This is a genomic window from Paenibacillus uliginis N3/975, assembly GCF_900177425.1.
Taxonomy (GTDB): Bacteria; Bacillota; Bacilli; order Paenibacillales; family Paenibacillaceae; genus Paenibacillus_AQ; species Paenibacillus_AQ uliginis.
Map to the genome: position 1 here is coordinate 2,610,695 of NZ_LT840184.1, position 57,671 is coordinate 2,668,365.

Annotated in this window: 46 protein-coding genes and 3 pseudogenes (2 of these 49 running past the window's edge); 40 read left to right on the forward strand and 9 right to left on the reverse strand. The window is 43.3% G+C overall.

Annotated elements, in window-relative coordinates; genetic code table 11:
- Window positions 1-1,874, reverse strand: partial view of a BglG family transcription antiterminator gene (locus B9N86_RS12405; protein WP_208920294.1) — the 5' portion only. Its footprint begins 61 nt before the window's first position; 1,874 of the gene's 1,935 nt are visible here — the first part of the coding sequence; the start codon lies at window positions 1,872-1,874; its stop codon lies off the left edge, out of view.
- Between the two features lie 315 nt (window positions 1,875-2,189).
- Between B9N86_RS12405 and metE the strand changes: the two genes are divergently transcribed.
- The 16 genes from metE to B9N86_RS12480 all read left to right on the forward strand — a co-directional run bounded on the left by metE (window position 2,190) and on the right by B9N86_RS12480 (window position 19,527).
- Complete coding sequence (gene metE, locus B9N86_RS12410) at window positions 2,190-4,481, forward strand: 5-methyltetrahydropteroyltriglutamate--homocysteine S-methyltransferase (RefSeq protein ID WP_208919490.1); 2,292 nt, start codon at window positions 2,190-2,192, stop codon at window positions 4,479-4,481.
- A 637-nt stretch (window positions 4,482-5,118) separates the two neighbouring features.
- On the forward strand, window positions 5,119-5,703 hold the full coding sequence (locus tag B9N86_RS12415) for a sigma-70 family RNA polymerase sigma factor (RefSeq protein WP_210190667.1): 585 nt from the start codon (window positions 5,119-5,121) through the stop codon (window positions 5,701-5,703).
- A complete protein-coding gene (locus B9N86_RS12420) occupies window positions 5,696-6,463 on the forward strand; it encodes a hypothetical protein (protein ID WP_208919491.1) in 768 nt (255 codons plus the stop codon). Before B9N86_RS12415 ends, B9N86_RS12420 begins: the two co-directional genes overlap by 8 nt.
- Window positions 6,464-6,680: 217 nt before the next feature.
- Window positions 6,681-6,872, forward strand: a complete 192-nt coding sequence (locus tag B9N86_RS30255; protein WP_244563057.1) for a hypothetical protein — start codon at window positions 6,681-6,683, stop codon at window positions 6,870-6,872.
- A gap of 98 nt (window positions 6,873-6,970) precedes the next feature.
- Window positions 6,971-7,537, forward strand: a complete 567-nt coding sequence (locus tag B9N86_RS12425) for a hypothetical protein (protein ID WP_244563058.1) — start codon at window positions 6,971-6,973, stop codon at window positions 7,535-7,537.
- Window positions 7,538-7,565: 28 nt separating this feature from the next.
- On the forward strand, window positions 7,566-8,021 hold the full coding sequence (locus B9N86_RS12430; RefSeq protein WP_208919492.1) for a DUF6386 family protein: 456 nt from the start codon (window positions 7,566-7,568) through the stop codon (window positions 8,019-8,021).
- A gap of 105 nt (window positions 8,022-8,126) precedes the next feature.
- Window positions 8,127-8,687 (forward strand): hypothetical protein, encoded by a 561-nt coding sequence (locus B9N86_RS12435; protein ID WP_208919493.1) that lies wholly within the window; start codon window positions 8,127-8,129, stop codon window positions 8,685-8,687.
- 476 nt (window positions 8,688-9,163) lie between these two features.
- The gene (thrS, locus tag B9N86_RS12440; RefSeq protein WP_208919494.1) at window positions 9,164-11,071 is read left to right on the forward strand and encodes a threonine--tRNA ligase; all 1,908 of its coding nucleotides are present in this window, start codon (window positions 9,164-9,166) and stop codon (window positions 11,069-11,071) included.
- A gap of 156 nt (window positions 11,072-11,227) precedes the next feature.
- On the forward strand, window positions 11,228-11,905 hold the full coding sequence (locus B9N86_RS12445; protein ID WP_208919495.1) for a protein kinase family protein: 678 nt from the start codon (window positions 11,228-11,230) through the stop codon (window positions 11,903-11,905).
- A 359-nt stretch (window positions 11,906-12,264) separates the two neighbouring features.
- Window positions 12,265-12,687 carry a GNAT family N-acetyltransferase gene (locus B9N86_RS12450; protein ID WP_208919496.1) on the forward strand — a complete coding sequence of 141 codons (423 nt, stop codon included), beginning with the start codon at window positions 12,265-12,267 and terminating at the stop codon, window positions 12,685-12,687.
- A 267-nt stretch (window positions 12,688-12,954) separates the two neighbouring features.
- On the forward strand, window positions 12,955-13,980 hold the full coding sequence (locus B9N86_RS12455; RefSeq protein WP_208919497.1) for an ROK family transcriptional regulator: 1,026 nt from the start codon (window positions 12,955-12,957) through the stop codon (window positions 13,978-13,980).
- Between the two features lie 16 nt (window positions 13,981-13,996).
- On the forward strand, window positions 13,997-15,229 hold the full coding sequence (locus B9N86_RS12460; protein WP_208919498.1) for an MFS transporter: 1,233 nt from the start codon (window positions 13,997-13,999) through the stop codon (window positions 15,227-15,229).
- Window positions 15,230-15,355: 126 nt separating this feature from the next.
- A complete protein-coding gene (locus B9N86_RS12465; protein ID WP_208919499.1) occupies window positions 15,356-15,763 on the forward strand; it encodes a GNAT family N-acetyltransferase in 408 nt (135 codons plus the stop codon).
- Between the two features lie 90 nt (window positions 15,764-15,853).
- Complete coding sequence (locus B9N86_RS12470) at window positions 15,854-16,408, forward strand: MarR family winged helix-turn-helix transcriptional regulator (RefSeq protein ID WP_244563059.1); 555 nt, start codon at window positions 15,854-15,856, stop codon at window positions 16,406-16,408.
- 104 nt (window positions 16,409-16,512) lie between these two features.
- The gene (locus B9N86_RS12475; RefSeq protein ID WP_208919500.1) at window positions 16,513-18,324 is read left to right on the forward strand and encodes an ABC transporter ATP-binding protein; all 1,812 of its coding nucleotides are present in this window, start codon (window positions 16,513-16,515) and stop codon (window positions 18,322-18,324) included.
- A gap of 9 nt (window positions 18,325-18,333) precedes the next feature.
- Complete coding sequence (locus tag B9N86_RS12480) at window positions 18,334-19,527, forward strand: MFS transporter (RefSeq protein WP_208919501.1); 1,194 nt, start codon at window positions 18,334-18,336, stop codon at window positions 19,525-19,527.
- 181 nt (window positions 19,528-19,708) lie between these two features.
- Here the strand turns inward: B9N86_RS12480 and B9N86_RS12485 are convergent, their stop codons facing one another.
- Window positions 19,709-20,452, reverse strand: a complete 744-nt coding sequence (locus B9N86_RS12485) for a YheC/YheD family protein (RefSeq protein ID WP_208919502.1) — start codon at window positions 20,450-20,452, stop codon at window positions 19,709-19,711.
- A 219-nt stretch (window positions 20,453-20,671) separates the two neighbouring features.
- Here B9N86_RS12485 and B9N86_RS12490 point away from each other — a divergent pair, with 219 nt between their 5' ends.
- The 3 genes from B9N86_RS12490 (at window position 20,672) to B9N86_RS12500 (ending at window position 23,569) form a co-directional block, all read left to right on the forward strand.
- Window positions 20,672-21,802: a C45 family autoproteolytic acyltransferase/hydrolase gene (locus B9N86_RS12490; RefSeq protein ID WP_208919503.1), complete on the forward strand. Its 1,131-nt coding sequence runs from the start codon at window positions 20,672-20,674 to the stop codon at window positions 21,800-21,802.
- 244 nt (window positions 21,803-22,046) lie between these two features.
- Complete coding sequence (locus B9N86_RS12495) at window positions 22,047-22,631, forward strand: RNA polymerase sigma factor (RefSeq protein ID WP_208919504.1); 585 nt, start codon at window positions 22,047-22,049, stop codon at window positions 22,629-22,631.
- Window positions 22,598-23,569, forward strand: a complete 972-nt coding sequence (locus B9N86_RS12500; RefSeq protein ID WP_208919505.1) for a hypothetical protein — start codon at window positions 22,598-22,600, stop codon at window positions 23,567-23,569. The genes B9N86_RS12495 and B9N86_RS12500 overlap by 34 nt, the downstream gene beginning before the upstream one ends.
- Window positions 23,570-23,923: 354 nt before the next feature.
- Here B9N86_RS12500 and B9N86_RS12505 read toward each other — a convergent pair whose 3' ends face one another.
- Window positions 23,924-24,721 carry a YheC/YheD family protein gene (locus B9N86_RS12505; RefSeq protein ID WP_208919506.1) on the reverse strand — a complete coding sequence of 266 codons (798 nt, stop codon included), beginning with the start codon at window positions 24,719-24,721 and terminating at the stop codon, window positions 23,924-23,926.
- A complete protein-coding gene (locus tag B9N86_RS12510; protein ID WP_208919507.1) occupies window positions 24,721-25,836 on the reverse strand; it encodes a glycosyltransferase family 4 protein in 1,116 nt (371 codons plus the stop codon). The genes B9N86_RS12505 and B9N86_RS12510 overlap by 1 nt, the downstream gene beginning before the upstream one ends.
- A gap of 747 nt (window positions 25,837-26,583) precedes the next feature.
- Between B9N86_RS12510 and B9N86_RS12515 the strand changes: the two genes are divergently transcribed.
- The 4 genes and pseudogenes from B9N86_RS12515 to B9N86_RS12530 form a co-directional block, all read left to right on the forward strand.
- Entirely contained in the window at window positions 26,584-27,594 is a 1,011-nt protein-coding gene (locus B9N86_RS12515; RefSeq protein WP_208919508.1) for a glycosyltransferase, read from the forward strand.
- Between the two features lie 6 nt (window positions 27,595-27,600).
- Window positions 27,601-28,281 carry a M14 family metallopeptidase gene (locus B9N86_RS12520; RefSeq protein ID WP_208919509.1) on the forward strand — a complete coding sequence of 227 codons (681 nt, stop codon included), beginning with the start codon at window positions 27,601-27,603 and terminating at the stop codon, window positions 28,279-28,281.
- A gap of 210 nt (window positions 28,282-28,491) precedes the next feature.
- Window positions 28,492-28,692: a PepSY domain-containing protein gene (locus B9N86_RS12525; protein WP_244563137.1), complete on the forward strand. Its 201-nt coding sequence runs from the start codon at window positions 28,492-28,494 to the stop codon at window positions 28,690-28,692.
- A 109-nt stretch (window positions 28,693-28,801) separates the two neighbouring features.
- Window positions 28,802-29,158: pseudogene (locus tag B9N86_RS12530) on the forward strand (response regulator transcription factor); the annotation flags it as partial.
- Window positions 29,159-29,492: 334 nt separating this feature from the next.
- On the opposite strand, the pseudogene B9N86_RS12535 reads toward B9N86_RS12530, so the two are convergent.
- From B9N86_RS12535 to B9N86_RS12545, 3 genes and pseudogenes are all read right to left on the reverse strand, one after another.
- Window positions 29,493-29,981, reverse strand: a pseudogene (locus B9N86_RS12535) (C40 family peptidase); the annotation flags it as partial.
- 222 nt (window positions 29,982-30,203) lie between these two features.
- Window positions 30,204-30,967, reverse strand: a protein-coding gene (locus tag B9N86_RS12540) for an IS5 family transposase (protein WP_208914755.1) whose coding sequence is annotated in 2 segments (ribosomal slippage) — window positions 30,204-30,631 and window positions 30,631-30,967 — 765 coding nt in all. Because the reading frame shifts where the segments join, the coding sequence is not laid out codon by codon here.
- A 739-nt stretch (window positions 30,968-31,706) separates the two neighbouring features.
- Window positions 31,707-33,068, reverse strand: a complete 1,362-nt coding sequence (locus B9N86_RS12545) for a TolB family protein (RefSeq protein ID WP_208919511.1) — start codon at window positions 33,066-33,068, stop codon at window positions 31,707-31,709.
- 414 nt (window positions 33,069-33,482) lie between these two features.
- Here B9N86_RS12545 and ytxJ point away from each other — a divergent pair, with 414 nt between their 5' ends.
- The 4 genes from ytxJ (at window position 33,483) to B9N86_RS12565 (ending at window position 37,407) form a co-directional block, all read left to right on the forward strand.
- The gene (gene ytxJ, locus B9N86_RS12550) at window positions 33,483-33,821 is read left to right on the forward strand and encodes a bacillithiol system redox-active protein YtxJ (protein ID WP_208919512.1); all 339 of its coding nucleotides are present in this window, start codon (window positions 33,483-33,485) and stop codon (window positions 33,819-33,821) included.
- Window positions 33,822-34,287: 466 nt separating this feature from the next.
- Complete coding sequence (locus tag B9N86_RS12555; RefSeq protein ID WP_208919513.1) at window positions 34,288-35,319, forward strand: ABC transporter substrate-binding protein; 1,032 nt, start codon at window positions 34,288-34,290, stop codon at window positions 35,317-35,319.
- Between the two features lie 34 nt (window positions 35,320-35,353).
- The gene (locus B9N86_RS12560; protein ID WP_208919514.1) at window positions 35,354-36,388 is read left to right on the forward strand and encodes a FecCD family ABC transporter permease; all 1,035 of its coding nucleotides are present in this window, start codon (window positions 35,354-35,356) and stop codon (window positions 36,386-36,388) included.
- On the forward strand, window positions 36,385-37,407 hold the full coding sequence (locus B9N86_RS12565) for a FecCD family ABC transporter permease (protein WP_208919515.1): 1,023 nt from the start codon (window positions 36,385-36,387) through the stop codon (window positions 37,405-37,407). Before B9N86_RS12560 ends, B9N86_RS12565 begins: the two co-directional genes overlap by 4 nt.
- A 99-nt stretch (window positions 37,408-37,506) precedes the next feature.
- Here the strand turns inward: B9N86_RS12565 and B9N86_RS12570 are convergent, their stop codons facing one another.
- Window positions 37,507-38,151, reverse strand: coding sequence for a L,D-transpeptidase family protein (locus B9N86_RS12570; protein WP_244563061.1), 645 nt, complete (start codon window positions 38,149-38,151; stop codon window positions 37,507-37,509).
- Between the two features lie 331 nt (window positions 38,152-38,482).
- Here B9N86_RS12570 and B9N86_RS12575 point away from each other — a divergent pair, with 331 nt between their 5' ends.
- The 5 genes from B9N86_RS12575 to B9N86_RS12595 all read left to right on the forward strand — a co-directional run bounded on the left by B9N86_RS12575 (window position 38,483) and on the right by B9N86_RS12595 (window position 46,191).
- Window positions 38,483-38,992 (forward strand): MepB family protein, encoded by a 510-nt coding sequence (locus tag B9N86_RS12575; protein ID WP_208919517.1) that lies wholly within the window; start codon window positions 38,483-38,485, stop codon window positions 38,990-38,992.
- A 314-nt stretch (window positions 38,993-39,306) separates the two neighbouring features.
- On the forward strand, window positions 39,307-42,948 hold the full coding sequence (locus B9N86_RS12580) for a DUF4855 domain-containing protein (RefSeq protein ID WP_208919518.1): 3,642 nt from the start codon (window positions 39,307-39,309) through the stop codon (window positions 42,946-42,948).
- Between the two features lie 84 nt (window positions 42,949-43,032).
- Window positions 43,033-43,269, forward strand: a complete 237-nt coding sequence (locus B9N86_RS12585) for a hypothetical protein (RefSeq protein ID WP_244563062.1) — start codon at window positions 43,033-43,035, stop codon at window positions 43,267-43,269.
- Between the two features lie 66 nt (window positions 43,270-43,335).
- Complete coding sequence (locus B9N86_RS12590; RefSeq protein ID WP_208919519.1) at window positions 43,336-43,539, forward strand: hypothetical protein; 204 nt, start codon at window positions 43,336-43,338, stop codon at window positions 43,537-43,539.
- Window positions 43,540-43,806: 267 nt separating this feature from the next.
- Window positions 43,807-46,191: a polyprenyl synthetase family protein gene (locus tag B9N86_RS12595; protein WP_208919520.1), complete on the forward strand. Its 2,385-nt coding sequence runs from the start codon at window positions 43,807-43,809 to the stop codon at window positions 46,189-46,191.
- Window positions 46,192-46,370: 179 nt separating this feature from the next.
- Here the strand turns inward: B9N86_RS12595 and B9N86_RS12600 are convergent, their stop codons facing one another.
- Window positions 46,371-47,252, reverse strand: a complete 882-nt coding sequence (locus tag B9N86_RS12600; RefSeq protein WP_208919521.1) for an AraC family transcriptional regulator — start codon at window positions 47,250-47,252, stop codon at window positions 46,371-46,373.
- Between the two features lie 216 nt (window positions 47,253-47,468).
- Here B9N86_RS12600 and B9N86_RS12605 point away from each other — a divergent pair, with 216 nt between their 5' ends.
- The 8 genes and pseudogenes from B9N86_RS12605 to B9N86_RS12640 form a co-directional block, all read left to right on the forward strand.
- Window positions 47,469-48,560: a glycoside hydrolase family 88/105 protein gene (locus B9N86_RS12605; RefSeq protein WP_208919522.1), complete on the forward strand. Its 1,092-nt coding sequence runs from the start codon at window positions 47,469-47,471 to the stop codon at window positions 48,558-48,560.
- Complete coding sequence (locus B9N86_RS12610) at window positions 48,520-49,320, forward strand: polysaccharide deacetylase family protein (protein ID WP_208919523.1); 801 nt, start codon at window positions 48,520-48,522, stop codon at window positions 49,318-49,320. Before B9N86_RS12605 ends, B9N86_RS12610 begins: the two co-directional genes overlap by 41 nt.
- Before the next feature lie 213 nt (window positions 49,321-49,533).
- Window positions 49,534-51,846, forward strand: a complete 2,313-nt coding sequence (locus B9N86_RS12615; RefSeq protein ID WP_208919524.1) for a PDC sensor domain-containing protein — start codon at window positions 49,534-49,536, stop codon at window positions 51,844-51,846.
- Between the two features lie 197 nt (window positions 51,847-52,043).
- Entirely contained in the window at window positions 52,044-53,018 is a 975-nt protein-coding gene (locus B9N86_RS12620; protein WP_244563063.1) for an ABC transporter permease, read from the forward strand.
- A gap of 4 nt (window positions 53,019-53,022) precedes the next feature.
- Window positions 53,023-53,913, forward strand: a complete 891-nt coding sequence (locus tag B9N86_RS12625) for a carbohydrate ABC transporter permease (protein ID WP_208919525.1) — start codon at window positions 53,023-53,025, stop codon at window positions 53,911-53,913.
- A 63-nt stretch (window positions 53,914-53,976) separates the two neighbouring features.
- A complete protein-coding gene (locus B9N86_RS12630; RefSeq protein ID WP_208919526.1) occupies window positions 53,977-55,575 on the forward strand; it encodes an extracellular solute-binding protein in 1,599 nt (532 codons plus the stop codon).
- An 88-nt stretch (window positions 55,576-55,663) separates the two neighbouring features.
- A complete protein-coding gene (locus B9N86_RS12635) occupies window positions 55,664-57,403 on the forward strand; it encodes a hypothetical protein (RefSeq protein ID WP_208919527.1) in 1,740 nt (579 codons plus the stop codon).
- Between the two features lie 191 nt (window positions 57,404-57,594).
- Window positions 57,595-57,671 (forward strand): annotated as a pseudogene (locus B9N86_RS12640) (CBM96 family carbohydrate-binding protein) (its annotated part continues 3,640 nt past the right edge of the window); the annotation flags it as partial.

A 57,671-nucleotide genomic window follows, 5' to 3' on the forward strand; every position in this document is an offset into this window, starting at 1 on the left:
GGCTGTTCACTGAGCAGGGAAAGGCGGTGAAACAATTTTTTCGTGTTCTCCTGCTCCTCGTTTCGCAATGCCAACATAAATACAATCCATACTTTCTCCTGCTCCCATTCCAGTGGCTCCTTCAGTGTAGCGACAGCAATTTGCGACTGTTTAACTAATTTAGGGTCCCCATGCGGAATTGCAATTCCACCGCCAATGGTTGTGGATGACAATCTTTCTCGTAGAAGTGCTTGATGGGCATACTCTTGATCAACAAACCCCTGTGCATATAAGTTGTTGGCCAACTGTTCGATAATTTCAAAACGATGAGAGACCTCTACTTGTGGAAAAATCAATACTGGTCGCGTATACATTTGTAAAATCGAGGTTGCTGCTTCATTTGACTGCTCATCCAGTCGATCGAGGAATTTATCTATTTTTTTAATATCAGCAGATTCCAATAAAGGAGATACTACGATATGTGGAATGGTTAAATTCTCTAAAGGAACCGTAGATACAATAAAATCAACTGAATTTTTATCTAAATATGTACCTAGATCCGCTTTTCTAATCGAGTCCAATACTTGTAGACCACTGAAATTACATTCCAGCTTCGTCCGCAAAATTTGCGAAATACCTGTCCCCATGTGGCATACGGTAACGATACGCTTTTTTATCGTATTCTGTTTGTTCAGTCGTTCAATTGCTGCCTGAAAGTGCAATGTAAGATAGGCGACCTCATCTTCAGGAATCGTAAAATGATAGCTTTGCTTCAGTTGGTTCGTCGAGTAAATGACCATATCGAACATATAGGGGTACATTTTTTTAATGTCTTGAAGAAGTGGGTTGGTTACGCTGAGTCCATAGCTTAGACGATTGATTGTGGAACTTAAATGAATGCGCAGCCCTTCCGTAAGCGTACTATCCTTAGTGAAATCAACGAATGAAAGACTGGATATTTTTCGCAGGAGAGAATCAACCAACTCAGTAACCTCGGCTGTAATTATTAACGGTTGATGATGGACTGTATCCATCCGGGTATTGGAACGGATTTTAGCACCTAGCAGATGCGCCGTTAAATAAGAGATCTCATCCTCGGAGAAGTGGATAGAGAATAGACGTTCAAGCTCTTGGATGAAGGTCCGTGTCCCTTGATATTCTTTTTTTTCCTGAATAAAGGCTTTTTCTTGTTCCGAAAAAGAGATCGGTTGCTTCAGTTTTGTTCTTCTGATCATTAGCAATGTATGGATGAGCAGATTATCGAAGGCTTCATCTGTAAATCGAAACGTTTCTTGCTCCTCCAACTGCCTAAGCTCCCGGGTTACGATGTTTAGCTCCTGGACTTCAAATTTCTTTTTGATAAATTGAGTACTCGTTGTGCCAATCAATTGGTATACTTTGGAGAGCGCGGCTCGCTTCTCTTTCTCATTCCCTTCGATCGTGATGCCAACCTTTTGCTTGGAGATAATGCTAAGCCCCCATTTAACAAGCCAGTGATCCAAAGTGTCTAAATCTTTCCTGATCACTGATCGATTGACAAAATATTGTTCAGCCAGCTCCTGTAGTGTTGTTGGTTTTGTATTCATTAGGAGTTTGTAGGCGATAGCAGCAATACGGTTATCGTCCTGTTCGTATTCGTTCTCTTGGGCTGATCGGAACAATTGATCGAATAATTCCATCTGTTCATGTTCCTCAATATTCAATTTCACACCAAACCCCGGCTTTCGAACAAGAGTTGCATTGTAATGCTCGGATAAATAGAGGTCAATCGCTTCGAAATTGTTTCGGATCGTTTTTTCTGAGCAGTTTAATTTCATAGCCATGTCTCGCACCACATAATATCGGTCTGTGTCAGCTAACAGCATCCGCAGAACTTCCCTCTGACGTGTATTCATCAATTTCGTCAACACCTTGCTGTTTTTAATTGTTTTTAAGTTCAAATCGCCCTCATTATAACCTAGTGGTCAAGGTTATCCAACCATAGCAACTGCTCATCTCTAGTATGAAGTAAATACAGCTTGGCCATCCCGCCTAAAAATTGGTAATCCGAGGGTGTTATACTAATCAGATTTCTTATCAACCCCATTTTGTGCGACAAACCAAGTCTGCTATAGCCTTAGACTATAACTAGATATAGTTTAATACTGTTACTCTATATCCACGAATCCGTGATATCTTACTTGTAACAATTTGTATGGGAGTGTTACGAGATGGCAAAGAGTAGTGTTTTGGGATATCCACGTATTGGTGCGGAACGCGAATGGAAGAAAGCTCTCGAAGCGTACTGGTCAGGCAAGATCGAAGAATCGGAGTTTCACAGTAAGCTGCAGGAAATCCGTCTGGATCATCTGCGTAAGCAGAAGGACAAGAGCTTGGATATCATACCCGTAAATGATTTCAGTTATTATGATCACGTACTGGATACAGCTACGATGTTCGGCATTATCCCAAAACGTTTCTCTTATGAGGGCGGTGTTGTACCTTTGTCTGTTTATTACGGCATTGCCCGTGGGACAAAGGATGCTGCAGCAAGTGAAATGACCAAGTGGTTTAACACCAACTATCACTATATCGTTCCTGAATTGGATGGGGTAACACCGGTAATTACCGAGAATAAACCCCTAGTGGCATATCGAGAAGCGAAGGAGAAGCTCGGTATCGAAGGAAAACCAGTTATCGTTGGACCATTAACCTTCTTGAAGCTGTCTAAAGGATATGAAGTCTCGGAGACGGATGCCTGGCTGGAGCGTTTACTACCGCTCTATGTACAGATTCTGCAGGAGCTTGCACAAGAAGGGGTTCAATGGGTACAGATAGACGAACCGATTCTTGTTACGAAAATAAGCACGGCAGATCTCCAGCGGTTAAAGACGATTTATGAGACCTTTTCTTCATCAGTGCCTGATCTGAACATCATGCTGCAAACCTATTTTGAATCGGTAGAGAATTACAGTGATATTATCCAGCTGCCGGTCAAAGGAATAGGGCTCGATTTCGTACATGGATTCTCCGACAATTTGTCGTCGATTAAAACTTTCGGTTTCCCTTCTGATAAGGTTTTAGGTGCAGGAGTCATCGATGGTCGTGGCATCTGGAAGGCGTCACTTCGTGATAGACTCGTATTACTGGAAGAACTTACGGATCTCGTGACTACCGACAAGCTAATTGTACAATCTTCATGCAGTCTGCTTCACGTACCAGTCACGGTGAAAAATGAGGAAAAGCTCCAAACTGAACTGAAAAATGCTCTCGCATTTGCTGATGAGAAGCTGGACGAGCTCATCCTTCTGACGAAAGCAGTCTCATCTGGCGGGGCTGCTGCAATTAGAGAAGAATTGGAGCAATGCGAGAGTGCTCTTCAGGCACTCAAGCTATCGGATGAGCGTAATCGTAAAGATATTCAGCAAACCGTTGCTGCCATTAGTGCAAAAAATCCAGAACGCAGTCAGCCATTTGCTGAACGTCATATTGCTCAACAGAAGAAATGGCAATTGCCGATTTTTCCGACGACGACCATCGGTAGCTTTCCGCAGTCCGTTGAGGTACGCAAGGCCCGTCAACTGTGGCGTAAAGGCGAGTGGAACAATGAACAGTATGCTGACTTCATCCGGGAGCAGATTGATATCTGGATTAAGCTGCAGGAAGAGATCGGGCTGGATGTTCTCGTGCATGGTGAATTTGAACGGACGGATATGGTCGAATTCTTTGGTGAGAAGCTTGCAGGCTTCGCTTTCACTCAATATGGCTGGGTGCAGTCATATGGTTCCCGCTGTGTGAAACCGCCCATCATATTCGGGGATGTAGCATTTGAGGAAGCGATGACGGTCGAGGAAACCAAGTATGCCCAGACGAAGACCAACAGACCTGTTAAAGGGATGTTAACCGGTCCGATTACCATCATGAACTGGTCATTTGTCCGTGAGGATATTACACGCGAACAAATCGCTTACCAACTGGCCTATGCGCTGAGACAAGAGGTTGAAGCGCTTGAGCAGGCAGGTATCGGTATGATTCAAGTAGATGAGCCAGCGGTTCGCGAAGGACTTCCACTTAAGGAAGAAGATCAGGCGGAGTACCTGGCATGGGCTGTCAAAGCCTTCCGCATGACCACATGCACTGCACAGGATACAACACAAATTCACACGCATATGTGTTATTGCGAGTTCCATGACATGATTGATTCAATCGAGGCTATGGATGCGGATGTGATTTCGATCGAGACTTCGCGTAGCCATGGTGAACTTATTCATAGCTTCGAGGTCAACACTTACAAACTAGGCATCGGATTGGGCGTATATGATATTCATAGTCCGCGCGTTCCACGAGTAGAAGAAATGACCAGCATGATCGAGCGCGCCTTGCGTGTACTGGATCCAAAGCTATTCTGGATTAATCCGGACTGTGGACTCAAAACACGCGGTCTCGAAGAAACAGTTGATTCCTTGCGTAACATGGTTGAAGCGACGCAGATTGCTCGTGAGAAGCATTCCCTTAAGGTGTAGTGGTAGGCTTATAACTGTTAAGCTGACGGGAAATGATATAGTTGAATATCAAACATTAAATAGCAGGCTGTCACAACAGCCTGCTATTTAATTATGCTTAAGATGAATATAACAACTAATAAAAGTACATAGATTACGTACTGATCATATTGCTATAATTGTGACACATAAGATTAGAACAAATTTCCTTTTATAGTTAGGAGCTGGAGCGTCAAATGAAACGGGTTACGTTGCGCCAATCCCAATATTCAGATATGGAAATGATTGCTGATTAACGAGCAGTTGTACTGCGTAGTGATCTGACTAGAAAACGTGTCACCTTAAACGTCTTACAAGGAAGCTCTGCCAAACAACTTTATATAAAATTTGGTTTTAACGTTGATCGGGAGGATGCGATTGATGTTTATAAGTCTTTAGTTGTAGAAGGAGATTAATGAGGGACGGCAGCGAGTACATAATGGCATTGGACAAATAAAAGTATGGAATAGGGGTCGCATTAAGTGCGGCTTTTTTGATGCATCCCTTGTTTTGTTTTATTTTGTTAATACTTTTAGACGTTTTTCGTATTAACTATTGTAAGACTCATAACAACAAATTGCGCAATTTGTTCATCAACGTAATGAGAGGAGGATAGCAGTTGGAAATTGCCCATGTGCCTACAAGAATCTGCGAAAGCACCAAAGTTGACATACATGATGGATTCATGTCGACAGAAAAATTCACACAAATATATGATATGTACTATAAACGTGTCTATAAGTATGTTTGCTATCGAATCCATAATCACTATTCAGCTGAAGAGATATGCAGTCACATATTTGAAGTTGTTATCTCAAAATACTGTACCTTCTCACCAGAAAAATCGAACTTTGAGGTGTGGTTGTTTGCTATTGCAAGAAACTCCGTAGCTGATTATTTCCGATCACAGAAGAAAAAGAGAGTTGTCCTTTCACTGGATGCCATTTTGGATATGGTCTTACCTAAGTCATCACCAGAAGAGATCGTGATCCAAGACGACAATAATCATGCCTTATTCAAGGCGCTTACAAAACTAAGTGACAAAGAGCGGAATATCGTTGCAATGAAATATGCAGCGGGTCTAAAAAACTCCGAAATTGCAGAACTACTTGGTGTAAGTGGTTCAAATATTGGTGTAGTTGTTTACAGAATTTTAAAAAAACTACAAAAAGAATTGGTTAAAGGAGGATTTAAGTTTGAGTAAAAAGCAGGATCTCAGTGAATTTCATGATGTTACGAACTTGCTCACAAATGTAGAACTAGATGACAACACACATAAGGATCAAATTTACAATCGCCTAAAATTCAAAATAGAAACAGGGACCATTCAACGATTTAACACAAAAAAGGACGGTGTATACATGAAAAATAATAAGTGGAAATCTATTGCTGTAACTGCCGCTGTTATGGTTTTACTGTTCGGTACATTTTCAACTACATCATTTGCGCAAGATATGATTCAATCCATATTGGCGCGCTTCCAGGTTGGAAACATGGAAATTACCCAGTATGATAAAGAGCTACCTGATACGGGAGTAAACCATACAGATGTCAAGGTGCAAGGGAATGAATCTCAGGGAAATCAGATAGAAGCTCCTCAACAGATGACGTTGAAAGAAGCACGTGTAGCTATGGATATCGACTTTCCAGCTCCAACATGGTTGTCGGAAAACTATCAATTTTTGAACAGTGTCCTACATGGCGAGAAAATGATTGAGATTCAATATGAAAAAAAGGGAGAGTTTATTTCGTTGTTGATTTCAAGAGGAGCTAATAATGCAATTAGCACTTCTGAAGAGGTCAAGACAGAAACGATTGATGGGAAGAAGGTGTATTTTGCGAACGGAATCGTGATTTGGGAGTATGAAGGGTTCACCTACGAATTGTATCAGATGGCGGAAGAGAATTTTGATACTGATGCAATCCGTAAAATAATTAATTCATTATCAACGGAGAACAAATAATTCACGGTTAAGGTTACGATAGATAGACAGACTACAGATATGAACAAGGCTGCCAAGTAGATTGGCAGCCTTTTACAACAAAAGGAACCGCGTAAAAAGACCACCAAACATATAGGACACGAGTATTTAAATCGGTAGGGCAGAAACCCTGACCATATGCTACCATGTAATTGAATTCATGTATCCAAGTCAATAGAGAAGATGATAGGAGAGTAGGATGGACAAAAAACTGATGAAAGTTCTTAAGAAACTGTACCACCACAGCAACGGCACATATGATACTGAGCGCGAGTTGATTTTGTATAGAGAAGAAGCATTGACCAAGAGGGAGCTTGAACTTCTCCAGGAGCATAGCTGGCCTGTCAATGAAGTGGTGTACATTACGTACGATGCGCATTTCAGAAACTGATGGCTATGCAAAAGGATGATTAGCTGTCTTGGTCTAAGCTTGCTGACTGGTTTGTTGCAGGCGTAGGGGGCAGTAATCCCCGCGGAATATCTGGTTTAATGAGCTACCATATGATGATCCATGCACATGAGCATGCTTATCAACAGGCAGAGAAGTTTGTTGCTTGTCGAGTATGTGGCTTTCAAAGAGATAAATGGGAGCATATCTCGAATATGCGCTATGTGATGCATCTGGGTTATGCTTATGGCACCGTTCCTGAAGGAGCATACGTAGATCTTGTCGAATTGGCAACACTGGAGCCAGTTACGCCAACCGATGGGGATATTGCAACGTTTCGCCAACTTTTAAAAAGTCTGGATCTGGCTTCTGAAGATGAGACACCAGGAATTTTCGAAAAGCGTCTAACCGCATCAAAGCTTGTGCCAGGGAACAGCGGAACGCGTCGGGGGATTTTGATATCGCTGGCCATGGCTGGTGTAATTCCCAATACGCAGCTGTCGCTTAGTCTTGCGAACTGGACTGGTTTTGATGTGATGCAGGAGGCTGCAATCCAATTAAACAATACAAAAGGACGCTCTGATATGGAAATGCCCTGGGCTGGCTGGATGGGCGGACTTCGCGTGGATTGGGATAAGGCAGAGCAGTGGTTCGGTCAATATCTTTAGAATAAAGAAATAGGAAGTGATAAAGAAGATGCAGGGTACATTTCGCTTTATAACCGATACGGCCACAATGTGTGTTTACGATCTCGGAGAGCTGAAACACCGCTTGGATGACACGTCAGACTGGTGGTCTATTTCGGAAGACGAGCTTGCAGAAGTGAATGCGGGCAACTGCTTATTTTTTAATCTGGGTCAAGACGGGGTTTATGAAGTCAATTGGATAGAAGCTGATGTGGGCATGGAGGATGGGGGGGCTATGACTGAAGTGCTGTACTTTCGCGTTTCCTCCGGCAGCGTATTTGTGGGGGCCGCAGATGATGTAACGGGAGATGGTCTGGAGCCAGACCATACATGCGAGGGAGTTTTTATAGAGCTAGAGCCAGGCAGTTACGCCTGTATGGCGCAGAGAGAAGGAAACCAGATCAGGTTGGCATTAAGCAGAAGCGAAACAGGTACCAATAGACGGGAAGACCTGATTCGAATATAATATATATTTTATTGTCGGACTGGGGTACCTGCAGCCGGAACTAGTGGTGAAGAAAACTTATAAAAAATTTACGATTGCCATGGAAAGATGAAAGGGAGTTCTCATATGACGAATCATAATCAACTTAGACCGGGACCTGCTTACCTTGAAGGAATAGCTCTGCCGGAGAAGCCGGAAGCATGGGCAGAGGAGGAATGGACGGGCAAGCTACTGACCAGGGAGGGCCATAAGAAATTTTATTTATTTTACTACGGCGAATTGATGGACGATCTGATTGCGACGACCGAATTCGCGCCTCAACTGATTGTTGCAGAGAATGCCGTCACCGGCAAGCGATACGTTCTGTTCGACGGCTGTAAGCACGGATACGATGCCATGCTGTGCGACACTTATACAGACGAGCAGCGGAATAACCGGACGCCGTTGCTGCCGTATGTCGATGACGATGGTGAAGATACGTTCGAGATTCGTATAACCGTGTATTACAATGTCGATTGGGATGAGGAGTTCTCTGACGATGTGGACGAGCATGGGAAGATTGAATTGATAAACGGGGAACGCTGCGATTTTGCGGAGGCAAAACGAAACGGATTTGATGCGCTGAGCATTACCATTGTGAACACACGAGGACAGGAAACGGAAATTGCCCAGGAAGAGCTGGCTTGACCGAGATGCAACCGTGACTCAGATGCTGTCTAATGAAGTACGGCCTATCTGTACCTTGAATACTGCAACTTCCCCATCGGACGTTTAAACCAATTCCCTGAGAAGACTGATAGTTGACAAATAGTAATAACTGGATTAAGATACATAGCTATCAGCCATCATCAAAGACATGATTCTTGATTCAACCTGTCCAGAGAGAGAAGCGATTGGTGAAAGCTTCTTCAGAGCTTGTTTCAAAAATTACCCCTTTGTAGCTGTGTTTTTGAACCCGTGATCTGCTGATCAGCATAGGTACGGTACTAGAAAACACCGAATCATTCCCGTTACAGGATGACTGAATGAGGATCCGACGAGCACGCTGTTGTAGCGATTGCAAGTCTGGATCAAATTAGGGTGGAACCACGAGCTGAACGCACTCGTCCCTTTAGGGATCGAGTGTTTTTTTGCGTTCAATCAAAATTTATGGAGGGATAACAATGTCTATTGTAGTAACATTACCAGACGGAAGTAAGAAGGAGTATCCCGCACAAACGACGATAATGCAAATCGCGGAATCCATTAGTTCAGGAATGAAAAAAAACGCTGTAGCGGGAAAAGTAAATGGAAATCTTGTTGATTTGAATTGGGAACTTCGTGAAGATGCGGAAGTGAATGTGATTACACTGGATTCCGAGGATGGGCTTCATATTTATCGGCACAGTACGGCCCACTTGATGGCTCAAGCGGTTAAACGCATCTATGGCCATAATTCCGTAAACCTGGGAGTTGGACCGGTTATTGAAGATGGTTTTTATTATGATATGGACCTGAATAATTCGATTACAGTGGATGACCTGATCGTCATTGAACAGGAGATGCAGAAGATTGTACAGGAAGATCTTCCTATAGTCCGCAGAGAGGTCAACCGCAAGGAGGCCGAGCAAATCTTCCATGACGATCCTTACAAGCGGGAGTTGATCCATGATTTGCCCGAGAACGAAGTCATTACGGTTTATCAGCAAGGGGAGTTCATCGACTTGTGCAGAGGACCGCATCTTCCTTCCACTGGAAGAATAAAGGCATTTAAATTGATGAGTGTTGCAGGAGCTTATTGGCGCGGGAATTCGGATAATAAAATGCTGCAACGAATATATGGAACAGCGTTTCCTAAGAAGTCACAGCTTGAGGAGCACCTGTTTTTACTTGAAGAAGCTAGAAAACGGGATCATCGTAAACTGGGTAAGGAGCTGGGACTGTTTATGTTCTCAGAAGAAGCGCCAGGCATGCCTTTCTTCTTACCTAATGGGATGATCATCCGTAATGAACTGGAGCAATTTGCAAGAAAGCTTCAGTTTCATAGTGATTATGATGAAGTGCGTACTCCGTTGATGATGAATAAGCGTCTTTGGGAAATGTCCGGCCATTGGGATCACTACAAAGATAACATGTACTTTACTCAAGTTGATGAGACGGAGTATGCATTGAAACCGATGAACTGTCCAGGTCATATGTTAGTCTATAAGAACACGCTTCATTCCTACAAGGAGCTTCCTATTCGTATTTCAGAATTTGGTCAAGTCCACCGACATGAATTCTCCGGGGCCCTTAATGGCATGATGCGGGTTCGTACGTTTTGTCAGGATGACGCACATATTTTTGTAAGGCCGGATCAGATCGAAGATGAGATCAAGGGGATCATCGAGTTCATTGGTCAGATTTATCAGGTCTTCGGGTTTGATTACAGCATTGAATTATCAACAAGACCGGAGGATTCCATGGGCTCGGAAGAGCTGTGGGAACGCGCAGAGTCATCCTTAAAACAGGTACTGGATCAGCAACAGCTGGCATATCGGATCAATGAAGGCGACGGCGCATTTTATGGGCCGAAGATTGATTTTCACATCCTCGACTCATTAAAACGAAGCTGGCAATGCGGTACAATCCAGCTGGATTTCCAGTTCCCTGAAAAATTCGATCTTTCTTATATTGGAGAAGATAACCTGAAGCATCGGCCTGTTGTCATTCACAGAGCAGTTTTCGGGTCTATCGAGAGATTTATCGGAATCCTTACAGAGCATTACGGTGGCGCTTTTCCTTTGTGGTTAGCTCCTGTTCAAGTCAAAATCATTCCGGTGTCTGATCATTATTTGGACTACTCCCTGAAAGTGAAGAAACGTCTGGAGCAAGCAGGCATACGAGTCGATGTCGATGTAAGAAACGAAAAATTAGGATATAAAATCCGGGAAGCAGGTCTATTGAAGACTCCATACACATTTGTCTTAGGTGAGAAAGAGGTTAACTCTGAACTTGTAGCAGTTAGAAAACGTGGCGAGGGTGATCTAGGAACAAATACATTAAATAATGTGATAGATATGCTTAAACTACAAATCGATTCAAAAGAATAAGCCGCTCAAAACTAGATTCGATGAAAAGAAACCGCGTAAACTGCGGTTTTTTCATCGAAGGATATAAGTTCTTGTCCAAAGTGGCGTAAATATCTTTTATGGTGGGAGTATGGTACGATCCTATTGATTCAAATCCAGCAACAAATGAGGTGGCTCATGAATAACGAACAATGGAAGCAGGCTGAAACAGCCCTGTCTTGTATGGAAGTTATTAAGCACGGTGAAAACGACCCGGTGACGATTGAAGGTGAATCGGACGATCTTCATTGCATCGGAATCGGAACCGATGCCGCTGTATTTGTCTATGAACCGATGCCGGCCTATGCATACAAGCTTTATGCGAAGCAGGCGCTTCCTAAGAAGGAAGCGGAGATTGGTGTCTACCATGCATTGGTGGGCAGTCCCTATTTTCCCGTGTTTTATGGAGCTGGAGAGCGGTATGTGGTGATCAGCCATGAAAGTGGGTTAACGCTGTACGATTGCTTGCTCTATGGTGTACCAATTCCCAACCAAGTTATCGATGATGTTGAGGTAGCACGATCGTTCGTTCGAGAGAAAGGCCTTAACCCACGAGATATTCACTTAAAAAATGTGCTGTTGCAGGATGGCAGAGGTAAAGTGCTCGACGTGTCTGAATATGTTCAGAACGGGAACGACAAGAGATGGGAGCATCTCGTTTGGGCGTACGACAACGTCTATCCACTACTAGAGGGAAAGAAGTTGCCACTCTGGGTTTTGGAGGCCGTAAAAAACGGATATTACCGTCTTGATCCATCTAGCGTGAACCTACAGGAATTTGCGGATCAAATTAGAAGGCTGTTTTTTAGAAGATAGATTGATATCAGAGGACAAGAACATATACACATAAGGAACCGCGTAGATCGCGGTTTTTTTGTTGTAAGGATCTAAGTGCGAGTGTTCGGAAAGAAGCAACTAAGCCAACTCACTTTTTTAATTATGTCACAGGTATTACGATTGGTTCAATAGTTGCAGAGATTGCTGTAAATAGTGAAACTCTCTTTATTGTTGCTACCTTTTCAACCCAAACATGGAGCGGCAGCATGGCTTTAAACCTGAATGAATGGTTTTGACAGCAAGTAAAATCCATGCGATAATTTGTAAAAACTGTAAAGCCAAAAGCTCATTCCTTTTGAGATCAGATCAAAATATTACATAGAAATAGAGGAATTAGAATGCAAACTACAGAATTATGGATTAAAAAAGAAGACAGTAGTGTACGAAAGAAGCTACTTGATTATAATCTATCACAAGTAACAGATGAACTAACTGATCATGTTGATACTATTGAAATTACGATCACAAACGATAACGATGTTTTGGTGGCGGGTATTACTGCCTCTATATATTGGAAACAAATGCACATTGATTTTTTGTGGGTAGATGAATCATTACGCGGACAAAATAAAGGCTCTGAATTGCTTGCTAAGGCTGAAGATATTGCCAGACAATATAATTGTAGATATATTCAGTTAGAAACTTTTAGTTTTCAAGCTCCTGATTTTTATAAAAAAAGAGGATATACCGTTTTTGGAATCTTAGAAGATTCTCCTTGTGACGGAGCTAAACAGTATTTTTTAAAGAAAATCCTAAATTAAATTATACGGCATTGAGAACTTGGACTTGGATCAAATAATCTGTTGATCTGTCCATTTTTTATTTTGTCGTTGTATTATTAGATTTCATGAATTTAGTTATTGACCTGAAATGGGTACCATACTTTAGTATACGGATAGCGCTTCAAGTAGCTACTAACATGCTATTCAAATGCACTTTGTAATTGACAATTACTCATGAATCAGATACATTATGTGAGCTTAATAAAACGCTTTTATAAAGTATTTTATTAAATGAGGAGGCTTACGATGAAAAGCATTGGCGGCAATGCAATTGTGATGAAAGAAGTGAATATCAATCTCGTCCGAAAGGCGCTGAAGGCAGAAGGTGAAGCAACCAAGCAACAAATTGCGAAGGCAACGGGTCTTAGCGCCGTTACAGTAGGAACCATATTGCAGCAATTGTTGCAAACAACTGAGGTTAAGGAAGCGGCACTTTGTGCTTCTGGAGGAGGCAGACCCGCTCAGCGTTTTAAGTACAACGGAGACTATGCTTACGCCTTGACTCTTTTTCCTTACGAAGCTGCAGGACGTATAATCATTCGAAGTACAATTGTTAATCTTATCGGCAATATGATTTATGAGCGAATGGATGAAGTAGAGTATGTGGATTTAGCATGTTTTGAGCATATTATCGATTCGTTGATGGCTTCATATCCTGCTATACGAGCGATAGGTTTTGGATTGCCTGGAGCAGAATGGGAAGGGAGAATCATTATTTCAGACTATAAAGCTTTAGTTGGCGTTTCTATTGTGGACTATTTCAGAGAGCTCTATGGAATGCCAGTCATTATGGAAAATGATGTGAATGCTGCAGTGGTCGGTTATTGCGAGAGGAAGCATATCCGTTCAGATGCTGACGTTGTTTATTTGTATTTTCCAGATCGCTTTCCGCCAGGGGCGGGGATCCTCATAAACGGACAGCTGTTTAAAGGACGAAGAAACTTTGCAGGTGAAATTGCGAAGATCCCTTTAGGCATCCCATGGGGAGAGGCGACCTTTATGGCATCTTCCGTGCGGGTTGAGCAGGCCATTGTCCAATTGATCGTATCCATCTGTGCTGTTTTAAATCCAGATTGCGTCGTTTTATATGGCAGCTTCATAGAACAGGCGAATGGAAGGAGAATCGCAGAACTGTGTAGTAAAGAACTGCCTGTAAGTGCGATGCCTGAAGTTATAGTTTCAGAGGATTTTTCAGCTGACTACTTGGAGGGCATGATAGCACAAACGTTAGCTACGCTAGAACCAAGCATTGTATTATCTAGATATGAATAACTAAGGGGCGGGAATTGTGGCAACATTATTTTTGATTATTATTTATTTGTCATTTATCAGCTTAGGGCTACCTGATTCGTTACTTGGAGCAGCTTGGCCCGTCATACAAGCAGACTTTGGAGCACCGTTCGGTGTTGCGGGTGTGTTATCGATTATTATTGCAGCTGGAACGATTGTATCAAGCTTGGCAAGTGGTGCGGTATTAAAACGACTTGGAACAGGGCAAGTCACGCTGATAAGCTGCTTTATGACGGCGGCAGCATTGCTTGGGTTTTATTTTGCTCCTTCTATTATATGGCTGATGGTGTTGGCATTGCCGCTTGGACTAGGTGCAGGCTCTGTCGATGCGGCGCTGAATAATTATGTTGCTACGCATTATAAAGCACATCATATGAGCTGGTTGCATTGCTTCTGGGGTGTTGGAGCTACACTTGGTCCCATTATTATGTCTGGATTCATTCGTGAACATGATTTATGGCGGGATGGGTATTTGACCGTTGCTGTTATACAATTTGCGCTTGTGGTTGTACTGTTTATTACGCTTCCATTGTGGAAGCGGATGGAGAAAGTACAGAGTCATGCAGTGAAAGAAGGACAGGGGCCTCAAGATAAACTGTATGATGCTGGGTCTACTGAGCAGCCGATGCGAATGAAGGGCGTTAAGATAACCTTAATGACATTCCTCTTCTATTGCGGTGCTGAAGCAACAGTGGGATTATGGGGTAGCAGCTTTTTGGTAAACGCAAAGGATTTATCGGCGGCAGTGGCAGCACAGTGGGTATCCATGTATTACGGTGGCATTACAGTAGGGCGATTTATCACTGGATTTGTTACTTTAAAAGTAAGTAATCGTGTCCTGATTCGCAGTGGACTGCTAATTGCTCTGGCTGGAGCATTGCTGCTTATCCTGCCATTACCAACTTTCTATTCACTTATCGGATTTATGTTAATTGGCTTTGGCTTCGCGCCTATATATCCTTGTATGTTGCATGCAACCCCTGAGCGCTTTGGCAAAGAGCAAACGCAAAAGCTTATGGGCTACCAGATGGCGGTTGCTTACACAGGTACAACGCTGCTGCCTCCGCTACTTGGTTGGATTGCTGCGCAGACGACGATCACTATATTACCATTTTTCGTGGCGATTTATATTGCGGTCATGCTGTTTGGTTCCGAAAGAGTCAACCGGATCATGAAGCTGCGTTCGCTTCGCTCGGAAACGGCTTCTACCAATCACTCGATAAACGCATAGAAATGCTGACAATGAATACACGGTCTCTCATAAGTACGCTGAACTTTTGGGAGGCTTTTTTCTACCGATAAAAAGATGTCCTGCCTATACCAATTATCGAATAACAGATGAACATGAGGTGATTATATGGATAAATCTATATATTATACGATAGAACCCCCTAATAACTTTGAGCAACTACTAACTTTATATGAATCTTTAGGATGGAATTCACTTAAACTAACAGTCAATGATTTGGAACGAATGTGCAATCAAAGTTGGTATGCAATATATGCTTTTGATAAACAACAATTAGTGGGTATGGGACGTATTATTTCGGATGGTGTGATTACTGGAATTGTATGTGGAGTGTGTGTAATACCAAGCTATCAATCCGAGGGAATCGGCAAAGAAATGATGAATCGAATAATTCAACATTGTGAGCAAAATCGAGTAATTCCTCAACTTATGTGTGTGGAAAATTTGGAATCATATTACGAAACTTTTGGATTTGAGAAATTTACCATTGGTATGACAAAGAGAATAAATCGATAATCTTAACTTTTTTTATTTGCAAAGCTGAAGTATCTAAGCTATATTTAATTTAATTAGATAATCTAACTATATGAGAAAGGAGGTATTTGATTGAACAGAAAGCCTGCCAAAGAATATACAACAGAGCAGCAGTTGCCACAGCTTGGAACAGCGCCTTATTTGGATTTGATGGATCGTACAGCCTCTTCCGATACAGATCGGAATTCAGCGCATTTGGGACTTATTATGCTCTGGCTGGGAGATAACACTTTGGATTTGATGGATATTCAATTATCCTCTTTCGATATTACCGAAAGCAAGCTGGATCTACTATTGTTATTATCCCTTCACGCAGGGCAGGAGCTGGTTACACCTTCGTCCCTTGCCGATCGATTGGGGATTCGCCGATCCTCCGTCACGTCATTATTGAATTGGCTAGAAAAAAGAAATTGGATCATACGCGAACCGTATGCAAAGGACGGCCGTATGACCCACGTTCGTATCAGTTCCGAAGGCGACAAGCTCGTGAAACAAGTATTGCCCACATTCTGGTCAACCTGCGCATCTCTTGTAGAAGGATTAGATAAAGAAGAGCAGGAAGTGTTCAAAAGAGCGCTGGTAAAACTCAATAATAATATAGAAAAACGACTGGGATCAGGCAGATAATTTTTTTAACCATATAGTTAGATAATCTAATTACATGAAATTCGATCCAGGTCGGATTTGATAACTACATGAAGTTTATTTTGACATGAAGGTATGTGATTCAAATGAAACAAACTCAACGTATCGTGAACCAGCAGCAGAGTCGAGCGCACCATTTTATTACACTACGTACTATGGTTAAGGAGATGTTCTTGCATACAAAGACACAATGGGGCTTGCTTGTGCTTGGGGCTGTCTCTGTACTAGCCATCTCCATTCTAGAATTTATAATTCCTCAGTTAACCAAAAACATAATAGATCAGATTATCCCGGATAAAAGGTATCACGCACTGCTGGAAACGGGAATTCTTATTCTGCTAGCCGCATTGCTGCTAGGAGTCTTTAACTTCGCTAGCAGTTATGTGATGACACTTGTCAGTCAGAAGGCCATTTTTCAGTTGCGGAATAAACTCTACCAACACACCCTAAGTTTGGATTTAAAGTTTTATGATCGCAATCGAACCGGGGATCTCATGGCAAGGCTGACGGGTGATGTGAATCAATTGCAAGAACTGGTTTCAGCCAATAGCTTTTCCATCGTTGCTGACGTCATTACCTTTGCAGCGATAGTGGGGTATTTATTTTATACAGACTGGCAATTAGCATTATTGACGCTGATTACCTTGCCCCTCTTATTTGTTACATCACGATTTTTCAGTCTGCGTATTAAAAGTGCCTATCGATTAGTTCGTCAAGTATCGGCGGATTTAAATAACTCACTTCAAGATACGTTGTCAGGAATTCGTATGATCAAGTCATTTGCGAGTGAAGATACCGAAGCTGAGCAATTCTCGAGATTGAGTGAGCACCATCGGAAGGCCACAGTTTCTGCTTCACGACTGTCAGCTATCTTCTCGCCAATTATCGATTGGCTGAACTATGTCGGTATGACGTTGGTGCTTTTGTTCGGAGCGTGGCAGGCCATGCACGGACATATGACAGTAGGTGATATCGTAGCTTACCTAGCTTACTTGCGCCTGCTTCAAGCACCCATCCGCTCCTTCAGCCGACTGATTACCAAAGTACAACAATCAGCAGCAGCTTTCGAACGCATACAGGAAGTGTTAGCAACGGTTCCAGAGGTTTACGATAGGGAAGAAGCAATAGTTCTACCACCTGCTAAGGGAGAAATTGTGTTTGATGATGTTGAGTTTGCTTATGAAGAAGGGCAGCCCATTCTGCAAAATTTCCATTTGCGACTTCGACATAACCAAACTACGGCTTTGGTTGGTTCGTCAGGCTCAGGAAAGTCAACAATTGCTTATTTGATTGCTCGTTTGTACGACGTCCAGCAAGGGGACATCTACATTGACGGTCATCCGTTAACGGAGGTGACGGTGAAGTCTCTTCGACAGCAGATGGGCATTGTGTCCCAGGAAGTGGTCTTGCTTAATGGTACGATTCGTGAAAATATAGCGTACGGTAATCCTCAGGCAACAGCTGAAGAGATTAAAGCGGCAGCCGTGGCCGCCAACGCACATGAATTTATTACAGCTTTTTCACAGGGATATGATACCCCCATAGGCGAAAGAGGGGTCAAGCTTTCGGGTGGACAAAAGCAAAGATTGTCCATTGCCAGAGCATTCCTGACGAACCCCCGTATCCTCATTTTGGACGAAGCTACGGCTGCTCTGGATACAGAATCAGAACAACATATTCAACGTGCACTGTCATTGCTTCTACCAGGGCGTACCTGTCTGGTTATTGCCCATCGCCTCTCCACGATTCAAGGTGCGGATCAGATTGTTGTACTGGAGCATGGGCAGATAATGGAGATGGGAAACCATGAAACATTGCTTCGCCGAGAAGGGAGATACAAGGCACTATACGATATGCAATTTCCGACGAAATATACTTTTGAACAAAATTTAGAATAGAGGTGTACTATGAACAACCAAACTGCTGCTTCCGCAGTGCAAAGAAATTATTCGCTTATGACCATAATCCTTTGCTGGTCAGGTCTTGTCATCATGTCAAGCTTATACGTAACGATTCCGCTTATTTCTGTGTTTGCACAGCTTTTTAGCATATCCACGACGGAGGCTGCTGCTGCGGGAAGTACCTTTTCGATTGGTTTTGCAATCGGCTGCTTGATCTATGGCGCACTGTCTGATAAATACGGACGAAAGACCGTTATATTTGTGGGGCTACTTTTTCTAACAATTATTTCTTTATTGTTAGGTTTTGTTCACCAATTTCCATGGATCCTGATTTTGAGAGGACTTCAAGGTGCAGCAGCTGCAACCTTTTCTCCAGTAGCTCTCGCCTATGCGGTAGAAATGTATCCTGTGGAAAAACGGGTAACGACTATTGGGTTTATCAGTACAGGATTTTTGATAGCAGGAATTGTTGGTCAGGTTATAAGCAGTTTGATCAGTGAGCAATATGGATGGAACGCTGTTTTTTATATACTTGCTGTTATTTACGCTTTGACCGCCACTTTGGTTTTCTTCTTTCTTCCAAAAGGAGGTATTCATCAAGCCCATGCTAATATATGGGAACCTATTAAGCAAATCGGAAAAGTGTTTGTCCAAAAACAACTAGTGTTATGTTATCTCGTTGCGTTTGTTCTGCTTATGTCTTTTGTAAGTATGTATACCGTGCTGGGCAGCTATTTGAGTCAATCTCCATTTGATCTGAGCAAACAAGATATTCTTTATGTTCGTTCCATAGGTATCATAGGTATGCTCGTGTCTCCTTTCGCAGGAAGAATTTCGAAGCGGGTCGGCATACGTGTTACGCTGCGTGGGGGATTGTTGTTAGCGATTATTGGGTTAGCCTCTATGGGGATGATTTCTAATCTGCCGTTGCTTATTGTGATGAGCATCCTTTTTGTGGGAGGGATAGCGTTAGCGGTTCCTTCACTTGTTTCACTTGTTGGTCAGTTGGGTGGGAAAATGCGTGGGATAGCGGTATCTGTTTATACTTTTATATTGTTTACGGGCACAAGCTTTGGTCCGATTATTTCACTTCAATTAATGAAGAGCGGCAGTTATCTGATTACGTTTATCCTGTTGGCATGTATACTGTGCATTGGTTTACTAGCTGCATGTCTCATCAATCGTGAGGAATCTGAGTAGGATACACACTTTAATCTTGTGAGCCATGACCTTTATGATCGTGATATCGCGTTTTTTTATTTTATGTCCCCAAGCTCTTGTTATCATATGACAAAACTTGGGGACATTGTCGACATTGAATAAGGACGTAATAGCAACGAGTTTTTGCATTAGTCTTTTATTGACTCACGCCGAATGTTACTTACTTGAATCGACCATAAGCTCTGGCGTTACGAAGAATACGCCGATAGGCGGAAGGATCGAAAGTCCGGTAGACATATATGGCTGGTTTGGTGTTTACCTCTAGTATCCACGGTCGCATGCTCTTGTCGAGCGCGATATCGAGTCCTAACTCCTTTAGGCCTTGATAATTTTCACTTAATTGTTTACCTACCGATAATCCCATTTGATTCAATTCACGACGCAGCTCGCTAATTGAGGACTTATTCATATGAGGACGCATTAGGGTAGACAGCGATTCCATTTTGCCCCCATTACTGACATTGGTTACAATTTTATTGGCAGCTGCTTTTCGGCCGAAGATGGACATAGCTTCCCATTGATTGTTCAAATTTTTTTGAATCAATACCCGAAGATCGAATTTTCGCCCTTGGTAGGTCATCATGTGAATGCCCTGCTGTACCAAATACTTTCGTTTCCCAATTCGCGACTTGATGCGGGTGTTTAACTGGTCCACGGAATTGAATGAATAGGTAGAGATACCTTCTCTTAGCTCGAACGATGCATCGAAATGTCTTGTTGCACGCATAACTCCTTTACCGTGAGTACCAGTGTCAGGTTTTACGTACACCATTTTGTATCGACTCAGCATCTCTACCAAGCGACTGGAATTGTACACAGCTGTCTTGGGGATGTAACGTTTCAACGATGTGTTTTGCAGAATGCGCGTTTTTTTCCATTTACTAAATACATATCGAACAGGCAAAAAAGCACCACCCTTTTCCAAGAAATGTATTGATATCAATGTATGACAGTGACGACGATTAGGAATGGACAAAAACCTATTTGAGGCGGCGGAATTACATTGTGTCTTGAGATGCAGTAGATATTATCAATTATCCATTAGACCTAATTTTTTTATAATGATAAGATTGCGGCGAGAAGAACAAAGCTAGTAAATCTCATGTCAGAAAGGTTGAAAGATATGGAAAATAACGATCAGAAAGAACCGATGATTTTTGATATCCATGTGACGGAAGGAAGCAATTATGAGGTCGGTAAACAGCGAGCAATTACATTTAAGGAGCATTATCCAGATGATATCGCCTATTATACCAGTCCGATGGAAGGGAAAGACTATATATCTGCGGCAAAAGCTCATAAGAGAATGATGATGATTGATAAAATATGTCCCGGATTCACCGATGAAATACAAGGTTTTGCTGATGAAGTAAATACAGAAGCGGAAAAAATGATATGTTATGCAAATTCATATCACAACTCACCCAACTGCTGTCAATTTGCTGTACTTCCTTCAAACACTAGCGATGGACATTTTTATGTTGGACGGAGCTATGAATATTTCGTAAGAGATGAAAGGAGTTTATGCATTACTCGTGTAACCGGAAAGCCCAAACATATGGGTTTCTCGTTACAAAATGCGGGAAGAATGGATGGTATGAATGAATATGGACTCGTCGTTTCCATGTCCAGTACCGCTTACTTAAAACCTCTTGAAGGTGATGGATGTGAATTCTGGATCGCCATTCGCGCCATTTTAGACCGCTGCAAAGATGTATATGAAGCTCAATGTCTGATTGAAGAAATGCCGTTATGTACCAATTCGAATATTATGGTAGCAGATGCTGCTAATAATGTTTCAATTTTCGAGGTAGCAAGCTTTTCATCCAACAAAAAAAGAATATCTGTGCGGAAATCAGTTGGTGGTTTAATGGTAGCTACGAATCATTATGTAAGCCATGAAATGAAAGAATTCGATGAACATCATTTCTGGAATTCCGAAATACGCTATTCATCCGTCTGGAATTCATTATTGCGGGATGCTCCTTACATCAATGAAGAAAAGATAAGGAACTTACTGTCCACTGAGTATCCGTATGGTCCATGCTGCCATTTTTATTCAAGTGGTATGGGGACGCTAAGAAGTATGGTATTTGATGTGACAGATAAGAAACTGAAAGTTAGTTTTGGTCCGCCAGATACGAATCCATGGCACTCTGTCGATTTTGATGAACCAGTGGGACTTCAAGAGATTGTATGCAGGTATGATGATGTAAGTATTAACAATCCGGAACAATTTTGGAGAGAAATATAAATAACCGTTCATTAACCTATCGATTGGAAGGTTACTTAAAAAGAAGTGGCGAAATGAAATATAGGTGGAGAATCGGAATGAAAGAAAGCTGCCGCGGTTTGGCAGCCTTTTTTACGTTTAAGCGCAGTACTACAGGCTGCTAACGCCGCCACCTTCGTATTCAAATATAAAATTTAGAACTTTGTCCGTTTGTCGTTCATTGCATTGTTATATAGGTATACATGTTACCAGAGAGGAGGGGAAGATGATCGACACGGGGATGATTGAACAATACGTTCATCAAGTTCAAGCTGGACTGGAGGAAGCATTTATCCCGATCGTAAGGGAGTACCAACAGCAACTGTATATTTACTGCTGCCGGCTGCTTGGTAGTGAGCAGGATGCGGAGGACGCCGTACAGGAAATTTTTCTGAAAGCCTACAAATCTATTTCAAGTTATAAGCCTTCGGTCAGTTTCAACGCATGGTTGTACAAGATCGCCTATCATCATTGTCTGAATCTGATACATAGACGTCAATTATACGAGAAATTAGGCAGATTATTGAAGGGGCAGATATTCGCGGAAAGCGCAGAGCAGGAGTTTTTTAGAGGGACATTCAGTGAACCATTATCCAGAGCGCTTGTCAGCCTTCCTATTGAGGAAAGAAGCTTATTGATTTTGTATGTTTTCCACGACAAGTCATATAGTGAAATTGGTGAAATTACCGACAAAAGCCCAGACGCCATACGCAAAAAGCTGAATCGAATTAAGAAAAAAGTAAAAGATAAAATGAGTAAATGGCAGGGGGAAGAGAAATGGGAGCAATCATTGATTCAAACGAAGAGTTGAAAAAGCATTCCGTATCGGATGATCATTTTCGTAATATTGATATTACGTCCAAACTCTGGCATGACATTAATATGATGCAGGATAAAAAACGTTCTGGACTTCGCTCCTTCAAGAGAAAAACGGTAATGTCAATTGCCGTGTCTTGCATATTTCTAGCCTCATTCACTGCTTACGCAGCAACCGGGCATATCCAAATATTTAATAGTAAAGGGAAGGTCGTGGTCAAAACAGTCGATCCGTCGACTACTACGCTGCCTGCTAAATTAAGCAATTCACTAGAAGAATACAGACAAAGAGTATTGACCGTCCTTAAACCCGGCGAGTTGGCGGCCTATTATATCAAGGATGATTACATAAATAAACTGAACGGTTATGACACCGCAAATCCGATTAAATTCGGATATCTTCCTATCGAATATCGTTCTTATGAGGCTTTTCTGACAGAGCAGGTTCGTACCTCGGCGCCTCTTCTTAAAAAACCCGGATATCTTCCTAAGGGTATAAGTTTCTCTTATGGACAAGTATTTCCTCTGGGACCTCAGCGTTACGAGCGAGAAAAGTATGATAAATTGGAGAAAAATTTGATGGTGAAAGCAAATTCCTCTAAGAATGAGGAAAAATTGTTTATCGAAAAACTGGATTGGTCGAAGGCTAATAATACGTTTTTATACTTAGCCAACGGTAAGAACAGCGGGGCTGTTATTATCCAGGCGGGTTATGCTTTAAGACTAAGCTTAACGCAGACGCCGAATGCGTCTTCTGAGAAAATACAGCTGAAACATATGGAGGCAATTTATATCAATAATAAGACTGGTGGAGATGAGATCGCCTGGTATGATAGTAAACAAAGTATTGCATATTCGATTTGGGTAAATGAAGAAGATTTGTTGAGTAAAAAAGAGCTTCAAAAAATGGCTGAAAGCATGATTACAGATTGATTTCGGGTCTGCTGCGTCAACTTCGGTTACGATTGGGGAGTAGGCATCTGAGGGCAACGAAAGTTCCACCGGATGAAGAAAAACTCTATCAGAATCAGGTAAAGAGTGAACGGAATTCTCCGTTCGCTCTTTTTGGCAACCCTGCTGTCGGAGGACAAGAGCATATCGACATAAGGAACCGCGTAAATCGTGCTTTCTCAGATCCTGATAATTTCCTGACATTTATTATTATAGTTGGATCCAACGTCAATTAAATCAGATTAAACTATATGACGGACTTCTTAAACAAAAAAGAGAGCTGCAACAGCTCTCCCTTTCCTATGCTTTGGATACTCTGTGCCTCAGTTGAAACCATTACCGGGTAATTTTCTTTTTATAATTCAACAAACCGTTCCATCTCTTAAGATAAAGTACCCTACGGAACATAGTTTTGTCTTTCAATTGATTAAATATATAAGCATCCGGACGGGTATTAACTTCAATAATCCACGGTTTTAAGGAAGAATCTATTCCGAGATCAAGGCCCACTTCCTTAAAGCCCGGGAATCTTTTATGAAATTCTTCCGCAATTTGATCCCCTAAGTCTTTTAAGGTGTCGATGTATTCTTTTTTCTTTACACCCTGAAGATAGGGGCTGAGCAATATTTCCAAAGGAAGCGGTTTTCCACTATTGTGGAAATTGGTTACGATTTTTTGGGGGTGCGCAAGACGGCCGATATAACCGGTGCTTTCCCATTTTTTCTCATCGTTCTTTTGGATCATAATCCGAATATCAAAGATTCGATTCTGATAAGTGAGCAAATCTACACCTTGCTGGACAATATACTCACGTTTTAATTTACTTTTGCCGAGAGAAGAATACAGGTCCTTGTACGTCTTAAAGCTGCGTGGGTTAGTGCCAAGATGGTATGCATATTTATGTTCATTATGCTTGACGACCTTGATGACACCGTTGCCGCAAGAGCCCTTAACCGGTTTTATATATACCATCTTGTGCTTAGTGAGCATAACGTACAAATTTTCATAGGAATAAATACGGGTATCCGGTACAAACTGACGAAGCCGAGGATGCTTGAGAAGAATCTTTGTTTTCGACCATTTGCTACCCAATGTGCTTAGTTTTTTTGGGGGTGGCATTTCTTTAGAAGGCATTAGACAGATCTCCTCGTTCTGATTTCTGAAGCATAGATGGACTCCAGTTTCTTAGCAGTCTTTCTCCAACTGAAATTTTGCAGTGCATCTTCGCGTGCTTGCTTCGCCAGTCTGGCTGCAAATTCTCGATCTGTAGCCACAGCAAAAATTTCTTTTGCAAAAGCCTCAGGATTTCGGTAATCCGTTACCAGAAGTCCGTTATGCCGATGATTGATGATTTCCGGAATCCCGCCGTTTCTGGAAGCTACAACAGGCACACCTGAAGCCATGGCTTCGACATTGACTAAACCAAAAGCTTCATGCCCTTGAGAAGGACACACGAAACAATCTCCCAAATTATAGAATGCAGGCATTTTGGAACGTGCCACATAACCTTTGAATGTGGTCGGGACTCCCAAAGAAACCGACAGTTTCTTCAGGTACCGTTTATATTCCGATTTGCCGGTTCCACCAGCAATAACAAGTCTTGCGGATGGAATGGATTGTCTGACTTTTCTCATTGCTCGGATGATTACAGGAATCCCCTTTTTGGGAATCAGACGGCCTGCAAATATAACGGTAAAAGGCCGAGTTCCGGAGTTGTTGCGGGAGGACGGATGAAACTGGCCCAAATCCACACCCAAATGTACAAAATGGACTTTGCTGCTATGTTTCGGGAATTTTTTCTTTAAATGCTCCTGTAGAGATAGACTATTGCCAATAAGCAGATCGGCCCCATTAAAGTCTTTATTTGCTTGACTGATGGAGGTCATCGGCGGAGAAATAAAGGTAGTGGAATGCAAAAATACCGAAATCGGCGTGTGCGGGAACTCTCTTCGGATGGCAGGAACAAATTTGGGACGGTTATCGATTTGGATCAAATCAAACTTTCTGTTTTTTACTTTTCGGATAACCTGGGAGAGATAAGGTTTAGATGAAGTGCCGTTTACTCGGTGAATCGTTACATGGTCGAATGTACTTGTTCTCGGATAGCCATTTTTCCATCTGCTGATAATAGTTACGGAATGCACGGAAGAAGAAAACTGCCCTGCAATGTGATAAATACAGTGTTCCACGGAACCTCCGACAGGTGGAGGAACAGGGATTTCTTCGGGAGCAATGATGAGTAAACGCATCTTTTAAGTCCACTCCTTATGTTCATGGTTATTGGCCGCTAATTTCCATATTTTCTACTGTCAAGTGGTGCCCACTCAAGATTTGTTTTTATAGCATAGTTTATTGTGTACCTGCATTTTACTCTTCAAAAGTTGTTATAGCTAAATCACAAGTTCGCATGACGAGTTTGGCTGCTTCGGATTAATCCAAACAATATTTAGACTGATCACAGCAGTAATTAGTAGTATTAGAGAGATGAAGGTCAGTATATCTAAATCTCTGGTTAAGACTGGAGTTTTGCAATTCCTTTTTATTTTGCAACGGACGTGCCTCCTTTAAAGAAAGTACTCGTGCTAATACTTGCATGTTATGAAAAAGAGGATAATCCGTTCATAAATTAGGTTGGACCCTAAGTTTATAGACACATATCCAAGTTCGTATCAAACTTTCAAAGTCTACTACCTAATATAAAAAAAGTAAGGGTTAAACTGAGCGAAATAACCTGGATTTGTTAGCACCAAATAAAACAAAAAAGCCATGGGATGTCCCATAACCTCTTTGCTGATTAGTCCAAACGTTAAGGAAATATAGTTATATTTATATACAAATGTTTTTAAGTGGTATCCTAATAAACTCTCTCGATTTAAACTTCCCCCCCCCCTCGTAGGTCGTTCATCGCGGTATTCATTTACTTCGCTATGCAATACTTGTATAGCCGAAAAGATATTCAACAGTTATTGAATCGTTTTAGTAGGAGGATCTTTTGCATGAAAAAGCTGATTCAGGATTCTAAAAGATTAACGATCGTTCAAGTGATTTCGAATTATCCGAATGCACAGCCTGTGCCTTCCATTAAGGGAGGGACTGAGAAAATTGTTTTTGAACTGACGGAGGAACTGGTTAGACGAGGGCATAAGGTGTATTTATTTGCGGCTTTGGGAAGTAGGAGCAAGGCAAATCTTATTACCTATCCAAAGGGGTTTCGGCATAAAAATATCGCAGGGTTTGTTATACGTAAGACACCAGAGCGAGCTGACATTATCCACGACCATACATTCCGTTCCGCTCTGGGCCAGGCCAATCTGAACATTCCAACTCTGTGCACCATTCACATCCCGGACAGACGACGCGTCAAATACCCGGTATACGTCAGTAAAAGTGCCCGCCAGCTTATGGGGAACAACAAAGGCTTTTACGTATATAACGGGATTAATACGAGTGAATATGAATTCAGCATAGAGAAACATGGATATTTGTTGTTTATTGGTAGAATCATTCGCGATAAAGGTATTTTACAAGCCATAGAAGTCGCTGAAAAGACCGGGAAAAAGTTGATTATCGCTGGACCCGTAAAAGACCTGCATTTTTTTCGAAGAGAGGTTAAGCCGCGCATCCAGAAAAATGCGAAAATCCGTTATGTTGGGCCCGTGGGTGGAAAACTGAAGCAGCAGCTGTTCAAGCATGCGGAATGTGTACTATTTCCGACGTTGTTGGAAGAACAGTTCGGGCTGGTGATGATAGAAAGTATGGCTTGCGGTACTCCTGTGTTGGCGCTCAGAAACGGTGCAGTGCCGGAAGTATTATCCGAATTTCCTAATTTAATATGTAACACTGTGAGTGAGATGATAGTAAAGGTTCGGCAGAAGAACTATCCCCCTCCGCTTATATTGAGAAAGTACGTTATTAAACGCTTTACAAACAAGAAAATGACTGACAGTTATTTAAGAATATATCAAGACGTCATTCAAAAAGAATCAGGTAATAGCAAACGGAGGTGAAGTACGATGTTCGTTAAGAAGCATATTTTATCGTCGGCCACATCTTTTGCAACACCTTATTATGTGATTAAAGGTAAGCTACCAGGCCCTGCCTTTATGGTAGTCTCAGGTATTCACGGAAATGAGACGGGAAGTATACGGGCAGCTCAAGAATTGGTAAACCTTCTCAATCAGAGAAGACTCTTTATTGACTGTGGAACTTTAATTGTCATACCGAAAATTAATAAAGAAGCTTACCGCAAGCGCATCCGAGGAGTGCCGGATCTAAACCGAGCTTTTCCGCGCAAAAGAAATACACCTGCACAACATCCGTTAGCCGCTGCTTTGTTTCTATTAGCACAGCGTTATCGTCCCTCATGGTATTTGGATCTGCATGAAGCGAATGGATTGTCCCAAAGAAATCCGAAGAGACTTGGTCAGACGTTGATCGTTAATTCTGAAAGTCGCGGTTTAGCTGTAGTAAAAGATATCATCAAGAGCATGAATCGCTCAATTTCTATCCAATCAAATCATTTTAACATCCGGTTACGAGAGCTCCCTGGATCTTCACGCACAGCTGCGGCCCGTATACTAGGAGCAAAAGCGGTTACTGTCGAAACTTGCTGGAGTTTAGAGCGTACCGTTCGGATTAAATATCAGATGGATATTGTATGTCGCTTTTTAAGAGCTGCCGGATTAATGGATTGAAGTTATGAGAAATTATGGTTTATGGAAACCATAATACGCGAAATGCGAGCAAAAGGATGTAACAAATTCTTTGGTACGGTCATGGCGACCTCTTTCGGATTCCCATCGAGGAGATCGCCAGCTTTTGCCGGCAACCAATGATCCCGTTAAATCCACTGCACAGACAACCGGGCAATCCGTGTCGGATGGGGACAGCAGGCTAAAAAAAGTATTTCCCTTGCACTCGGTCGGGTAAAAGGAACGGTAAACCATACAGAGCTTGAAAACGAAGATGTGGCCGTTGTCTATAGTGTGGAAATTACCCACGATAAGAAGGGAAAAACTGAAGTGAAAGTAGATGCTGTAACCGGCAATATTGTTAAAGTAGAGAAGTCCGATGCTTCGGAGAATGAAAACAAGCATCAGGAGTAGATGGGCAACTGCTGATGAATAATAAATGAACGTGGACAGGATACTATTCCAATGCGGGTGGTTCCTGTCCATTTTTCAGGTTAAGAATGGCTGAAAAGGAGAAGTGAATGTGGAGCAGTCCATACTAGTTATTGATGATGAAGCAAAAATTTCACGGCTTCTGGAGTTGGAGCTAACTCACGAGGACTATCATGTTGAGATTGCCGAAACCGGTAGGAAGGGGCTGGAGAAAGCACTTGGTCATGACTGGAATCTCATCATTCTAGATACCATGCTTTCGGAACTTAACGGTGTGGAAATCTTAAGAAGATCAAGGAAAGTGGATGCATTTACTCCAGTGATTCTGGTAACGGCCCGAAATGCCACTTCAGAAAAAGTAGCTGGGTTAGATCAGGGGGCTAATGATTACATAACAAAGCCGTTTGAAATAGAGGAACTATTGGCCAGGATTCGAGCAAATATCAGGCTTCGCGGCAACATGCCGAATTCAGTGCAGGGGCCGTTTCTTATCTAAATCGATAATCTGTGGATGGATCCATTCTGGTTACGGAGATATGTGTATGCACAGGGAATTTTATCAAGTTATAACTACATTGTGAAATTTTTTCGGTAAACAAACAAGCCGCCTCTGAATATAATCAAGAAACAGCTTGTTTGTTTGACTATTAATTTTCGTTTTGCTCGCCATCATCGTATGCTTGATCCGGAGAAGGATTACCGGAAGGTGTGGGAGCAGTAGTGGCTGGAGAAGTTGCTGCGTGTCTGCTGTCAGAATTCACGACAGCCTGTCCGTTCGAAGGTAAGACCCGACGAGCTGTTGAGTAGTGGGAATTCCACCAGCCTGTATTCAGAGGAGTGACCGTAACTCCCCCTTCTCCAAACGTGTGGATTATTTTTCCATCCCCCATATAAATGGCAACATGATGAATAGGAGAATAGAAGAATACAAGGTCTCCAGGCTGAAGCTGATCCCTTGGTACGAACGTTCCGGCAGTGGACTGCTGTCTGGATGAACGGGGAATGGATACCCCATTTTGATTAAAAACAAACTGAGTAAAAGAGGAGCAATCGAAAGCATCGGTTCTTCCGGATTCCGCCCCGAATTTATAAGGTACTCCCTGATATTTCAGACCGGTTGAGATGACTTGATCCCCAGTAGTGGTAGCTGTTGCCGCATAAGCCGTATTAGTGTTATCAATAAATCCTGTCCCTACAGAAAACAAGGCTATACCTAAGCTGACTCCAATACCAAAGTTGCGAAAACGTCTTTTGTTGAAAGTTGTATTCATCTGTTACCTCCAGTGTTGTAGTCTGGGTGATCACCTGAATAAACTCTAACACATTTAAAATTCACATAAATTGTTAAGGGTCGAAATTTTACTGTATCTGTGGGGTCTTCCGCCTTTTATTAAAGTACGATTAGAATTTTCACATCTGTTTCTTATTGACAGGGGCGTGAAACCAGAGTGAGGCCTAAATTGGATTACTTCAACTAGGGCCTGTCTTCAAACCTAAGCCAACCAAACCATAATGGAAGCCAGTGTCAAAAAAGCTCTAAACGTACAGGCTAATTTATCGAACCGGGTAGCTATCCGGCGGTAGTGTTTAATCTTGTTGAAAAAACATTCGATTTCATGACGTTCTTTGTAGAGCCACCAGTCACATTCACGCTGAATCTTACGAGATTTTTTGCTCGGAATCACGGGCTGAGCCTGCTGCTCATGAAGAAAATCGAGAATATCATTGGTGTCATAAGCTCGATCAGCCAACACGTTTGCTCCAGCGAGTTCCATGCATTTCAACATGTCATAACCGGTCACACAATCATGATTTTGGCCGCCGGTGAGTTCAAAACGCAAAGGGTTACCCAGCGCATCTACAATTGCATGGATTTTGGTTGTTAATCCGCCTCTGGAGCGGCCGATTGCCTGAAATTGCTGCCCCCTTTTGCTCCGGCTCCATGTTGATGAACGCGAACAATCGTCGCATCGATCATCACATTTTCGAAGTCGGGTTCAATCGAAATCTGTTCAAGGACTCGCTCCCATACGCCTGACATTTGCCACCGACGAAACCGAGTGTAAACCGATTTCCAGGGACCATAATACTCCGGTAAATCGCGCCAAGGCGCGCCGGTTCTAGCAATCCAGAGCATGGCATTGAGCATGGTCCGGTTATTTTTTGCAGGTCGTCCTCCTTGTTTCTTTCGTTCGGCTGGCAACACGTCTTTGATAAGTTCCCACTGATCGTCATGTATTTCGTATCGTCTCTTCATAACCTGATTTTACCACTTATAATGCTAGTTTTATAGTTTGAAGACAGGCCCTAGGAAAGGGTGTTCGAGTTTATTATTGATTTTGAAATGTTCCGGCAAAACCAATATAAGAATTCATAATTTCCATTAAATTAATCGTGAACTTCGCTTGTCTGAGGTTTCCAGCTGCAATTTGGAAGATCTTGATTTAACTAAAGGGCTGGTGCGTGTAATCTGTAATGAAAACAAAGAGCAATATGTATATTTTAGCGAGGAAGCGCTAGCGGATTTAGGCGGTTATTTGAAGATTCGAGAATCTAAGTAAACATCACATTCAACTCCCAGGTCACTTGCTGCTTCTTCAAGTAAAGTAAGGAATGAGAGTTGGTGACTGAAGACTCTAACTTGTCGGGATAAGATTAGTCGGGCAATCCTTTTAACAGTTGCTTCTTCAAACAGTTGATCTAAGGATGATATTGGGTCATCGAATATGTCTGATTCCAAAAGGCAGGGAGAATCGGTAAACTATTATACCGGAAGACAGGTATACCTATCCAATAAACATATGACGGACAACCAAGAGGGGCCCTTGTTAGGCGCCTCTTTATTGCATCCAATATTTCACTTCATAAAACATCGTTCGTGTAAAACGATTGACACTTCGCGTTTACGTTGAAAAGATTAAACACAAGGTTGTTTAATCTTTTCAATTTTTAATTCAGTCAGAATATTTCATTAATGAATGGTATTAAATTTCATCTTAAATAAATGAGAGAGTCTGTCCAAGTGGGATCAAGTGATTGCGATCAGCCCATAAGATAAAATATTGGTATGAATTCCCTTGAATTACTATAGGATAAGGATATTTAACGATAAGTGCCGCCTGATTTCTCATTTCTGTGGGCTGATCTTCGGAAGGAAATATGAAACAGGCTGCTTGTGAGTGGAGAAGAGTTGGAATGATTTGGGGATTGGATCCATAGGGTTTCAATATATGGAATGCTTCCGACCTGCATACTTCGTGAATTCCCCCCTCTGAGGAGATAGCGGATATCTGAAAAAATCCATCGATTCCTTCGTACCTTTCCTCTGTAACTTTTCTCCAATTGACAGGGTAGAAGAAAGATACCTTGTATTCATGATTCAGATACAATCGTTTTCGATGGGCATCATGTATTGGTGGTGACCAATTCAGAGCTGTGATCCACCTCGCTTCAACAACTTTGATCGGGTTATTAGGGTTTCTTACATCAACGATCCAAATTTGGTTTGCTTGCTCTTGATTTTCACATCCCGATAAGTAAGCGATTCGGTTCCCATCTGGGGACCAACTCACGGGGGTGGAGAAGCAAGATGAGACAGCCAATGTTTTCTGTTGTCCTCCAACTCTACTGTCGGTCTGGATAAGAGAAATATATTGATTTTGCACGATATCGGTGGCGCTGTATGCGATAAGTGAAGAGTCCGGCGACCATTCGGGGAAATAGTTTTTTGCCTGCGGTCCGCCTTCAAGACGGTAGCTTTCTCCTGTTGTCAGGTTCACAGTGGTGATTAAGGAAATGCTGGCTCCTGGTGATGTATATAGAGCAAACTGTCCGTTAGGTGAAATTCTAACATTGTGGAGCGGTCCCTCTGTATTTTGAGTTAATTGCTGCTTGTTCGAGCCATCTCTGTTGATTTTGTATAGTTGGACGTTGCCCGCTCCATCCGGAGCGGCAAACAGGAGGGCTTCTCCTGAAGGAAACCACTGGACGTCTGTGGCCCCCTCTTGAACGATTGTACTGCTGACATGGGAGTTGATGTTATAAATCACAATGCGTCCGTTTTTCACATAACTCAAGTTTTGGCTATCCGGCGACCAACTCAGTAAAGTATAAGGTTCAATTTGATCGATTTGTGCCAACGCCCTACTCCTTAAATTAAACACGTAAACAATATTGCTTTTACCGATAAAGGAAATGTTCTGGGTATCTGGCGACCAATAAGGAATCGAAAATACCTCACCAAGATCTTGGGTTAGCTTAAAAGTAAAACCTGTTAAAGGTTGATAAAGCCAAATGTCATAGGAAACTCCTCCATAGTTTGAAGTAAAAAGGATAGCTTCACGATAACCAAGACCCATATTTAATTCCACCCTCCATGTTTGTATTTATTACAGTGTATTCAAAAGAAGAAAATGGGCGAATTGTTATGTATTCGTAAGCGGGAAATGCAACTCATGTGTTGTAGGGAAATGGTTGAATCCGGTGCTGAACTAGTCAGACCTGGCTCGACTGGGGCAGATCTTGTTCGTTCCATTAAGCCCACCTATGCTAAAAACTTGAACTGTGAAGAACTATTGAAGGGAACGATTCAACTCATAATGGTTTGATCGTCTTATGACTAATCCTCATTTTCTTATCGTGAAAGCCCAGAAATCGTAATTTTGGTGATTTCTCAAATGAAAATCTCGAATAAGTATTCAAAACTATGTAAAATAGATAATTGAAGTATTGTGGGTACACTTATATTTAATTCAAAGGAGATAAACCAAAAAATGCAGTGGAAAGAAATTATGACCTTAGAAGAGTGGAGTGCGATTCTGGAGAAGTCTTCAGAACGCGGTCAAGTTATTTTAAAGCATAGTACGACCTGTCCAGTTAGTGCTAATGCTCTTGCAGAGTATGATCATTATCTGAAGGAGACACCAAATCGTGATTTGGATTACATTCTTGTTAAAGTCATCGAATCCCGTCCGGTTTCCAATAAAATTGCAGAGGATCTAAATATGAAGCATGAATCGCCACAAATTATTTTTGTGAAGAACAAAGCCAAGTATTGGACTGCATCTCACTGGGCGGTTACGATTGAGCATATGAGAGCGGTATTGGACTGAAAAGAAACTAGAAAACATGAATGAGATGTTTCTCTAACAGAGATCATGAGCACACTTTGTTCAGATCGGCGTAAATGCTGATCTGTTTTTTATATTCAAAACGTAAGATCTTCAGTCCAACAATTCCAATGCTTCATACACCTTTTTCGTGACGACACCGTTCTTCGCCAAGCCGTGGTCGCGTTGACTGATGCCGGATAAGAACAAAGAGACATTAGATACCGCGTAAATCGCGGTTTTTTTATTTATGTCCTAAAGTTCTCTTTTCATTTTCGTTTAACAAAACTTTGAAAAGAATCAATTGACAAAATATAGGGATATTGGTAATCTGATTTCATTGATAATAATAATCATTATCAATTACAGTCTTGCGTAGGTCTCTTACGAACCTATTATTTTTTTGTAGTATGGCTCGGTAGGACAAGTATGCTCAGACATTTATTCTACTTAAGAAGGAGAAGAGAAGATGATAAACAAAATGAACAAGCAACTGGGTCTAATCGTATGTGCTTTGGTTGTCGTAATGATGGTTTTGGCCGGTTGCAGCAATACAAACAACAACTCGGATTTATCTAGTGGTGAGGATAAGACGTCTACTGAAACGTCTGCCACTGCGACAGATGGAGCAGAGAAATCAGAATCAGAGAAGACAGAGGGGAAGTCCGGCACTCGAAAAGTATCGACGGTGATGGGGGAAGTGGAAGTGCCTGCTAATCCTCAGCGTGTCATTGTCAACTGGTATGTCGGGGATGTATTTACGCTTGGAATTAAGCCTGTTGCGATAAACGCTCGTGCTGATAAAGCGATGCCTTTTTACGATCAGTTTGAGGGCATTCCGATCACTGAAAAATGGGAGTCCGAAGAAATCTTGAAATACGAACCCGATCTGATCATTACTTTTGATCCTAAGGATTTCGAGAATTTTTCCAAGCTTGCCCCGGTTATCGTGGCCCCTGAAGGGGACTTAAGCTCATCTGAGCGGTTATCCTTCCTCGGCGAAGCAACTGGTCATGAAGCAGAGGCCCAAAAAGCGATTTCCGTCTTCGAGGAGAAGCTAAAAAATGCGAAGGAAAAACTGAGCAGCGGCATTTTCAAAGATAAAACCTTCAGTATACTCCAGGACTGGGGTCGAGAATCATACGGGGTTATGTATGAGACGGGTTCACGGGGAGGCACGTTGCTCTATGAATATCTTGAACTGAAAAAGCCGGAAAAGCTGGAGCAATTGATCAAGCAATCAGAGAAAGGACGCGATTCCCTGTCCTATGAAGTGGCCTCTCAATATTTTGGGGACTACGTTCTCTGGTTTCTAAAAGAAGGGTATGAATCCGAATATGCAAATACGGTAATTTGGGATAGCATTCCAGCCGTCAAGAATGGAAATATCATAGAAGTACCGGGGCAATATGGCGGCTTGTTCTATTACTCTGATGTTGCCAGCATGACCGCCCAGTTGGATTATATGGTGGATCGGTTGTTGGAACTAGAAAAGAAGTAATGATGAATAATACGTATAATTTAAGGGTGTCAATATGTTAATAGAAGCAAAGGATACAAACAAGGGCTACAATGGAAGGCTCAAGTTTAGCTTGTTCATGTTGGCAGGTATAGTTCTGCTGATTTTAGCAACCGCAGCATCAATTTCATTCGGCGCAGCGGACTTGAGCCTTGAATTGGCATGGGGAGCGGTGTTCAATTTCGATCCGGAGATCACGGAACATCATATTATTCATGTTTTCCGGCTACCACGCACGGTAGCGGATATTGTCGTTGGCAGCAGCTTGGCTGTTTGTGGAGCTATCATGCAAGGAACCACGCGTAATCCATTGGCCGATTCCGGACTACTCGGAATCAGTTCGGGCTCTACATTTGCAATTGCGATGTGCATGGCCTTTTTGCCCGGGCGCACTTATGTGGAAACGATGATATATTCCTGTATGGGTGCGGCCATCACTACAGCCATCACTTATTATCTGGCATCCGTCGGTAAGCGGGGAATGACACCGCAACGTCTGGTGCTGGCAGGAATGTCGATTTCAATGCTGTTTGGTTCTTTCAGCACGTATATTGCCCTCAAATACGATATTGGTCAGGATTTGGCCTATTGGACGGCTGGAGGTACTGCCAACGTTGAATGGATGCAGCTTGCTTATGTTTCACCGTTATTTGTGATGGGACTGATATGGGCGATCGCTCTCTCCCCATCTATAACGATTCTTAACTTCGGAGAGGAGCTCGCGGCCGGTCTTGGACTTCGTGTCAAATTGATTAAAGGCTCTTCAACGGTGATTGTGTTAATATTGACGGGCCTTTCCGTTATTGTTGTGGGTCCAATCGGTTTTGTCGGGCTAATCATTCCGCATATCGTGCGATTTATTATTGGTGTGGACTATCGGTTTATCATGCCCGCCTCCGCTTTGTACGGTGCTGTGTTTATGGTTGGCGCAGATTTACTAGGCAGAATGTTGGGCCGCCCTCACGAGACACCTCTTGGAATTATTTTTGCATTGATCGGAGTTCCATACTTCCTCTATCTCGTGCGCAAACAAAGGAGGGAGTTTAGTTGACTCAACTCGTTAGTAAGCGTTCCACGTCAGCAAGGCCGATTGCTACTATTTTGCTGTTGTCCGTACTGCTATTCATAGTGGCGGTGATTAGCATGAATGTCGGGAGATTAAATTTATCTCCGATCGAGGTGCTGAAAGTGATCATCGGACAGGGGACGGAGAAGCAAAATCTAATCGTATTTGACCTTCGATTGCCACGTATCGTATTGGCTATTTTAGTGGGGATGGGTATGTCCATCTCGGGCTGTGTTATGCAGGGTTTGCTCAAAAATGATTTGGCGAGTCCGGGAACATTGGGAATCAGCTCGGGCTCCGGATTGTTTGTTTTATTATATATTACTGTTTTTGCGACGAAAGGGCTCTTATCACCACTGTTGTTGCCGTTGCTGGCCTTTGTTGGCGGAATCACCGCAGCGCTGCTGATATTTGTACTTGCCTACAGAAAGGGAAGGGAGCTTTCACCTACAGGTTTGATTTTAACCGGTGTGGCTATGGGGAGCGGATACGGCGCATTGTCGCTGGTGATTACGCTTGGTCTCGACCAGAAACAGTATGATTTTGCTCTGCGCTGGCAGATCGGAAATTTATGGGGGGACGACTGGAAATACATTATGGTACTGTTTCCTTGGGTGATTCTTATCAGTTCTTATGTTCTGTACAAATCGAATACGTTGAACACTATAAAACTTGGGAATCAAATGGCAACTGGACTAGGCGTCGCGATCAAACGGGAGTTTATCGGTCTGACGTTGGCGGCAGTCGCGCTATCATCTGGCAGCGTGGCGCTTGGCGGCAACTTTTTCTTCGTGGGATTGATTGGTCCTCATATAGCCCGCAGGATGGTAGGCCCCAATCACAAGTTCATGATACCCACTGCCGCGCTGATAGGCGCGCTAGTTATCCTGGCGGCAGACACCTTCTCCCGCACCGTCAGTATGGGCGCAGATATTCCAACGGGAGTCATTATTACGATCTTTGTAACTCCCTATTTCCTCTACCTTCTGTCGAAAGCGAATTGAGGCATCGTTGAAACCCAGCGTTTATTATAAAGATGCTGGGTTTCATTTTTAGTGGCTTTAGTTAGAAAAATAGAAATTACAAAAGTTCAGAGTTATGCTTCATTCCAACAATCCCAATGCTGCATACACCTTTTTCGAGACGACACCGTTCTGCGCCAAATGGTGATCACGTTGAAATTTTTTTAAAGCTGCGGTTGTATTCGAGTGGAACTTACCGTTACATATCCCTTCGAAGTAACCGGAACTTTTCAAACGGGATTGAATCAGTTGCACATCTCCTCCAACATCGCCTTCCGCCAAATCCCTTGGTTCATGATTCGGTCCTCCCAATACATGGCCATAAATGGTTACTTTTGTACCGACTGGGACCATCTCGAATAATTCAAGGACATCGTTGTTACGCATACGAATGCAACCGTGACTCAAATGCTTCCCAATGGAGTACGGCCTATTTGTACCGTGAATACCGTAACTTCCCCATGGGACGTCTAAGCCAAGCCATCGTGGGCCAAAGGAAGGACCCCAATCTTTCCCCTTATATACAACTTGGTATTCTCCAACAGGGGTAGGAGTGGATGGATTTCCAACCGCAATGCGATATGTTTTGAATTTCTGTCCCTGTGCCCGTACAATCAGTTGATGATACTGAGGGTAAACTTCGATAGAATAAATGCCTTGGTCAGCCACAATCGGCAAGGATGGTTCGGCGGCATAGGCAGGGTTGTGCGCAATTTCTTCAGTCATGGCTAAAATCAGTAAAGATATTACAATAGCCCGAAGTGGAAGGTAGGGTATTTTTTGTATCATTGTTTTTCTCACCACAATTAAATTTTTTAGATATTGATGTAGGTTATCCTAATGGGTGAAATTCATTCGTACATTCGGATACTTTCCCAACAGCTCACCTCGAATATAAATCCTAGATGGTCAGTCCGAATATACAAGTTGAGTAGTGAGGGTAGAGCAGTCACCTTGTAACAATAGTTTTCACATTATTTATATGTATTCAATGTAAATTTTTGATAAGCTAGAAAATAGAAACTACATATTATTAGGAGAAGTAAGGAGTAGAGAAGTGAATAAATTTTATAGAGCGTTAGCTCATGTAAACAAAATAGTTTACGAACCTAATCATTTAATTTTAAAATCCATTCAAGAAGAAAATCAAAATTCAGATTACGGCGCTGGAACATTTCACTTAAATTCTAAATCAGTTCGGTTTAGAGTCGCAAAAATAACACCTAAGAAAGTAGGGCAGTTTGTTGCATTTTGGGAAAAAGACGAAAATAATAAAAATCAACCCTTTACATATGAAAAGGCTCCTGATTTATTGGTCATCAATACCTCTATGAGTAATAATCAGTTTGGGCAATTTATTTTCCCAAAAGAAATTCTTGCAAAACAAAATATCTTTAAGACGAGTACTACAAGAGGGAAAATGGCAATAAGGATTTATCCTAGTTGGGATAATCCAACTAGCAAACAAGCGATATCAACTAAAAAATGGCAATCACCTTATTTTGTTGATATGAGTACTACGGATAATTTACCTATACAAAAAATATTAGAACTGTATTCTCAGTAAATTAATAAAGGTACAAGTTTCCAGGTTTCTAATGCCATTCGGGCAGTAGGAACCGCCCACGGGACACACCCAATTTATTTTTTGATCAGCATACAAAAGGCGAGTTCGCCGCAGGAATAGACGGGACGAGTATGGGAATGCCTAAACTCGTCGTTTTTTTATAATTGATTGAAATAAGTATCCAATTTGTTATTATTAAAAGGATTTATATTCCATATATTTAGATAGTTAGGAGAAAGGAGATGAATGCGAAGTATAAAACAACAAGCTTTTGTAAGCGTTTTATCTAACTTGAAGGAGAGTGAATTCGTATAATGAGGTTAAAGAAACGGATCAGCGTACTTACAGCTGTATTTATGTTTGTTTCTGTAAGCATGTCTTCCATCTTCTCACCAGTCACATCTGCAGCTTACTTACCCAAGAACAGTGAAAAATCCAATGGTGCTTCAAACATTGCGCTTATCTACACAGGCTACTATAATCCAGACAATTATGATGGAGTGAAGGTAGGGGATTATGACAAGGATCAGTTCCTACCTTATGTTGGTTATCTGAATGACGAGGGCGTTGCAGAAGACTATTTCTTTGACACATTCCTCATGCTGACTACATCCTCTCCATACAAAGGCAGTCTGGCACGTTATTACGATTGGGTAGCCGGCAGCAAGCCGGGTACCCTGCAGGACTGGAAATGGGCGATGGATCGGGTATTCGAAAAAGGAATACAGCTGGATGGTCTCGAGGCCGCGGCTGAGCAGGTAAGCGGTGATTTGAAAGATCCGGATAAGAAGGTGAATGTATATTTAACCTTGCCGTTCCCAGATCCACAAAGTAAAGACTTCGGTGATTTCAATGGTGATGGAACCGTTAAAAATCTGGAAAGTCTGGATACTCGAAAAGCGCTAATACGCTGGTATGTAGATACAATGACAGCTCGTTTTGAGCAGCAAAATTATAAACATCTGAAGCTAAGTGGGTTCTACTGGCTGCAGGAAGACTTGGATACAACCGTTGCTGGTGAGCAGGAGAGTGCGAAATATGCCTCAGAATATTTGCAGCAGCGAGGGATGCGTCTAGGGTGGATCCCTTGGTTTGGGGCATTGGAGAAGGCCAATGGCAATCGACTCGGGTTTGATTTTTCTGCAATTCAACCGAATCACTACTTTGACGAGGACTCTACAATTCAACGTGTAGAGGATACTGCGAATATTGCCTACGCCAATGAAACCGGGGTTGAGGTTGAATTTGATCAACGAATCATTGACCTTCCAAGGTATCGTCAAGCCTTTTATAATTACCTGATTACAGGTGTCAAAAAGCAATTTATGAATGATGCCATGATTGCATATTATCAAGATGTTTATGCCATTTATGATCTTTACCACTCAGAGATCCCAGCGGCAAAACAGATGTATACAGACATTTATAAATTTGCTAAAGGAACGTATACAGCTCCGGTAGGAAACTATAAGGGCCGAGTGGTAGATCATAAAGGGAATGGTATTACTGATGCTACGCTAACCGATAAGGCCGGAACTGTCGTAACAACAGATGAGGACGGAAAGTTTGAGATGAACGGTTTATTCGCAACACAAAATTCATTTGTTGTAGAGAAGCAGGGAATGCAGAGTCGTGAGGTGACGGTTGATGTTCGTGACCAGCAGACGATTTATCGTGACATTGCTCTCCAGAATGCATTTGGAGGTCCTGTGAAGGAATCGAAGCCCCTCGTTGATTTTGAAGGGGATATGGTATACGGTACGAACAACAGCAATTATGTGAAACGTGCGACGGTAACCGATGCAACTTATGTTCAGCAAGGCAATCAATCACTAAAGATCGATTTCAAGGCTTTAGAAGATAGCTGGGTTGGGGCTTACATTGATTCGGATTATGACGGATTCTGGAAAGTCCCACCAGAAGAATCGTACCCAGCATACACGCTCAAGGATTGGAGTGAGTACGATACCGTAAGCTTTGCCGTGTACAATCCTTCTCCCCAACCTCAAGAGTTCAAAGTTATGTACATGTATGAGTATGATTGGGGAAAAACTTATGCCAAAAACCTGGTGCTCCCACCTGGGCAATGGACAGTCATTGAACAATCGATACAAGAAATGAAGAAAGCGGGCAGCAAAACCCAAAATATGATTCGCATTGCGCTCATGCGTAACAAGCAAACGGAGGATGCAACGTTCTACGTTGACGATTTAAAGTTAATGAAATATGAAGAAGACAGCGCTCCACCCGACTATAGGATATCTCTTCCATCCAAGCTGACTACGATGGATATTGGTGCGGTATGGGCACCGGTTGTCATCGACAAGAATGGCAAAGAGCAAGTAAATGAAGATGCGGTGTTCACCAGCTCTGATCCTGGTGTCATTGAAGTAACGCCAGACGGCAAGATTCAAGCTGTTCAAGAAGGTACAGCTGTGATTCGTGCACAGATTGGGCCATATGAAGCGGAATCTGCAGTCGTGGAAGTCGCGCGATGGGCATACAATCAGCTGAAGGGGACGGAGACACCTCTAAATATCAACCGAGGATTCAATAATCCGGTTCTTCCACTGCAGGGAGACACCCAATATGTTGTGAAGGAAGGTAGCAAACTCAAGATTGCACACAAATATAATAGAAGCAACGATATGTGGATCGTGTTTGATCATGCCGGTGCAAACAAGCTGTATGGAATGAAAGAATGGCGTCTTAGTCCGAATGTGAATAAGGATACAAGCCCTGACTTGGCACGTCCTTCAGATATGCTGCAGCCAGATATTTCGGATTGGGTCGGCCCATATATTGTAGGCGCAAATCAGAATGGAAATGGTAAAGGTCAGGACTTCACCGGTGGCAATCACAACTACGATGGCGGCGAGAATAGCTCTACGACGGGCAGAACCATACAATATAAAGTGTGGGTTGACGGGAAGGAGCTTCAAGACGGGAAGATCATATCCGGTGGCAAAGTAAAGATAAAGGTAGTCAATCGGATCCAAGGCTTCAATACGAAGGAGCAGGACGGCAGCGGCCGTGAAATTTTGCAAGAAACGGTTACGTATGAAGTTGAGGGTGGCAAAGTACTAGTCCATACTGAGATTAAGCCTTTGGAAGACATCACCTTGTATCGCTATTATGGACTTCAGTCCGTCAATGGAGCATGGAATCATGAAATTCGATACTATGCTGGAGAGACGGAAGTCGCAAGAAGTGAAGCGGGTAAGTATAGTGACTCTGGGACAAAGTCCCAACATCCCGACGTTGATAAGTATTTGCTTAGCTCTGCGGTGAAAGATGCGAATCAGCATCAACTGCTCGTATCGCTTGATCGCAATTACGGGCTTGGACAATTGCAGTATCTCGCTGACGATCAGCCGGTTGTATTTACGCAGGAGTATGGAAAATCATATTTCCTACAAGTGTTTAACAAATCGGCAGAATTGAAAAAAGGCAAAAAAGTTGGTTGGCGCGGCGAATATCATTTCTTCTCCACTCCTGCTCAAGAAAGAACGATCAAACTGTTGAGCAACTACAGCAACGGATATGTATTGCCGACAGAAGAAGCTTCCTACCAATGGGAAATTATTGGTGATGCCGTTCAGAAGGTAAGCGAATCCAGCAACAGTATCAAGATTAAGGGAGTAAAAGAAGGCACGGCAACGATCAAAGTTACGATGACATACAATGGCAAATCGCAAGCTTTTGAGTCGACAGTGCAGGTAGAAGATCACCAAATGGTGGACACAACCGAATTGCAGCAATTGCTTGATGAAGCGAAGGCACTCCTTCAGCAAACAGGTGATCCATATAGTAAGGAAAAGGGGCATTTAGCTGAGGCTTCGATTAATATCATGAGAAAGCTGAAGGCTGAAGGCTTCACGCAAGCTAACGTAGATGAAGCTACAGCTGAGCTGAAGGAAGCTATTACGAATTTCAAGAAAGCAACACAAGGGTAGACTATGAACATCACGGAAGAAGGGAGAATATGACCAGGCTATCTTATCATACCCTTTTTATAAACAAATTAAGGTGTGATGCTGTTGAAAACGGATAAAAACAGCCCAATAGTTATTTACGTTATAAAAGGCTCTACAATAAGGAGATTTGTAATCCTAGATTTAATAATTGGAGCAGGAATTTTCTATGTAGTTAAATTAGTTTCTTTAAGTGTATTAGCAGCATCTGTTAGTAGTTTCATGGGGACAGAAGGAATTAAAAGAGTAACAAAAATTTTAAATAAAAGTAACGTAAAAAAGAAGACGATTAAACTTATGTGACATGATAAAAGGAGCTTGCTATGAGGCAGCTCCTTTTTGTTTTATTGATTTATTGGATAGGTAAGTATGGAATACATGTCGGGGCGAGGAAAGGAAGTATTTCAGATACGAGAGTGGACAGGCGGGAAAATGGGACCTTATGATAGAGGAAAGTTTCGGGGTACGCGCGATGTCAGGCAGGCGGCGGAAATTGTAGTTCAACTGGCCACGCTTCCGGAGGACGGGCAGACGGGAGGCTTCTTCAATGATCAAGGCATAATCCCTTGGTAAAAAGATGATATTGGTAGTTCTGGCCTATCTTATCGTGATGATGGACATATAACAAACCGCGTAAATCGCGGCTTTTTTATTTCAGCGACACTTCCAGATATTTTCAGAGCGGATTCCATTACCCTCATAACGATTTTCGTAACCATAAAAGATTATTTCACGTATAAAGATAAGAACATGATCCGACGAGCAATTCAACAATCAGTTGAAGTCTATAGAGAAATGCATACATGTTAAACTAAAATAGAAGTTGAGGTAATTCAGCGTATGAATGAGAAGTTTACAGATCATGCCGATACATCGTATCGGCTGGCTGAGCAGAAGGCAGCTCAGTATTTTGCATCACTTTATGCTCAGGTTATGGATAAGATCTATGTGCCTACCCTGACTGAAGATTTTCAATTGTGGAAAAGGAACCATATTCATCCTCATTCATGGCTAGCCTTTTTTTCGAAGGGGAAGAGAAAACCTGATTCACGGGATTATTATAGATATATTGGGTGGTTGAATTATACAGGTAAAATGGATGATTACTTGGATCGAAGCGTTTCCTATATGTACATGAGGGATCTGGGAAAAGCTCTAGATTCTCCTGACACACAGACCAGGATTCAGCGTTTAGTTGTCGACATCAAAAATCACTTGATTCATACTACCAGAGCAAACGGGGGAGACCAACCAGAGTATATAAGTTTGGCCGGGTTGTATCGGTGGGCCCAGAAAAAAGGCGTAGAAAACGCCACGATCTGGGTAATAAACAAACTTAAGAATGTATCTTCCCATATTCCGAAGGAAATGAACGCAGAGCAAGCCCAGCGCAAACTGATCAAGATCATTATCGGTGTTGTTCTACATGCGATGGAAGAGATGGACGATGAAATATTGCCTGCAGAACGTGCCCTACGACTAGATCAAGCCATCAGGCTGGGTTATTCCTATGGTTTGACCTATCCTTTTATTGACGATCTTCTCGATTCTGGGGTCTTAGACGATCAAGAGAAAGAACAGTATTCCCGTATGATACGTACCGCGCTTCTCACTGGATCTGTGCCAGACTTGGGTGAGTGGGCCGGAAATAATATGGATTTGATCCATTACGTACACTCGGAGCTCCGAGAAGCTTTTGAGTACATTAAGAGACATCAGAGACCAGAAACACAGAAAACATTCTTCGAGCAGTCCTATGTGTTTTTTCATTCCCAGGATATGGACCGCGTAAAGGATCTATCGAATGCGAATTACACCAACGAAGATCTTTATCTACCAATCATCCTAAAATCTTCTTCTTCCCGATTGATTGTCCGTTCCGTCATTAGTGCCCCCGAGGATGAAGGATTTGATAATCGAACATTCTATTATGGCATCTACAACCAGTTGGCTGATGATTTTGCGGATATGTTTGATGATATGAGAGACGGGGCGGTAACACCCTATACCTATTATTTGAAATACCGAGATCAGCGTTCGGATCTTATAAATCCCTTTGAATTATACTGGGCGGTCATCTCCCATTTGATCCATAACGTGTATAACTCCAATGCCAAGACCCGTGAGGTGCTACTGGATCGTGCCATCAACGGTCTAAAACGATGTAAAGAACGCATCGGCATTGAAAAGTATAACGAAATTATGGAGGTGTTTGCCTCCGGAAATCCGGAATTCAATCGTCTCATCCAACATATGGTTCGAAAAGCGGATGATGTGGATTTCTTCGATAAACTGCTTCGGGACCAGATGGTGACTGTACTGAAAAACGACCGGAAAGAAAAGGAAGACTTTTTCGATACGGTCAAAACTGTCCGCCATCAGATCAACAACCTATTGCATATTCCCAAACATAAAGAAATTTCACCGATGAAAGAGCCGCTTATTGATGCTGCAAATTACAGTCTCGAGGGGGATGGCAAACGACTACGTCCCATAATGTCTTGGATCATGGGCGTAAACGAATATGGACTGCAAGCTTCGGCAATCGAGCCGCTTCTGATATCATTGGAATACATGCATACCGCATCTTTGATCTTTGATGATCTACCATCGCAGGATAATGCATCTACCCGTAGAGGACGTCCAACCCTCCATCAGGTACAAAATAGCGCCACTGCCGAATTAACCGGTCTGTTTCTGATCCAGAAGGCGATTCAAGAACAATCATCCCTTGACAAGTTCGATCCTAAAACCGTGCTTGCCTTGATACAATATTCCTCCCAAAGGGCAGCAGATATGTGTATAGGACAGACGATGGATTTGCATTCCAAAGGAAAAGCATTGACACTAGAGCAATTGAATATGATATGCTTCTACAAAACCGGAATTGCATTTGAGGCTTCTCTGGTTATGCCTGCTATACTTGCTCAGGTTAGGGAGACGGAAATTGCGACTTTGAAGAAATTTGCCTATCATGCGGGCATTGCCTTTCAGATTAAGGATGATTTGCTTGATTTGGAAGGAGATCTGGTATTGCTTGGTAAACCAACCAATAAGGATGTTGAAAATAACACTTCGACTTTTGTGACCATCCTTGGTCAGGAAGGCGCCAGTAAAGAGATGTGGGAACACTACTGCCTTGCAATGGAAGCGTTGAAAGAGATGCCACGCAATATCGCTTTTCTAAAGCATTTATTAAATTATATTGTTAATCGAGACTCTTAAAATGTTTGTCTTACCTGTAATGTGAAGATGGGTAAGGAATTATACATGTTTAATAGTGAAGTGTTGGTATAATTGCCAGCACTTTTTTGAATTTCAACATAATTTAGACGAGCTTGCTGCATAATGAACTTTTGTTACAGAGCTTACTATCAAAAATTCACTTCCAGCCGAGTGAGTCCTCAGTTTCCGGTCTGTTTACGGAACACACTTGGCGTTAAGCCAGTTTCCGATTTGAACGTATGGAAAAAATGCGAGAGGTCGCCAAAGCCGACGGCAGAAGCGATTTCGGTCACAGAGAGTGGCGTATCCATGAGCAATCGTTTGGCCTGATTGATGCGATAAATCGTTAAAAAGCGGTTTAAAGAGTGGCCTGTCGCTTGTTTGAATTGATCGTACAAATGCGAGCGGGATACATTGAACTGTTCATGCAAACAGCTGACCTCGATCGATTCGGCATAATGTGCGGTCAAATATCGTAAAATACGCTCCGCTAAATGAAACGCAGCGTTCTCTGATGTGTCTGTGTCCGGGGGACAATATTGCTCCCGCGCCAGGATGACGAACAATTCGGCAAGCAGATGGTGCATCGCTGCTATGTAAAAATCCTGCTGATCGGCAAGCTCCCGAGTAAGCCGCAGCAGCAGATCCCGGATCGAATCCATTTTCGCTGTGGCTAATCGCCAGTAGGGTTGCGGCTCGGCAAGCAGGGTGTGTAAACATGTGCTGATTCCGGGCGAGTTGTCGAACGACGTTTGCACATAGTGTTCATCCAACGATAACACTACCCGATGAAGAGGTTTTGTTCCGATAACGGATGGCCGGTGAAAAACATGAGGCTTTATGATGGCTAGCGCGCCCGGCAGCAGGGAATACACATGATCGCCGACCAGCAGCTTTCCATGTCCCTCTAAACAAAAATAGATCTCGTAGCCCCGATGAGCATGCATCTGGCTTTGACCAATTACGCCATCACGGAAATGGCAATGGACTGGGAAAACGTCCAGGAGTCGATTCGTAGCGTTATCCAATTGATAACCGGAAGAAATGTAACGTGAACCCATCTTATAAGTTCTCCTGTTCCAACGTAAATGGTATGCAATAAGTAAGGATATTTTAACACGGTCCACCCTGAAGGTCTTGGAGTTTGTGGAAAAATCCCCATATATTCTGAACAAGAAGCCAAGTTTCGTTAGCCAGAATCCTTTACATTAAGTGTAGAACATTTTGAGAGAAATTTCTTTAAGCCTGCTAAACTTGGAAATTTAGGGAGAGGTCGTATGAAGGGGAATGAGGAACTGGCGAACTTGGCGGAACGCGTCTATCATCGGATGATCGATAAGACGGTGAACGATTGGGGAATGAATATCGAAAGCTGGGATTGGGTACCGGGCGTCGGAGTCATCTCGATTCTGGCTTACGGCCAGCTAACGGGTAATGAAGAAGCATTTGCATATTTGCGGCGATGGACGCAACGCAACAAACATTTGAGCGAACACGTAAACGTAATCAATTCGATGGCGCCGTATGCGATATTTCCGGAGCTATACCGGCTCAGCGGGGAACCGTGGTACTTGGAAACGGCAATCAAAATCGGCGATTGGATGCTGGCGGACGCACCTCGCACACGGGAAGGCGCCTATGAACATACCGTTACTGAGAATGCCAAATTTTCCGAACAAGTCTGGGCGGATACCTTGTTTATGGCTGTACTCTTTTTGGCTAGACTAGCGAAGCTTACCGGGGAAAGCAAGTATGCCAAAGAAGCAGAGTTCCAATTGCTTGTCCATCTGCGATTGCTGCAGGATCCGCAAACCGGAGTGTTGTTCCATGGCTGGAACGGTGCAGAAGGGAATCATATGTCCTCGGCCCGTTGGATTCGCGCCAACGCATGGGTCATACTGGCGAGTCCATGGATTGCCGAGGAGATAGGTTCCCTGACTCCGGTTACCGAGGAAATTGTAGACCGATATCGGCAGCTTGCGGCAGGGCTGCGGCATTACCAGGGAGAAAGCGGATTGTGGAGTACGGTCATGGATCAGCCTGAATTTTATGCAGAGACATCAGGGAGCGCGGGAATCGCGGCGGGATGGCTCGCGGGAATGCGAATGGGTTGGTTGGATGTTACATATAAGGAAGCCGTTAATCGAACTGTGCAAGGCGTTATAGAGAGAATCGAACCTGATGGAACGGTCCAAAGCGTATCCGGAGGAACGCCGGTTATGCCGAGCATTCCGGCTTATCAAAAGATTCCCTGCTTTCCGACGTTATACGGGCAGGGGTTGACTCTTATTTTATTGTCGCTTGTTCACGCAGAAATGGGAGGATCATATGGCAAATGTTCTGCTAACATTTCCCGAAGGGAAACATAAAGTTCTAACGATGAGCTATGATGACGGAAGAACGGCCGATAAACGATTGGTCAGCTTGTTTAACGAGCATAGGATCAAAGGTACTTTCCATCTTAACTCCGGACTGGCCGGACGGAACGATCGAATACCATTGGAAGAAGTCGGGGAGGTTTACCGAGGTCACGAAATATCCGCGCATACGGTTACGCATCCGACCATGGCAAGATGTGCGAAGGAGCAAATCGTAGGAGAGATTATGGAAGATAGGAAAGCGCTGGAGAGCATTACGGGTTACCCGGTTAGAGGATTCTCTTATCCAAACGGTTCATTCAACCTCCAAATTAAAGACATGCTTCCGTATCTGGGAATCGAATATGCCAGAACGGTCGCGAGTCATGGCGACTTTCGAATGCCGGATGATTTCATGGAGTGGAACCCGACATGCCATCATAATCAGAACCTGCCGGAACTGGCGGAGACATTTAAGCAATTGAATCAAAGACTGCGTCTTCACATGATGTATGTTTGGGGGCACAGCTATGAGTTCGATCAGGACAATAACTGGGAGTTGATTGAGAGCTTTTGCGAGTCGATTGGCAATCGTGATGACATTTGGTATGCCACCAATATGGAAATCGTCGATTATATGAAGAAGTTTCAGCAGCTCCGATTTTCAGCTTCGATGGATCTTGTATATAACCCTTTTTATGATTCGATATGGCTGGAAGTGGATGGTACAACAGTTGAAGTAAAAGGCGGCTCTCAAATGAAACTGGTTTAGTAAATGCTGGATGGTCAGTCCGCTCACCGATTTCGACAAGTTAAAGTTTTATCTGAAGCATATGAAGAGGGATTCCCTTTTGTCCATAAATTCTCTCCAAAGAGGCGGGATTTATTGTTCAGAGGGGATTTTTTTATTCAATTAGATTTTAATGGAATTCATAGAGTGATATAGTCAATTTACACAATTTCACTACTTATGGAGGGGTGTCCAATGCGTTTGAGTATTTCCGGAAAAGCCATGATTATTTATGGATCTATTTTTACCGTCATCATTTTCCTAACCTTTGGTTTGTCTTATTTTGGAACGGTAGGGCGCCTGGAGAAGGATTTGAAGGATACGCATATCGCATTGTTAAAGCAGATCGATAAAAGAATCGAAATTGTGTTTCGCACAACGGAGAAAGATTTGCTGAACTTGTCAGAGGAACTTGAGTATGTGTATTTCATGTATGACAGCTTCGATGATGCCTCCAAAAAATATGCGAATTTCTTCGGTTTGTCAAACAAATTGAAAACGATGGTGCATGCGGGTGAGCAATTTTCCTCCGTCTTTGTTTACTCGAACACGAGCGGCGACGTTATGACCGATAAAACGTTTATGAAAAAAAATGAATCGGAAGACCATTGGTTAGAAAGCTATATCGAAATGGAAGGTTACTCGAAGTGGATTGCTACTCACAAGGTGTGGGATGGGGATAAAATGCAGGATGTCGTCACGCTGATTCGTCCCTATCCACTCATTAGTAGTCCCGGTTATCGGAAGGGGCTTGTTGCCGTCAATATTCATGAGGACATTCTCTACGGGATGATCAGTGATGTGTTCGAAGGCAGTCAAGAGGGCGTACATACGTTCATCATCGACGACAAAGGGAATATCGTGACACATGATGACAAATCGAAATTATATAAAAATATGACAGACGTCCCTTATATCAAGCGGATTTTAAGTGAAAAAGGAAGCGGCCAATTCTCAGCCGAATCGAACGAGGGCAAGCAATCCATCTTTTATAGGACGTCCAATTATACAGGTTGGAAAATTGTAAGCGTTATCCCACAAGCCCAGCTGTACCAACCGCTGGAATCCATTCGGAATCTGATGATCCTGATTGTCGCCCTTATGGTTATCCTGGCGATGTCTGTTCTTTTCTACGTGAACCGCCGGACCTTTAAACCTTTGGATCGTTTGGCGAGAAAAATGTCTGGAGCCATCAAGCCGACCCAGCCGGGGCAGGCTGTCAGACTCGATTATTTGGAAACGGTGTTCGATCAGATGTTTACGGATCGTGAGCAGTTGGAGCAGCGCGTTCGGGATTCTAAGCCGGTTCTGAAGTGGAGAATCGTGATGGATATGCTGACAGGTTATCGAACGGAATACACGTCGGTAAGTCCGCAGTTGGAATTTACCGGGTTTAGCTTTCTGCCGGAAATGTTTGTTGTCTGTACAGCTGAAATTGCGAAGAACGGCGGCATTAGCTCCAAAGATGAAACGCTGTATACCTATGTGCTGTGTAACGTAGCAGAAGAACTGATCAATATGGAAACGGCTGGCGTTGCCATCGATCTGGGTTCAGGCCGAGCCGCGATTATTTTTAGTTTTGGGGAAGGGGATGTAGAGAAGAACCATCTTCAGGCACTGACCATCCTTGAACTGGTTCTTGATATCATGAAACACCAGTTTGGACTGTTGGTAACAGCCGGAGTAGGCAGATGCTACCGCGACATGAAGGATATTCCCAAATCGTATGACGAATCGCAAAAAGCACTGCAATACCGAATGGTTATCGGCAATCATGCCGTCATTTCATTTGAGGATTTGATTGGATCGGATCATCAGGACTATTACCGTATCATCAAAATGACGGATCGGATCGTAGAAGCCCTCAAACGCACGGAGTTTGAAAAAGTTCAGCAAGATGTGGCGATCTTGTACCGGGAGGCGGTAGAAGCCGGCATGTCTCCGGAACTGATTCGGCATCTTTCTTATGAACTGATCATGAAATCGTTGCAGGCCATTGCGGCGACTGGCATCGATACGGAGGAGACCCTGAATAGCCTGGGCAATCTCCACGAAAGAATGAACCGCTGCCGCGATTGGCAGGAGCTGACTCAGATCGTGCTGACCGTATTGGAACAAATGGCGAAGAGAGTTGAGGATAAGCGTATGCAGCGGGGCAGCAATAAATTGATCGAGAAAATGCTTGTATACATCGAAGATCATTATATGGGAAGCGAATTTTCTCTTGCCCAGTTGGCGGCCCAGTTTGAGCTGGGTCCGACGTACATCAGTAAATTGTTTAAAGAGCATACAGAGAAAAATTTCATTGATTATTTGATCGAAACCCGGATCAATGCTTCTAAGCAACTGTTAACGGACAAGAATCGAAAAATCAACGATATTGCAGAAGAGGTAGGGTATACGAATACCCGAAGCTTTCTGCGGGCTTTTAAAAAATATACAGGTATGACACCGACGGAATATCGCGATTATGTGCTGGATTCAACCGCAAAACTCGCGTTAGAATAAGCTCCTCGCTACAAAATCACAAAAAAATGCACGGATCATAAAAAATGCGACCCTGTAATTTGTAAGAAAAGACACCTAACGCATAACGCGTCTCTTTCCAGCTCGGGCTTCCTTTTCTACAATTTAAATTGCAGCACACATCAGTAACCTTCAGCTGCGAAAGGGGGAAGCGATATGATGCGAAAGGGTGAGGTTATGTGAAGGGGAGGTTAGCGGCGGCGGAATCGCAAACCGGATCGTATGCTGTACGAAGCGGAATAAATCGGCGTTCGGTTTGGAGAAGAATGGTACGGGATAAACATTTGTACTTGATGCTCCTGCCCGTTATCGGATTTTATTTTCTGTTTAAATATATACCGATCGTCGGAGAGATCATTGCTTTCAAAGATTACAGGTTCGCGGATGGTATATTCGGAAGTCAGTGGGTCGGATTCAAGCATTTTCAGATGATATTCGAAAGTTCGGATTTTTGGAGAATTTTAAGAAACACGCTCGTTCTTAACCTGTATAGTCTTGTGTTTGGATTTCCTATACCAATTATCCTGGCTCTTCTATTAAATGAAGTACGCCTGAACTGGTACAAGCGAATCGTGCAAAACATGCTGTACATCCCCCACTTCATGTCATGGGCGGTGCTCGGTAGCATTGTAGTTGCCGCGTTGTCACCAAGTACGGGGTTCGTGAATCTTCTTCTTAAAAAAATAACCGGCGGAGAAACCATCTATTTCATGGCAGATTCGTTCTGGTGGCCGATCGCTTATACGATATCGGGCATTTGGCGGGAAGCAGGCTGGGGAACGATACTGTATCTGGCGGCCATGGCTTCGATTGACCCTCAGCTCTATGAAGCTGCCAAAATCGACGGCGCCGCCAAGCTGCGGCAAATCTGGCATATTACATTGCCCGGCATCCGCGGCACGATTGCCATTTTGCTCATTCTCAGAATGGGACAAATGATGGACGTAGGATTGGAGCAAACGCTTGTCCTCCAAAATAATTCCGTATTGGATGTAGCCGACGTCATTAGTACTTATGTTTACAGGGTAGGGCTACAAAACATGAGTTACAGCTATACGACGGCCATCGGTTTGTTCCAATCGGTCATTGGCGTGATTCTGGTTCTCAGCGTCAATCGGCTGATCCGACTCTTCGGGGAACGGGGGCTGTGGTAAAGCGATGGTAAAAACGAAAATAGGAATCTCAAATAAAATTGTTTTGGTAAGCGCTTACGCGTTGCTTGGCTGTATTTCATTGTTAACTTTGTTTCCCTTCTGGTACGAAATCGCGGCATCTTTCAGCAGCAGCAGGGCGATTACGTCTGGCGAAGTCTTTTTATGGCCCGTCGAATTCAACACCGTTGCATATGAACGGTTATTGGAGGACGGACAACTCATCATGGCAATGGGAAATACCATTCTTGTTACGATTGTCGGAACCGTGCTTAACGTGATCATGACGATTATGGCGGCGTATCCGCTCTCTAGAAAGAGACTTGTGGGACGGAATGGGCTGCTGGCGTTCATTACGATTACCATGTTGTTTGTCGCAGGGTTGATTCCTAATTTTATTCTGATTAAGTCTCTCGGGCTTATGAATTCATATTGGTCGATTTGGCTGCCGGGATTGATCAGTACGTATAACATGTTCGTGATGAAGACGTTCATGGAAGGGCTGCCGGAGGAAATTGAGGAGTCGGCGTCCATCGATGGTGCCGGGGACTGGCGGATACTGCTACAAATTTATATGCCGCTGTGCAAGCCGATTCTGGCGGCGTTGTCATTGTTCTATGCCGTCGGCTGGTGGAACAGCTACTTCAACGTTTTGCTGTATATTACGGAATCCACGAAGTTGACCGTCATGGTAAAGCTGTACCAAATGGTCAGCAGGGTGGACGACAATCTGTTAAACAATATCGGAGGAAACGATGTGATGGAGCAAGTTCTTCTGACACCTGAAGCTCTCAAGGCAGCTGCTGTCGTCATTGTCGTCACTCCAATCCTGTGCGTATACCCGTTCCTCCAGAAGCATTTTGTCAAAGGTGTTCTCATTGGCTCGGTCAAAGGATAACGGCCGATATCACAGGGCCGAAAAGCTCTTGATATAGATAAATATCGAAAAGGGGATGAAACGATGAGCAAGCTGAAACACGCAGGGAAATCCGCTCTTGCCGCCTTGATGGTGATCACGATGTCCGTGACGGTGCTGGCCGCATGCGGCTCCAACAAATCTGCCGAAAAGCAGCCTGGCGGCTCGCTTGGTACTTCTAACGCGGTAAGCGAGGGTTCAAAGAAAGAAATCAGCATTTCGATGTTTGATCGCGGTAAAGTACCGACTGAGGAAGGAACTTATGAAAATAATCGATGGACGAAATGGATTAATGAGAACTCACCGGTCAAGGTGAAGTGGATTCCCGTTGCGAGGAATCAGGCACAAGCCAAGCTGAACGCTTTGATCGCCGCTGGCGAAGCGCCCGATCTGATATGGGAATACGATCGGAATTATGTCAGTCAGTTGGCTAATCAAGGCGCCATACAACCGATTGGCGATTATATCGACAAATATAGTACGACATACAAAGCCTATTTGGAGAAGCACCCTGAGCTGCAGCCTTACTTGAAATTTAACGGGGAAGTGTACGCAGTGTCGTTCGCAAGGGAAACGCTTGCCAATCACGGGATGTGGATCCGTCAAGACTGGCTGGATAAGCTTGGACTGAAGGCCCCGACAACACTGGAAGAGTTTATCGATGTTGCCCGCAAATTCAAGGATGGGGATCCGGATGGCAATGGTCAAGCGGATACCGTCCCGATCGCGTTAAGCACGAGTGCGAATTCGATAGATCAAGCTTTCTTTTTTACAAGCGAGAACCAGTGGTATGTAGAGGATGGCACATTGCAATTTGGCAGGACGCTTGATCGGTATGCGGATACGCTGGCATTTCAAAAGCAGCTTTTCGATGAAGGATTGATTGATAAGGAATATATTACAGACACGAACTTCCAACGTTCAGGCCAACTGCTGACGACAGGCAAAGCAGGCATCTACCTTGCCAATTGGGATATAGAAGAATTGAATAATAACCTGGTTAAAAATGATCCGAACGCAAAGTTGGTGCCGCTTGAATCGATCAGCAGCAAATACGGCAAAAACGGATTATATCAAGAGGCTCCTCCAAGCGTATTTACCACATTCAATAGCAAGATGAATGAAGATCAGATTAAGTCGGCCATCCAGTTTATCGATTGGATGCTTAAGGACGGTTGGGTGCCGCTCAAGTACGGAGAAGAAAACGTCCATTATACGATGGTTGACGGCGTACGGCAAAAAACGGATCCGGACAAATTCAAGAAGGAAGTTTCCTATGCTTCCGAATATGCGATCATGATCGATAATGTGTTGAAGCCGGAAATGTTCCTGGCAATGGCAGCAAAGGACGAAGTATCCCAAAACTATGCCAAGGAAAAAGGCAATTCCCTGGAGCTCGCCATGAAGAATAAATACCGCAGAGATATCCCGTATAGTCCGGATTTCCCTGAATTGACCCAATTGATCGCGACATTTGCGCCGATCGCTCAACAGATTGAAGCGAAAGTCGTTACCGGCGGCAGTTCCATGTCGCCTGCAGAAGGGCTAAACGAGTTACGAAAAGAATGGAAGCGTCTTGGCGGCGAAAACGTGGAGAAGCTGGCCCAGGAATGGTATGACGCTAATAAAAACAATCTGAAATAACGGATTCATGAAAAAACCGGTAAGGAAGCTTCCGATCTCGAGAAGGATCGGAAGCTTCCACCGCCGGAACTGAGTTGGAGGTATGTTCATGTCAAGCATGATGAAGTACAGCAGTGTACTACAGGATGAGGAAACCCGATGGCTCCCCTGGTTAAAGAAATCGTTGGAACGGAAGCATGAGAACTACAATGATGAGATCAAGATGCTCCGTACGCCGTTTACGAATCCCGGTTACCATACGACACTTAAAAACGTGGAGTATGTTTACCCGATTAGGGAATCCCTTGATTATGCTCTCGCTATCTTGGATTGCCGCGAGGAGCAACATTATGATCGGGCGCTGGATATTCTGCGCACCGTCCTGTCGCTTCAAGATCGGCAGCCGGATTCGCCGACATTCGGGATCTGGTCATGGTACTTTGAGGAACCGCTCACCCAAATGTCGCCGCCGGATTGGAATTGGGCGGATTTCATCGGCAAACGGCTGCTGCTGGTTTTAATCCGGCACGGTAGCAAGCTTCCGGCCGATCTGCAGCAATTAACGCGGCAAGCGATTTGCTACAGTTGTGGAGCCATTATTAAACGCAATGTCGGTCCCGACTACACGAATATCGCGATCATGGGAGCATTCGTGACGTTGATTGCAGGAGAATGGCTGGAAAACCGCGTTTATTTCGATTACGGCATGGAACGGCTGAAGCGGCTATACGATTATTCGATGCAAACCGGAGCTTTCCTGGAATACAATAGCCCGGCGTACAGTACGGTGGCGATTCTGGAACTGTCCGCGCTTGTGACCTATTCGCAAGCGGAGGAAGCAAAGTGCTTGGCAAGCGAGCTGCTGGATGCGACTTGGGTAATGATTGCTGAGCATTTTCACCCTCTGCTGAAGGAATGGTCCGGTCCTCATGCCCGTTCTTATCGAACATTTCTGGCTCCTTTGCATCTCTCGTTCCTGCAAATGGCCTGCAAAGGCGAGGTGCCGTTTATGAGCGATGACCATTTTGTATACGAATACGACTGGTACGGCCATGGCGTAGTCTGTCCGAAGCGGCTGTTTAGGCTGTTTACCAGCATCGGTGTGCGGGAACTAATGCAGGATTTGCCCCCTTATCACGAGTTCCCGACACGGACGGCTTATACGTACATGACCCCAGAATATTCGCTTGGAACGTTTAATCATAACGTCATGTGGAAGCAGTGCCGAAATCTGTTAGGTTACGTTCAAACAGCGAATCAAGAACATAGTTATATCCAGCTTCGGGTTCTACACGACGGTTACGACTTCTGTTCGGCAGTGTTTACCAGTGAGCAAAGCCAAGCTTCGGTGCTGTACGGCATTCAGTTCGCACTGGATGGCGGGGATACGCATGTGAATTTGGATCCCATTAATGGACGGATGACGGCTTCGGATTTGCGAATCCGGATTGAAATAGGGAGCTCCGGAAGCGTGCCGTCATGGAAGCAGATCGGAGAAAATGCGTTCCAAACGCAGCTTGGGGAAACGTTTCTTTCGGTTCAAGTTTTGTATGGCGCCATGGAGGGATGCGGCAAATTCCGCTGGGACATTGTCGAGGAAGGTTCGGTAGTAGGACTGGACTATATTTTGCACGAAGGTGATCCTACAGAGATTGATTTTCATGCGATGGAGGAAGCTCTGTTTATGTTTGCTTTGATGCTTTCCAGTGCTGATGAACAGCCTGAAAGCCGAACCTCGGTAACTACTTCAGAGCATGCCGTTCAAGCGTCGCTGGAATCAGAGGAAAGGTCTATCGCGTTGAGACTTGCGAAGAAGCCAGCTGAAAGGTTCGTTTTGTTTCACGGTTAGAAATGAATTGCAATTGAAGGAGCGATTTCATTATACGTTTGTTAACAAAAAAAGATCGGGGGAGAATGATGTTTAAACATAAACGAGTCAATGCAGCTATTCGTAGCTTTAGGGTGTTTATGATAACCGTCTTGCTTCTTGGTTTGGTGTTGCCTTGGAATGGGGCTGCACCGATTTTCGCGGCGGAGTCTATGGGGGAGCCGGCTAACGATTCGACTGCCGTGCAATTGAGTCCGATCGAGGATACCTACGTGAATGCCGGAGGGAA

Excerpts from the sequence above, each read along its gene's own strand:
- metE (WP_208919490.1), top strand. The coding sequence starts at position 2,190 with ATGGCAAAGAGTAGTGTTTTGGGATATCCACGTATTGGTGCGGAACGC.
- B9N86_RS30255 (WP_244563057.1), top strand. The coding sequence starts at position 6,681 with ATGGACAAAAAACTGATGAAAGTTCTTAAGAAACTGTACCACCACAGC.
- B9N86_RS12425 (WP_244563058.1), top strand. The coding sequence starts at position 6,971 with ATGAGCTACCATATGATGATCCATGCACATGAGCATGCTTATCAACAG.
- B9N86_RS12430 (WP_208919492.1), top strand. The coding sequence starts at position 7,566 with ATGCAGGGTACATTTCGCTTTATAACCGATACGGCCACAATGTGTGTT.
- B9N86_RS12435 (WP_208919493.1), top strand. The coding sequence starts at position 8,127 with ATGACGAATCATAATCAACTTAGACCGGGACCTGCTTACCTTGAAGGA.
- thrS (WP_208919494.1), top strand. The coding sequence starts at position 9,164 with ATGTCTATTGTAGTAACATTACCAGACGGAAGTAAGAAGGAGTATCCC.
- B9N86_RS12445 (WP_208919495.1), top strand. The coding sequence starts at position 11,228 with ATGAATAACGAACAATGGAAGCAGGCTGAAACAGCCCTGTCTTGTATG.
- B9N86_RS12450 (WP_208919496.1), top strand. The coding sequence starts at position 12,265 with ATGCAAACTACAGAATTATGGATTAAAAAAGAAGACAGTAGTGTACGA.
- B9N86_RS12455 (WP_208919497.1), top strand. The coding sequence starts at position 12,955 with ATGAAAAGCATTGGCGGCAATGCAATTGTGATGAAAGAAGTGAATATC.
- B9N86_RS12465 (WP_208919499.1), top strand. The coding sequence starts at position 15,356 with ATGGATAAATCTATATATTATACGATAGAACCCCCTAATAACTTTGAG.
- B9N86_RS12475 (WP_208919500.1), top strand. The coding sequence starts at position 16,513 with ATGAAACAAACTCAACGTATCGTGAACCAGCAGCAGAGTCGAGCGCAC.
- B9N86_RS12480 (WP_208919501.1), top strand. The coding sequence starts at position 18,334 with ATGAACAACCAAACTGCTGCTTCCGCAGTGCAAAGAAATTATTCGCTT.
- B9N86_RS12490 (WP_208919503.1), top strand. The coding sequence starts at position 20,672 with ATGGAAAATAACGATCAGAAAGAACCGATGATTTTTGATATCCATGTG.
- B9N86_RS12495 (WP_208919504.1), top strand. The coding sequence starts at position 22,047 with ATGATCGACACGGGGATGATTGAACAATACGTTCATCAAGTTCAAGCT.
- B9N86_RS12500 (WP_208919505.1), top strand. The coding sequence starts at position 22,598 with ATGGGAGCAATCATTGATTCAAACGAAGAGTTGAAAAAGCATTCCGTA.
- B9N86_RS12505 (WP_208919506.1), bottom strand. The coding sequence starts at position 24,721 with ATGCCTTCTAAAGAAATGCCACCCCCAAAAAAACTAAGCACATTGGGT.
- B9N86_RS12510 (WP_208919507.1), bottom strand. The coding sequence starts at position 25,836 with ATGCGTTTACTCATCATTGCTCCCGAAGAAATCCCTGTTCCTCCACCT.
- B9N86_RS12515 (WP_208919508.1), top strand. The coding sequence starts at position 26,584 with ATGAAAAAGCTGATTCAGGATTCTAAAAGATTAACGATCGTTCAAGTG.
- B9N86_RS12520 (WP_208919509.1), top strand. The coding sequence starts at position 27,601 with ATGTTCGTTAAGAAGCATATTTTATCGTCGGCCACATCTTTTGCAACA.
- B9N86_RS12545 (WP_208919511.1), bottom strand. The coding sequence starts at position 33,068 with ATGGGTCTTGGTTATCGTGAAGCTATCCTTTTTACTTCAAACTATGGA.
- ytxJ (WP_208919512.1), top strand. The coding sequence starts at position 33,483 with ATGCAGTGGAAAGAAATTATGACCTTAGAAGAGTGGAGTGCGATTCTG.
- B9N86_RS12555 (WP_208919513.1), top strand. The coding sequence starts at position 34,288 with ATGATAAACAAAATGAACAAGCAACTGGGTCTAATCGTATGTGCTTTG.
- B9N86_RS12560 (WP_208919514.1), top strand. The coding sequence starts at position 35,354 with ATGTTAATAGAAGCAAAGGATACAAACAAGGGCTACAATGGAAGGCTC.
- B9N86_RS12570 (WP_244563061.1), bottom strand. The coding sequence starts at position 38,151 with ATGACTGAAGAAATTGCGCACAACCCTGCCTATGCCGCCGAACCATCC.
- B9N86_RS12580 (WP_208919518.1), top strand. The coding sequence starts at position 39,307 with ATGAGGTTAAAGAAACGGATCAGCGTACTTACAGCTGTATTTATGTTT.
- B9N86_RS12590 (WP_208919519.1), top strand. The coding sequence starts at position 43,336 with ATGGAATACATGTCGGGGCGAGGAAAGGAAGTATTTCAGATACGAGAG.
- B9N86_RS12595 (WP_208919520.1), top strand. The coding sequence starts at position 43,807 with ATGAATGAGAAGTTTACAGATCATGCCGATACATCGTATCGGCTGGCT.
- B9N86_RS12600 (WP_208919521.1), bottom strand. The coding sequence starts at position 47,252 with ATGGGTTCACGTTACATTTCTTCCGGTTATCAATTGGATAACGCTACG.
- B9N86_RS12605 (WP_208919522.1), top strand. The coding sequence starts at position 47,469 with ATGAAGGGGAATGAGGAACTGGCGAACTTGGCGGAACGCGTCTATCAT.
- B9N86_RS12610 (WP_208919523.1), top strand. The coding sequence starts at position 48,520 with ATGGCAAATGTTCTGCTAACATTTCCCGAAGGGAAACATAAAGTTCTA.
- B9N86_RS12615 (WP_208919524.1), top strand. The coding sequence starts at position 49,534 with ATGCGTTTGAGTATTTCCGGAAAAGCCATGATTATTTATGGATCTATT.
- B9N86_RS12625 (WP_208919525.1), top strand. The coding sequence starts at position 53,023 with ATGGTAAAAACGAAAATAGGAATCTCAAATAAAATTGTTTTGGTAAGC.
- B9N86_RS12630 (WP_208919526.1), top strand. The coding sequence starts at position 53,977 with ATGAGCAAGCTGAAACACGCAGGGAAATCCGCTCTTGCCGCCTTGATG.
- B9N86_RS12635 (WP_208919527.1), top strand. The coding sequence starts at position 55,664 with ATGTCAAGCATGATGAAGTACAGCAGTGTACTACAGGATGAGGAAACC.